This window comes from Amycolatopsis sp. NPDC114484, from assembly GCF_055633755.1.
In genome coordinates this window covers 282784-331687 of the sequence record NZ_JBVKDQ010000010.1, presented here as the reverse complement: position 1 = coordinate 331687, position 48904 = coordinate 282784, and the positions used below count along the sequence as shown (strand labels likewise).

Below are 48904 nucleotides of genomic sequence, written 5' to 3'. Positions count from 1 at the left end.
TTCGGGTTCCTCACCGATCAGCTGATCCGGCGCGGCGTCCACAAGAGCGTTGCGGCACTGGAGAAAGACATCCGCGAGTGGATCAAGGACTGGAATCAGAACCCCAAGCCGTTCGTGTGGACCAAGACCGCCGAAGAGATCATCGATTCACTCGCACGATATTGCCAACGAATTTCAGGCGCAGGACACTAGCGCAGCACAATGTTGATCGCTACCAGGCCTATCTCCAGCATTCCGGTGCTAACGGCCAGAATCTGCAAACCGACTACGGTCGGCTCGACAGCTTCGATGGGCACGACATCGCGACTGGCCCTGATCCCGGCCAGGCTCCGCCCGAGAAACGCCCGGATACTGGTCCGCCACGCAAAGGCGCCGAGCTCGCTCCCGAAGAACCGCCCTCGTCGCCTGCCCCGCCTTCGCCAGCGCACAGTTCTGACGGAGCTCCCAGACCTGACGTAACACACGAGCCTGACCGTACGGGCTGGCCAGGGAGGGTATCTCCGCCAGGAAGCAGTGGTAGCCAGACCGCGACTTCAGGGTGGACACCGCCATCGTCGCATTCGACGGTGAGCAGGAACTGGGCCCCGTCCTCTGCAACACCTGACGCCGGCGGGTCAGGCGATGGCAACACCCCATGGTCATCGATTCCAGTGCAAGGCGGACGCGGAAACGCAAGCAACGTCGGCGGGCGCGTCACCGAAGGGGCAGGCGGGGAAAGCAACCGCACTGGCGAACCCCGCAGCCGTACGGGCGGCCCACCCCCGCCAGGCACCGGAAAAGGAACCGGCGCAGGCGAACAAGGCCGCGCAGCAAGCAACACACCCCGCGGCACAAGCGGTACCCAAGGCTCCCGAGGCACCCCAGGCATAGGCGGCGCAACCCCAACCCGCGGCAAAGACAAAGATTCCAAAGAACACCACCGCAAATACGGCCTGGAAACCGACGCCGCCTTCTCCCTCACCGACGACGACGGCGAACGCACCGTGGATCCGCGCACCGGTTTGCCGCCTACTCCTCCGACCATCGGCGGCTAAGGGGGTCGCCAACGATGCCGATCCTCGAGAGACCGGTCCGGATGCCGCGGTTGGCGTTTCTCGCCGTGTGGGGCCACGAGAAACTCGGCGATCCGCCTGTCGTGGTCGAGCACGCGCCGATGTTCATGACCGACGAGTTCGCCGAGAAACTCCGGGTCCAGTCGTACGCACTGCTGGCGAGGTTCGGGCTCGCGGCGAGCGGCGCGCCCAGCCCGCGCTTGCGCGACACTCTCGAACTTCTCGCCGAGGCCAGGCGCGAGGTGTACTCCTGGAGCGATTTCGGCAACCGGCGCGGGGACAACGGGGCGATTCTCGTCGCGGCGGCCGGGCGGGAGGCGGTTCGGCTCGTGACGGACAGCCGGTCCGTACAGCTGGAACCTGTTTCGCCGCGCGACATCGGCGGCAGCCTGGTCGATCTGCTGCCCTGCTGCGATCCGGCGAAACTCCGGCCGCTCAAGGTGCCCAAGGACTACTACGACAGCGCTTCCGCCGATCCCCTCGCCGAATCGTCGGCCAGTGCGGACGAATTGCGGCACCTGATGCGAGCCCGGCGCGACGCCGTGCACCTGATGCACGTCGCCGTCCGCGGACCGGACGGAAGCCGGACGCACAGCACGCCGCTGTCCGCGATCGACCTCACCGGCCGCGGGCGCGTGCTGAGTTTCGTCAGCCCCGACGGCGCCGGCGGGCTGCAGATCAACGTCTACTCCGGCACCCGCTCCCATCTCGTCGACGCGCTGGCGCTGACGCTCGCCGAACTCGCCTGAGCGGCCACCATCGGACGGCAACATTTCGCGCCATCCCTCTATGCTTTCGCGAAATTCTCTGCCAACATGAGCCATTGGGGAAATTTCGACACCCCGTGTCCGGTACAGGCGCCGCCAGCACGTCAGGAGGACTCCGCATGACCCCGCATCCCGCCCAGCCCGAAGAAGCACTTGCCCTCGAGTTCCTCGGAACCACCAGCGCGGGCGGCAACTGCCCCAACGCTTATCGCACCAATCGCGGCACGTACGTCGTCCAGGGATACCGGGTCACCGACGAGGAGGCACTTCGGCAGCTGCACGAACGCGGCATGCCGGACACCGAAACGGCCGTCGAAATCCCCGCCGGCCTGCTCAAGTTCTTCCCGCAGGAAGCCTGAGCACGACGGGCCCGCGCAGCCAAGGCAAGGCGTCCCGGCGATTCAGACGCACTAGACGCCCAGGATTTCTCGAAACTCGACCCCAGGTGTGGGAAGATGCCATCGGGTTCGAGGAATTCCGCATGCGATAGCGAGGGCGAGTGCCTACCAGTTTCGAGAAACGCCGGGCAGAGCTTGGCGATCGCCTGCGCCGGCTCCGGGTCGACGCGGGCTACGAGACCGGAAAGGACTTCGCCACCGCCATCGGCTGGAACGCGCCCAAGGTCAGCAAAATCGAGAACGGCAGGCAGACCGTCGGCGACGATGACCTCGACGCCTGGATCGCCGCTGTCGGCGGGCCTCCGGAACTGGCCGAACAGCTGCGGGAACAGCTCGTCGGGGTCCGCGACGCGCACGCCAGCTGGAAAGACAAAGTCCGCGACGGACATCGGGCTAGACAAGAGGAATCCATAGCCAGAGAGGCCAGAGCGTTACGAATTCGTGCGGTCGACCTCAGAATTGTCTCCGGATTACTGCAAACACCCGAGTACGCGCGGCATACACTGCTCGCCCACGCCCGGATCCACGGCGGTGCACAGGACATCACCGAGGCGGTCCGGGCGCGGATGCAGCGCCAGCAGATCCTCTACGAACCCGGCCGGACCATCGAACTGCTTACCTCCGAGGCCGCGCTGCGTTATCCGAACGCGCCGCACGAGGTGATGATCGCGCAGGTGCACAAGCTGCTCGCGCTGCTCGGCACCCCCAACGTCCGCTTCGGCATCATCCCCGCGGACGTCGTCCTGCCCTACCCGATCACCGCGGACTTCTGGGTCGTCGACGACGTCGCGATGGTCGAGACCCCGGAGGGCGAGCACATCGCGAGCGACGCCGACCCGTACCACGAGGTCGCGGATCTACTGTGGACAGTCGCGGCCGAGGGCGACGCCGCCCGGGCGGTGCTGCTGCGGGTCCTCGAATCCCTCACCCGCGCAGCCCCGCCCGGATAGTCCTTACGCGGCAGGCGCTTCGCCCGCCGTCAGCGCACCGACGTCGATCGTGTGGCTGTCGGCGCCGGCGTCCACCGCGCCGAAGGTCCAGTCCACCGTCACGTTCGGGTCGATCGGGTCCCCGTGCGGGTTGGAGTCGGCCGGGGCGGTCATGGTCACCGCGTTCGGCGTCTGCTGCTCGTCGTCGGACCCGATCGCGGTCCAGTGCAGCGGCACGTACGCCGACGAACCGTTCGCGATCAGCACCGGCGGCGCGTCGGCCGGCGCCTCGTTGTTGACCAGGACGTCGTGCGCGCCGACCAGGTTGACGTCGGCCCGGCCGGACAAGACGCACCGCTCGCCCTCGTTCGCGGTGAACTGCAGCGCGGCCTGGCGCTGGCCCGCACCGGCCCCGCCGTAGACGAGCTTGGTGCTGAACTGGTTCGCCGTGCACGGCAGCGCCGACGAGTCCGTGCTCGTGGTCGTGGCACCGGCCGTACCGGCGAAGACCGCGGCAGCACCCCCGGCGACAGCGACGGCGATGGCGATCCGGCGGATGTTCTTCATGATTTCGTCCCCTCTCGCGTTTTCCGGCGGCTCCGCACCGGCTTTCACGAGATAAGACGTCCCCGCCCGGCTCCCGATGGCCCGTTGTGTGATCACCCCTATCGGAGCAACCCGAGACGGCCCGCCGCGTCCGAAGAAAGGGTCAGAGCAGATCTTCCTTGCTGATCGGCCGTCCCGGCAAGGTGGTCGCCGGACCGGCGCGCAGGCCGTCGATCATGATGGCGATGTTGCGGGCCGTCGCCATCTCCGGCGATTTCAACCGATGCGCGGGCAACTGGCGGATGAGCCGGGCGAACAGCACCGCGACGTCCCCGGCGCCCACGTCCGTGCGCAACGTCCCCTCGGCCTGCGCCCGGACCACCAGGTCGTCGACCTCGAGCAGCACCGCTTCGCGCAGCTGGGCCACCTCGGGATCGTCCTTGAGAATTTCGTGCGCCCGCTGCGACAGCATCGCCAATTGCATCGAAAGCTGCAGTTCCGCGCCGTGGTAGAGCAGCTGCACCAACGCTTCCCACGCCGTCGGCGCTTCGACCGACAGCCGCCTGGCGTTGTCCAGCACGCCCGCGAAGTTGTCCACCGCCACCGCGCGGATGAGCGCGTCGCGGTCCGGGAAGCGCCGGTAGAGGGTCCCCACGCCGACGCCGGCCGCGCGCGCGATCTCCTCCATCGGGACCTCGGGCCCATGACTGGCGAAGATGACGCGAGCCGCGGCGATGATCTGGTCGCGGTTGCGTTGCGCGTCCGCCCGCAGCGGCGTCTCGGGGTCTGCACTCATAACCCGGCCTTCCCTCTTCCGGTTGGCGCGCATTCTCGCATGCCCGGCCAACTGCGCAAACGTGCCGGCAAGCCAGGTGGGACAGCAATTGTCACCCCGTTGCTAGTGGACGACGATCCTCCACTTCGGTACCTTGGGCACTGAACCGGAATGTAATCCTCCACATTCATTCCGTAATCGGGCAAACCCACCACAGGGGGTTCTGATGACCGAAGTCGCCCAGCCCAGCCGCACCCAGCCGGAGCAGGCCGCGTTCCCGATGAAGCGGACCTGTCCGTTCGCTCCGCCGCCGGGCTACGACCGGTTCCGCGACGCTCGCGCGCATTACGTCGAACTCGAACACACCGGCCAGCGCGCCTGGGTGCTCAACCGGCACGAGGACCTGCGGGCGATGCTGAACGACCCGCGGTTCAGCTCGGACCGGTTCAACCCCGGCTTCCCGATCCTGTTCAAGGACGGGCGGCAACGCCGTCCGAAGCTGCGTCCGTCGCTGATCGCGATGGACCCGCCCGAGCACGGCCCGGCCCGGCGCAGCGTCGTCGGCGAGTTCACCGTCAAGCGGATGAAGGCGTTGCAGCCGCGCATCCAGGAGATCGTGGACCAGCACCTCGACGCGATGCTGGCCGGCGACCAGCCCGCCGACCTGGTGTCCGCGCTCTCGCTTCCGGTGCCGTCGCTGGTGATCTGCGAACAGCTCGGCGTCCCGTACTCCGACCACGAGTTCTTCCAGAAGCACAGCTCACGGCTCCTCAACCGCGAGACGAGCGTCGACGAGCGCAGCGAATCGGTCGAGGCGATGCAGAATTATCTGTCCGACCTGGTTTCCACGAAGGAAACCGCACCGGCGGACGATTTGCTCAGCCGCCAGATCGCGAAGAAGCGCGAGGAGGGCGACTACGACCACGACGACCTCGTGTCGCTGGCGTTCCTGCTGCTCATCGCCGGACACGAGACCACCGCGAACATGATCTCGCTCGGCACCGTCGCGCTGCTGGAGAACCCGGACGCACTCGCCGCGATCAAGGAGGACCCGGGCAAAACCCTCGACGCCGTCGAGGAATTGCTGCGCTACTTCACCATCGCGGAATTCGCCACCTCCCGCGTCGCGCTCGAAGACGTGGACATCGCGGGCGTCACCATCAAGGCCGGAGAAGGCGTGCTCGGCCTGAGCTACGCGGCCAACTTCGACTCCGACGTCTTCCCCGAGCCCGAGCGGTTCGACATCACCCGCGGCGGACGGCACCACGTCGCGTTCGGCTTCGGCGCGCACCAGTGCCTCGGCCAGAACCTCGCGCGGATGGAACTGCAGATCGTCTTCGACACGCTCTTCCGTCGCATCCCGACGCTGCGTCTCGCCGCGCCGGTCGATCAGTTGCCGTTCAAACACGACTCCGGCGTCTTCGGGCTGTACTGCCTCCCGGTGACCTGGTGAGGGGGAAACGATGACTGCCACTGAAGAACTCCACATGCCGGTCGCCCGCACCTGCCCGTTCGCCCAGCCGGAGCAGTACGTCCGGATGCGCGAGGAAAGCGCGCTCCACCGCGTGCGGATCCCCGGCGGCAAACAGGCCTGGGTGGCCGCGCGGCACGAGGAAGCCCGGCAGGTCCTCGGCGACCGCCGGTTCTCCTCCGACCGGTTCCTGCCCAATTTCCCGTTCCTGGCCGAGGGCGGGGCCGCGATCCTCACCAACGCCAAGCAGAAAGCCATGATCGGGATGGACGCGCCCGAGCACGGCGAGGCCCGCCGCGAGGTGCTCGGCGAGTTCACCGTCAAGCGGGTCGAAGCGATGCGGCCGCGGATCCAGGAGATCGTCGACGGCCTCGTCGACGAACTGCTCGCCGGGCCGAAACCGGCTGACCTGGTGGAAAAGCTGTCGCTGCCGGTGCCGTCGCTGGTGATCTGCGAACTGCTCGGCGTCCCGTACGCCGACCACGATTACTTCCAAGAACGCACCATGGCGCTCATCCGCCGCGGCACCAGCGTCGAAGATCGCACGAAGGCCTCCGTGGAGCTGCGCGAATACCTCGGCGGGCTCGTCGCGGCGAAGGAAAAGGACCCGACCGACGACCTCCTCGGCAGGCAGATCGTCAAGCGCCGCGAAGAAGGCAAGTACGACCACGACGCGATGATCGGGCTGGCCTTCCTGCTGCTGGTCGCCGGGCACGAGACCACCGCGAACATGATCTCGCTCGGCACGATCGGGCTGCTGGAGAACCCCGAGCAGCGCGCGACGATCGAGGCCGACCCGGGCAAGACGCTCCTCGCGGTCGAGGAACTGTTGCGCTACTTCACGATTGTCGAAGGCGCGACCGCGCGGGTCGCGACCGAGGACGTGGAGATCGGCGGCGTCACGATCAAAGCCGGCGAGGGCGTGCTCGTGCTGGGCTACGCCGCGAACTGGGACCCGGAGGTGTTCGAGAGCCCGGAAAAGCTCGACCTCGAACGCGGCGCGCGCCACCACGTCGCGTTCGGTTTCGGGCCGCACCAGTGCCTCGGGCAGAACCTCGCGCGGATGGAACTGCAGATCGTGTTCGACACGCTCTTCCGCCGCGTCCCGACGCTCACGTGCACGCTCCCGGCCGACGAGCTGCCGGTGAAGAAGGACGCCACGATCTTCGGCCTGTACCAGTTGCCGGTGACCTGGTAGAGATCAGAGTGCTCCCACCACAAGCCAGGAAGAGGCCATCATGAAGATCATCGCGGACACCGGCAAGTGCGTCGGCGCGGGCCAGTGCGTGCTCACCGAGCCCGCGCTGTTCGACCAGAGCGAGGACGACGGCACGGTCATCGTCCTCAACGACACTCCGGACGGCGAACTGATCGAGAAGGCGCGCGAGGCCGTGAACATCTGCCCGAGCCAAGCGCTTTCGCTGGAGGAGTGACCAGCGGTCAAGAAGACAAGCGGACGGCGGTCACCACGGCGGTCGAGTAATTCGTCGTCAGGTGGCCGCCGCGCGCGTCGATCGCGGTGCCGACCTCGGCCAGTATCTGGGCGCGCTGCTCCGGCGTCGCCACGGTGACGCCGCCTTGGGTGGCGAGCAGGTCCAACCACTCGTCGCGTCCGTAGTCCTGCGTCCAGTCGTAGCGCCAGTACTCCGCGTCGGCGAACGCGCCGGTCTCGGCCAAACCGGCCGCGGCTTTGTCGAGCATCGGCTGGTAGGCGTCGGCGCTGGGGTTTTTCAGGTAGTCGCCGCTGAACGGCGAATCCGGCATCGCCCGGCGCAACGCGTCCGCCAGCGCGTGCGAAATTTCCTCCGGCGGCATGAACACGTGCCAGAACGCGGCGAACCGGCCGCCCGGACGAAGCACTCGCGCGGCCTTGGCGGCTCCCGCGACCGGGTCGACCCAATGCCAGGCCTGTCCGGACACGAGGGCGTCGAACGTCCGCCCCGCCGGGTCCCAATCCTCGAATTTCGCGACCTCGACCGGGAAATCGCGCCGGGCGAACTCCGCCATCCGCGCGTCCGGCTCCACGCCGAGCACCACGGCTTCGCGTGCGTGGAATTGCCGCCCCTCGATGCCGGTTCCGCAGCCGATATTGAGAATTTCCTTCCCCGGGCTCGCGTCGAGGACGGCGGTCACCAGCTCGTCCGGGTAGCGCGGGCGGGCGCGGTCGTAGCGCTCGGGATCGACGCCGAACGACTCCGCCATAGTCCGGTGCCGATGCGGTTCGGGACGGGGTAAAGTGGGCATGCGCCCACCATAGTGGGCAAGCGCCCACTATGGCTAGGAAGGACCTTCGAGTTGCCCACCGGGATCCATCTCCGCGACGTCCGTGCCCAGCTTTTCGACGCCGCGGAACGGGTTTTGCTGCGCGAGGGCCCGAGCGGCCTCACCAGCCGCGCCGTCACCACCGAAGCGGATTGCGCGAAGGGCGTGCTGCACCGGCATTTCGAGGATTTCGACGCGTTCCTCGCCGCGCTGGTGCTCGACCGGATCCATCGCCTCGAAGCCCGCGCGGACGACCTGCACGCCGGAGCCGGCGACCTGGTCGAGACGGTGGCCGAGGTGCTCACCGAAGTCTTCTCGTCGGTCGCGGTGTCGATCGTCGCCCTGATCACCTTCCGCGACGACCTGCGGCACCGACTCCGCGCCGCGCGACCGGGCCCGGGGATTCCGCTGGCCACCGACGCGGCGAACGTGCTCGCGGATTACCTTGCCGCAGAACGAACTCTCGGTCGGCTCGCCCCGGACGCCGACGTGCGGACGCTCGCCCCGACACTCATCGGAGCGGGCCACCTGCTCTTCGCCGATCGCACTGGGGAGCCGCCCAGCGAGGAAGCGGTGCGGCAGATGGCGGCCACGGTCCTCGCCGGAGTCCTCCGCTGACTCACCCGATGCCCATCGCAACCGCTGCCACCGACAGAGCCAACGCACCGAGCGCGCCGACCACTCCGTAACGGGTCAACGTGCGTCGATCATCGCGGTGCCGGACGTACAGCGCGACAGCCCCGGCGAACGCGAGACCGCCGACGATGAACCACGGACCCCAGAGGTAGAGATACCAGTTGATCAGGTCGGACAACGCTGGATCGACGGCGACGGCTCCGGTCTTGACCAGCACACCCTGCACGACGAACAGCCCGCCGTGCCAGGTCAGCAGAATCGCCGCGCCACCGCCGCAGAACACCATCGTCCGGCTGAGCCACCGGTCGCGCGGCCGCGTCAGGCTGATGCCGATCACGGCACCGAAAACCTTCAGCAGACCGGTGATCACCAGGACAGCCACAAACCACGGCACCCGGTCCTGCGCGAGCCGGACCAGCGACGGCGACACCGTCGATTGCGCGCCGAAGGTGCTGCCGGTCGCCCAAATGAAACTGGGGATCGCGAACGCCACACCCCAGACCGCAGCGACATAACCCGGCCACTTGCTCAACTCGGCTTGCTTCAACGACATGCGTTAAGCGTCGTCCGAACCGCGGCGGAAGGGATCGGACGCGAGGGGGAAGCGCCTCCCCCTCGAGAGCTAGTTGTCGGTGCCGGGAGAACCGGCACCGACAACTCCCGCTCAGCCCAGTCGCAGCGTCGTCTTCGGATCGAACGCGTGCGTCTCGCCCTCGCCGCGCAACGCCACCCGGACGTTGTCGCCAATCCGCGGCGGGGTCCGTCCGTCGACCCGGACCACGAACCGGTCGTCGCCGACCTTGCCGTGCAGGTACGCGTCCGCGCCCAGTTCCTCGACGAGCTCCACCACCAGCTCGAAGCCCTCGTCCGCCTCGCCGACCAGGCGCAGCGACTCCGGCCGGATCCCGAAGACGATCTCCGACAGCCCTGCCGCCGCTGTCCGCACCTCGGTGGACAGCGGCACCACCAGATCGCCTAGCCGCACCCCTCCGTCGGACAGCGGCAGCGTCGCCAGGTTCATCGCCGGTGAACCGATAAAACCGGCCACGAACGAATTCTCCGGCTTCTCGTACAGCGACCTCGGCGAAGCGCATTGCTGCAGCACGCCGTCCTTCAGCACAGCGACCCGGTCGCCCATCGTCATGGCCTCGACCTGGTCGTGCGTCACGTAGATGGTCGTCGTGCCGAGCCGTTGCTGCAGTTTCGCGATGTTGGCGCGGGTTTCGACGCGCAATTTCGCGTCCAAATTGGACAGCGGCTCGTCCATCAGGAACACGCTCGGCTCGCGCACGATCGCCCGGCCCATCGCGACCCGCTGCCGCTGCCCGCCGGACAACGCCTTCGGCTTGCGGTCGAGGAACCGGGACAGGTCGAGCATCTTGGCGGCTTCGTCGACCCGCTTCTTGATGTCAGCCGCCGAGAAACCGCGCAATTTCAACGCGAAACCCATGTTGTCGGCGACCGTCATGTGCGGATACAGCGCATAGGACTGGAACACCATCGCGATGTCGCGGTCCTTCGGCGGCAAGTCCGTCACGTCGCGGTCGCCGATCCGGATCGCGCCCTCGTTGACGTCCTCCAGCCCGGCGAGCATCCGCAGCGCGGTCGACTTGCCCGAGCCGGACGGGCCGACCAGCACGAGAAATTCGCCGTCCGGCACTTCGAGGCTCAACTGGTCGACCGCGCGGACGCCCGGGTTGCCGGGATAGACGCGCGACGCCTGGTCGTAGATCACTTCAGCGGACATCTGCGTTCTCCCTTACTTCACAGCGCCCATGGACAGCCCGCGCACCAGGTGGTTCTGCGCGATCCAGCCCACGATCATCACCGGCAGCGAGGCCAGCAGCGCGGCGGCGGACAGCTGAGCCCAGTAGAGGCCCTCGCTGGTGATGAAGCCGACCAGGAAGACCGGCACCGTGCCGGCCCGGGCGGCGGTGAGGTTGACCGCGTAGAAGAACTCCGTCCAGGAGAAGATCACGCAGATCAGCGCGGTCGCCGCGATGCCGGGCGCGACCACCGGCATGATGATCTTGCGCAGCAGCGTCGGGAGGTTCGCCCCGTCGATCCGCGCCGCCTCGATCATCTCGCCGGGGACTTCCAGGAAGAACGACCGCATCATCCAGATCGCCAGCGGCAGGTTCATCGCGGTGTACAGGATGATCAGCGCCCACACGGTGTCCAGCAGGTTGGTGTTCTGCGAGATCACGTACAGCGGGATGATCGCGGCCACGATCGGCAGCATCTTGGTCGACAGGAAGAAGCCCAGCGCGTTCTTCGTGCCCTTCACCGGGGCCAGCGACAGCGCGTACGCGGCCGGGATTCCCAGCAACAGCACGAGCAGCGTCGAAATCACCGTGACGAACGCCGAATTTCCCAGGTACGGCAGGAAACCGCTGTTGAGCACCCCGGAGATCTGGTCGAACGTCGGTGTGAAGAACAGCTTCGGCGGATCGGTGTAGGCGTCGTTCTCCTGTTTGAACGCGGTGAGAATCATCCACAGCAACGGGAAAACGAAGAGGATCGCGATGATCCAGGTCGCGACGGTCAGCGCACCCGGACCGTAGCGGCGTTTGGTCTTGCGCCGAGGAGGCGGCGCGGTGTCGGTCGCGGCGGGCGAGGCGGTGGCGGTTGCGGTGCTCACTTGACTCCTCCGTCCACGGAGAACGCGCGGAACATCAACCGCAGCGCGAACGTCGCGACGATCATCGTCAGGATGACCACGACGACGCCCATCGCGGACGACTGGCCGATGTCGAAGCCCTCGAACGCGCGCTGGTAGATGTAGAACGGCAGGTTCGTGCTGGCCGTGCCCGGACCGCCCTGCGTCATCAGGAAAATCGCGTCGAAGCTGTTCACGATGTAGATCGCGCCGAGCAGCGTGGCCAATTGCAGGAAGCGCGACAGGTGCGGCAGCGTGATCGACACGAAGGTGCGCCAGCGGCTCGCGCCGTCCACCGACGCCGCCTCCAGAACCTCCTTCGACTGGCTTTGCAGCCCGGCGAGGATCAGCAGCGTCATGAACGGCGTCCACTGCCAGATGATCTGCGCCATCACCGCGGCCATCGGGAATTGCGAAAGCCAGTCGGTGTCCGTGCCGAACACGAAGTGCAGCAACCCGAAACTCGGGTCGAACACCGTCGTCTTCCACAGCAGCGCACCGGCCGCCGGGAGGATCAGGAACGGCGTGATCAGCAGCGTGCGGACGAATCCGCGACCGAAGAACTTCCGGTCGAGCAGCACCGCGAGCCCGAGTCCGAGCAGCAGCGAAAGGAACACGCAGACCACGGTCAGGACCACCGTGTTCAGCAGTGCGCCGAGGAACGTCGCGTCGGTGAAGACGTCCACGTAGTTGCGGAAGCCGACGAAATGCCGCGATCCCGGGCGCACCAGGTTCCACGACTGGAACGAGTAGAACACGGTGAGCAGGAAGGGAATCTGTGTCACCGCGATCACGAAGATCAGCGCGGGCAACAGCGGGAGCCGCCGCTTCCCGGTCGAGCCGGTCACTTTCTTCGCAGCGGGACGCGCGGTCGCCGGCGCGGTTCCGGCGGGGACGGAGAGGGTGCTCATCGCTGCACCTCCTGATAGGACTTTCCGACGGATTCCGCGTATTTCTGCGATTGCGCGAGCGCGTCGGCGACGGAGGTCTGACCGGCGATCGCGGCGGACAGCTGCTGGCTCACCCGGGTGCCGAGGTCCTGGAACTCCGGGATCCCGACGAACTGGATGCCCGGGTACGGCACCGGGTTCACCATCGTCTTCTGCTGGTTGGCCGCCGCGATGCCGTCCAAGGTCGGCTGTGCGTAGGCTTTCGCGGCTTCCTTGTACTGCGGGATCTCATAGGTCGACTTGCGCGTGCCCGGCGGGACCCGGTTCCACCCGTAGGTCTGGCCGATCTTCTTCGCGTATTCCTTGTTCGTCATCCACGCCATGAACTTCCAGGCGTCGTCCTTGTTCTTGCCGACCTTCGGAATGCCCAGCGCCCAGGTGTAGAGCCAGCCGCTCGCCTGCGTCTTCTCCACCGGCGCGGCGACGTAACCGTTCTTGCCGCCGACGTGGCTGCTCTTCGGGTCTTCCGTGGTGCCGGTCATCGACGTGGCGTCGTACCACATCGCGGCGTTGCCCTGCGCGTATTTCGTGCCGCATTCGGTGAACCCGGCACTGGAGGCGCCGACCTCGCCGTGGTCGCGCAGCAGGTTCACGTAGAAGTTCGCCGCCTGGGCGAACTCCGGGCTGGTCAGCTTCGCGTTCCAGTCCTTGTCGAACCATTGCCCGCCGAAGGTGTTCGCCATCGTGGTGAACGGCGCGAGACTCTCGCCCCAGCCCGGCTTGCCGCGCAGGCAAATCCCGGCGATGCCAGCCTGCTTGTCGTCGAGTTTCGCGGCGAAATCGGCGATCTGCTGCCACGTCGGGCGCGCCGGCATGTTCAGCCCGGCCTTCTGGAACAGGTCCTTGCGATAGACCACAAAGGACGATTCGCCGTAGAACGGCACCGCGTACATCTGGTTCTCATACGACAACGACTGGCGGATGCTCGGGATGAAGTCGGCCTCGTCGTAGCCCGGCGTCGCCTTCATGTGCGGTTCGAGGTTCTCCAGCCAGCCGTTGGCCGCCCATTGCGGAGCCTCGTAATTGCTGATCATCACCACGTCGAACTCGCCGCCCTGGGTGGCGGTGGACGCGGTGATCTTCGCCCTGGCCTCGTTTTCCGGCAGGGAGACGAACTTCAGCTTGATCCCGGGGTTGGCCTGCTCGAACTCGCCCTTGAGCGAGATGGCGTCCTTCATCTGCGGATTGGACACGATCGCGACGACCAGTGTCCGCCCGCCGGTGCCGAGCGCCCCGGCTCCGGCGCATCCCGTCACTAACAACGCTGTCGCGGCAAGGAGGCACAGGAGTTTACGCACCGCCACCACCTCCGGGCAGCACCTGGATCTTGAGGCCGGACCCGCTGCGCATCTTCGCCAGCGCCTCGGGGTACTGCTCGAGCGGAAGGGTGTCGGTGATCAGCGCTTCGGTGTCGATGTAGCCGTTCGCGACGAGGTCGAGCGCGTTGCCGTAGCTGTTCAGCACAGCCATCGAACCGACGATGGTGATTTCGTCGTTGTAGATGCGGAACGGCGAAAGCGCGACACGTGCTTCAGCCGGCGCGACGCCGAACACGAGCAACCGGCCGCCGCGGTGAAGCGCGTTGAAAGCGGCCTCGATGGCAGGGGCCGCGCCAGTACAGTCCACTGCGGCGTCGAAGCGTTCATCGTCCAATTCGGACACATCGGAAGCCACCGCGGCCGCGCCGAGATCGGTCGCCCGGGGCAGCCGTGCGGCGTTGCGGTCGACCATCGTCACCTGCGCGCCAGCGCGGAGCAGGAGCTGCTGCATGATCAGGCCCATCGTGCCCGCCCCGACCACGAGGAAGCGTTCGCCCGCCTCCACGCCGATCCGGCGCACGCCGTGCACCGCGCAGGAAACGGGTTCGACCAGCGCGCCCTGTTCCCAGGTCATCGAGTCGGGCATCTGGTAGCAAGTATCGGCGGGCACCGCGACGTACTCGGCGAAGGCGCCGTTGACCGTGTCGCCGGTGGCGGCCCAGTTCGCGCAGAGGTTGCCGTGCCCGGAGCGGCACGGGGTGCAGTATCCGCAGTAGATCGACGGGTCGACCGCGACCCGGTCGCCGACCTTCCACTCGGCGGGCACGTCCGCGCCGAGTTCGACGATTTCCCCGGAGAACTCGTGCCCGGGGACGATGGGATACGGGGTCGGCGGGAAATGCCCGTCGGCGATGTGCAGGTCCGTGCCGCAGATCCCGCAGGCACCCACCTTCACGACGACCTGACGCTCCCCGGGCTTCGGATCGGGAACCTCGCCGACCCGGATCTGCCCGGGCCGGTCCACGATCGCGGCGCGCATGCGTCATCACCTTCCAAGATGCTCATTTGAGCGATTTTCACTTATGCCACAGGTAACATGCGTAGGCATTACAGGCCGCAACCTGCGGATCCGTCAACCGGCAAAGCTCATTTTTGCGCTATCCTGCTCATGTGAGCAGGAAAAAGGGGCCACCGCCGCTGACCGAGACGCTGCTGCTGGCGACCATGGCCAGGCGGTTCTACGTGCAGGGCGCCTCGAAGCTGGAGATCGCCGACGAGTTCGGCATGAGCCGGTTCAAGGTCGCGCGGATGCTGGACACGGCACTCGAGTCCGGGCTGGTGCGGATCGAGTTCGACCTGCCCGCGCCGATCGACGTCGAACTGTCCGACGACCTCCGCCGCGCCTACCGGCTGGACCGCGTGCTCGTGCTCGAACGAGCATCCGAGACCGAGCCGCGCGAGATCGTCCGCAAGCAGGTCGGCGCGCTGGCCGCCCGGCTGCTGGAGGAGATCGCGACGCCGGACGACGTCATCGGGCTGTCCTGGGCGCGGTCGGTCAACGCGATGACCGAGGCGATCCGGACCCTGCCGCGCTGCCCGATCGTGCAGCTGTGCGGGGTGCAGGCCGGGATGGACATGCGCGGCCGCTCGGTGGAGACGGTCAGCCGCGTGACGTCGGTGTCCGGCGGCGACTCCTACCCGATTTTCGGCCCGCTCGTCCTGCCCGACCGGCGGACGACGGAGATCCTGCGGCACCAGCCGGGCATCGCGGAAACGTTCGCGCAGTTCGGAAAACTCACCAAGGCCGTGGTCAGCATCGGTTCGTGGGAGGCCGGGGAGTCCACTGTGTACGACGCGCTGGACGAGGCCGAACGCGCCGCCATCGCCGCCAGGGGCGCGACCGCCGAGGTCGCCGCGCGGCTGTTCGACGCGGACGGCAACTCGCTCGGCACCGGGCTGGCGCACCACGTGCTGGCGATCAGCCACGAGGAGCTGATGGCGGTCCCCGAGGTGATCGCGATCGGTTACAGCCGCCCGAAAGCCGAGGCGGTCGACGCAGTGCTGCGGTCCGGTCTGGTGTCGACGCTGGTCACCGACGCCGCGGCGGCCGTACCGCTGCTGGAGCTGGCGCGGGCCAGGCCGTTGCCGGACCCCTCGTGAGCGGCAATCCGGGATCGCCGCTCACGACACCCGCGCCTGCGCCTCCACCACCCGATCCCCGTACTCCGCCGCCCAGCGCCCGAATCCCTCGATCGGCCCGAGAAAGCTCACCCCCAGTCCGGTGAGCTGATACGCCCCCTCCGAGCGCTCGACAAGCCCGTCCCGCTCCAGCTTGCGCACCGCCTCGGTGAGCACCTTCGCGCTGATCCCGCCGATGCGCGTGCGCAGCTCGCCGTGCCGCAGCGGGCCGTTCTTCAACGCCCACAACACGACTGGATGCCAGGTGTTCGCCACGAGGTCGAACGCGAGCCGGGTGCGGCAGTCGGCGATGAACTCCATGGTTACCTTTCGGTTCCTGCTCCGGTCCCTAACGTCGCTTCCGTACAACCACGCGACGACAGGAGACCTTCCCATGCGCATCGCCCTCTTCGGCACCGGCGGAATGGCTTCCGCCCTCGGCGGCCAATGGACCCGGCACGACCTGACCGTGTCCGGCCGCTCCCCCGCTGGTGTGGCCGCCTTGGCAGCTGAACTCGGTGCCGAGGTTCTGGACTGGGCCGACGCCGCCGCCCGTGCGGACGTCATCCTGCTGGCCGTCCCCAGCACCGCCCTCGAAGCCCTGCTCACCCCGCTGGATCTCACCGGCAAGATCCTCATCGACTGCACCAACACCCCCGGCGCGACCGGCGAACCGGTGGCCGCCCGGATCGCCGAATACGCGCCGGGCGCTTCGGTGGTGAAGGCGTTCAACCTCGCCCACGTGGACGTCTGGCGGATGACTCCGCCGCTGTTCGAAGGCCGTCCGCTCGGCGTCCCGCTGTGCGGCGCCCCGGACGCGGTCGCTGTGGCAACGGAGCTGGTCAAAGACCGGGGCTGCACTCCCCTGCCCGCCGGTGGTCTGGACCGAGCCGCTCTGCTGGAAGCCGCCGCCGGGCTGGCGATCGGCCTGTGGTTCGACGGGCTGGATGCGCGTTCCATGCTCATGAGCGCCTGAATCGCCCTATCCTGGCCTGGTGTCGACAGGCGGAAGAGCAATCGTCGTCGGAGGCGGAATCGGCGGCCTGGCCGCGGCGATCGGATTGTCGCGAGCCGGCTGGAAGGTCACGGTCTTCGAGCGCCTGCCCGGCGAACTGGACGACGCCGGTTCCGGCATTTCCCTTGCCGCCAACGGTGTTCGAGCCCTGGACGCCTTGGGAGCCGGCGACGCACTTCGCGCCGCCGGCTGCTTCCAGCGCACGGTAAGCACGCGCAGCCCGCGCGGCACCTGGCTGGCCCGCATGGACGGAGCCGAACTCGAACGCGTCGCCGGAACTCCGATCGTAGGCATCGCGCGATACGAACTGCATCGGTTGTTGCGCGCGCTGTTGCCCTCGCCGGTGGTCCGGGATGAAGTCACCGCCGTCGAGGGCAGCACCGTGCTCACCGCGTCCGGGCGCCACGAGGCTGACGTGATCGTCGCCGCCGATGGTGTCAACAGCCGGTTGCGCAAGCACTTCTTTCCCGCGCACCCAGGTTCTGTCTACAGTGGATCGACCGTCATTCGCGCCATCACCGCCGAGCCGTTTGAACTGTCCTCTTCGGACTTCAACCTCACCTGGGGCCGCGGGGTCGAGTTCGGGTACATCGCGCTGGCGGACGGCCGAGCCGAATGGCACGCCGTGTTGACCGTTCCGCCAGGCACCCGCTATTCCGATCCGATAGCCGAAATGCGCCGCCGCTTCGGCTCGTGGCACGAACCAATCGCCGCACTGCTCGACGTGACCGCGCCGGAAGCCGTTCTGCACCACGAAGTGCACGAGCTGGTAACGCCGCTGTCGTCCTATGTGTCCGGTCGGGTGGCTTTCCTCGGCGATGCCGCGCACGCGATGCGACCGAATCTCGGCCAGGGCGCCTGCCAGGCGCTGGAAGACGCCGTGACGCTGGCGCATGCGCTGTCCTCAACCGACATCGACACCGCGCTCGCCCGGTACGACGCTGAGCGCCGCCCACGCAGCCAAGCGATCGCGCGAGCCGCCCGGCAAACCGCCAGGATGGGCCAGCAGCTGACGAACCCGGCCGGGATCGCGGTGCGGAATCTCCTGTTCCGGGCCATGCCGACGTCGGTGATGGCCCGGTCGATGCTGCGCTACACGCGCTGGCAGCCACCGATCCTGGACCAGCCCAGGCCGTGAGGGGAACCCTGAGGGAATCTGTTTCCCTCAGGGTTCCCCTCACGGACCGCCTACCCGCATCCCGGCCGAGCGGTCCTCAGAGCTGATTGACGTCCACGACCCGGACCACGGCACTGCCCACCTCGTCCGACGCGCGCAGATCCACCTCCGCGCTGATTCCCCAGTCATGGTCGCCGGCCGGATCGTCGAAGATCTGCCGCACCCGCCACAAATCCGGCTCCTGCTCGATCAGCAGCAACGCCGGGCCGCGCGCGTCCGGGCCGATCCCCAGCGAATCGTGCTCGTCGAAGTAGTCCTCGATCGCGTCTTCCCACGCGTCGGAGTCCCAGCCGGAGCCGGAGTCCAGCGAGCCCAAAGTGTCGTAAGCCCGGCGCGAAGCCAGCTCCACCCGGCGGAACAACTCGTTGCGCACCAGCACCCGGAAGGCCCGCTCGTTGCGTGTGACCGCGGGCGGCTCGGCGGGCGGGCGGTGCGACACCGGCCCCTCCTCGTCCGGATGCCGCAGCGCTTCCCATTCGTCCAGCAGGCTCGAGTCGACCTGGCGCACCAATTCGCCGAGCCATTCGATGAGGTCCTGCAACGATTCGGTCTTCGCCTCGTCCGGCACGGTGTGCCGCAGCGCGTCGTAGGTGTCGGCGAGGTAGCGCAGCACCAAACCCTCGGACCGCGCGAGCTGATAAAAGCCCACGTATTCCACGAAGTTCATCGCGCGCTCGTACATATCGCGCACCACCGACTTCGGCGACAGCTCGTAATCCGCCACCCACGGATGTCCGGCGCGATACGACTGATAAGCCGCGTTAAGCAGCTCCTCCAGCGGCTTCGGATACGTGACGGATTCGAGAAGGTCCATCCGCTCGTCGTACTCGATGCCGTCGGCCTTCATCGCCTGCACGGCCTCGCCGCGGGCCTTGAACTGCTGCTGCGACAGCACCGGCCGCGGGTTGTCCACAGTGGATTCCACAATGGACACCACGTCCAGCGCGTACGACGGCGACTCCATGTCCAGCAGTTCGATCGCCGCCAGCGCGAACGGCGAAAGCGGCTGGTTCAACGCGAAATCGAACTGCAGGTCCACCGTCAGGCGGACGATGCGCCCCTCGGCGTCCGGCTCGGGCAGCCGTTCCACGACACCAGCGGCCAGCAGCGAACGGTAGATCTCGATCGCCCGCAGGATCAGCTTCCGCTGCGTCGGGCGGTCCGAATGGTTGTCCTCCAGCAGGTGCCGCATCGCGTCGAAAGCGTTGCCGGGGCGCGAAATCACGTTCAGCAGCATCGAGTGGCTGACCTGGAAACTGGACGTGAGCGGTTCCGGATCGGCCGCGATCAGCCGGTCGAACGTGCTCTCGGTCCAGTTGACGAAGCCCTCCGGCGCTTTCTTCCGGACGATCTTCTTTTTCTTCTTCGGGTCGTCGCCCGCCTTCTCCAGCGCCTTCGCGTTCTCCACCACGTGATCCGGGGCCTGCACGACCACGTAACCGTCGGTGTCGTACCCGGCCCGGCCCGCGCGCCCGGCGATCTGGTGGAACTCGCGCGCCTTCAAATGCCGCTGCCGCACCCCGTCGTACTTCGTCAGCGCCGAGAACACCACCGTCCGGATCGGCACGTTGATGCCGACGCCGAGCGTGTCCGTCCCGCAGATCACCTTCAGCAGCCCGGACTGCGCGAGCGTTTCGACCAGCCGCCGGTACTTCGGCAGCATGCCCGCGTGGTGCACGCCGATGCCGTGCCGCACGAGCCGCGAGAGCGTCTTGCCGAAGCCGGCGGAGAACCGGAAGTCGCCGAGCAGGTCGGCGATCGCTTCCTTCTCCGCCTTGGTCGTGACGTTGATGCTCATCAGCGTCTGCGCCCGCTCGATGGCCGCGGCCTGCGAGAAATGCACGACATACACCGGGGCCTGGCCGCCGTGGAGCAGCTCGGACATCGTCTCGTGCAGCGGCGTGAGCGCGTACCGGAAGGTGAGCGGCACCGGCCGCTCCGCGGACGTGACCACCGCGGTCGGCCGCCCGGTCCGCCGGGTCAGGTCCTTTTCGAAGAACGAGACGTCGCCGAGCGTGGCCGACATGAGCACGAACTGCGCGTTCGGCAGCTCGATCAGCGGGACCTGCCACGCCCAGCCGCGGTCCGGTTCCGAATAGAAGTGGAACTCGTCGGCGACGACCTGGCCGACCGGGGCGTCGGCACCGTCGCGCAACGCGATGTTCGCCAGGATTTCCGCGGTGCAGCAGATGATCGGGGCGTCCGCGTTGACACTGGAATCGCCGGTCATCATGCCGACCTGGTCGGCCCCGAAGATCTCGATGAGCTGGAAGAACTTCTCCGAGACCAGCGCCTTGATCGGCGCGGTGTAAAAACTGCGTTTGCCGTGTGCGAGCGCGGTGAAGTGCGCGCCGACCGCCACGAGGCTTTTGCCGGAGCCGGTCGGCGTCGACAGGATGACGTTGGCCCCGGAGACGACCTCGATCACCGCCTCCTCCTGCGCGGGGTACAGCTCGATCCCCCGTTCGGCCGTCCACGTCGTGAAGGCTTCGAACAGGGCATCTGCGTCGGGATCCGCTGGCAGGAGGTCGGTGAGAGTCATCGCGGCACCTATCGTGCCATCCCGCCGCGGCCCGCGGGTGCAGGGGAGATCGCGGGTGCTTGCCCTAACCCGTAGGCTTCCGGTACCGCGCGCTGCCGGAGGGGAACGGACAGGCGGGCGCGCACACGGGCGGTACTCGCGGAGGATTCGGCAATGGCACAGGACATCATCCCGATCGAGCTCGGGCTGCCGCAGGGCGACGTGGTCACCCTCTGGGCCCCGCGATGGCGGGAGGACGGCGAGGAGTGGGAAGCGTTCCTCGGCGACGAGGACGACCTGTACGCCTTCCCGGACGCCGCGCACCTGGCCGCTTTCGTGCGCACGGCCGAGCAGCACGACCTGCTCGACCACCCGGCGTGGGACGCGGTGCCCGCGCTGAACGTGCCCGAGCTGATCCCCGACGACGACCACTCCTACGACCTCGTCGGCGTGCCCGAACTGGTCGCCGAGGAGCCGGACTCGTGGACGATCGGCGAGCTCGCCGAGATCGTCGGCATCGTGCGTTCGCTCGCCGACGTGTGCGAGCTGGACGAGGTGCACGAGGTGCTCGACGCCTACGAGGGCTTCTCGCTGCTGGAGCAGGGCCGGCTGCCGTTCACCGGGCGCGAGGGCGAAGCGCTCTGGAACGACCTGTCGAAGGCCGTCTCCGAGAAGTGGGACACCGTGCTCGACGCGATCGACAACCTGGTGACCGTGCCGGACGTCGACGCCGCGGTGCTGGAGCAGACCGCCGAAGAGCTGGCCGCCTTCCACGAGGAGTCCGCTGAGGCGGAGGCCGGCGAAGAGGACGGCGGTCCCGAAGACCTCGAAGCGGTCGACGCCGAGGACGAGGACGCCGAGGACGAGCCGGTCGGTTTCTGGGGCGAGGTCGGCATCGACCCGATCAAGATCGTCACCTCCGGCGCGGAGTACTACACGCTGCGCTGCTACCTCGACGACAAGCCGGTGTTCCTCGGCAACGACGGCGAGATCGACGTGTTCAGCTCGCCGAAGGCGCTGCTCAAGGCGATCAAGGCGGGCGACGAACTCGCCGACACCGACATCGCCGCCGTGTCCACGTGGGACGAGGTGCGGGAGAAGGCGGCGGCCGACGAGCTGGAGGTCGAGGTCGACACCGACAACACCTACGTCTTCCCCGGCCTCGACGAGGACATCGCCGAGGGCCCGGAGTCGATCGACCCGACCCAGCTGGAACTGGCGGTCGAGCTGATCACCGACGCGGCCGAATGGGCAGGCGACGACACTGTCGAAACCGCGCTGGCGGCCAACGAAAGCCTCGGCTGGCTGGTGTCGTTCGTGCTGCGGCCGGACCCGAGCCGGCTCGAGCCGAGCGCTCCGTTCGACACCGAGCAGAGCGCCTGGCGCAAGCTGGTCGAGGACTTCGAGAACCGCCTCACGGTGGTCTGAACCTCTCAGAGAGCGTCGAACACGGCTCTCGGCCGGGTAACCGGCGGAGAACACCTTCCAGGCGACGCCGGCGATCGCATCCGGATCCAGGATGCGGCCGCCGGCGTCGCTGTATTTTCCGGCCGCCCGGCGAACAGGAAGCCGCCGCTGCCGCGCTCCAGCATTCCCGGCAGCAGCTTGCCGACCATCTCGACCGCCGGATACACCCAGCTCGTCGCCTTCTCGACGGCGCCAACGGTCGCTTCGGGAGGGTGACGTAGCCGCGGATCTCGCCCCGCTGGTCTCCGCGATGTCGCAGCTGATCACCCGAGACCTGGCGACGACACTTAGTCCTTTTCAGACTCCGCCCGCACCGGCACCAAACCTATTGCCAGCAGCGGAAAAACCGCCGCCACACAATACGCCAGCGCGTATCGGCTATCCCCGATCACCAAGCCCAGCAACGGCGGCGTCAGCGACGCGGCGATGTTCTGTGCGGTGTTCTGCGTCCCCATCGCCCGCCCCGACCACGCGACACCGGCCAGCTCGGCCGACGCGGTGAAGCCAAGACCGTTGTCCGCCACCGTGATCACCGCCGCCAGAACCAGTGCCGCCAGAACCAACCACAGCCCGGTCGCGTCTCCGACCGCGACCAGCAGCATCACGACGACACTGGCCACAGCGAGCTGCCGCATCGGCCGCAACCGGCTCCCGACCCGGTCCGACCAATACCCCGACGCCAGCCGCCCGAGTGCGCCGAGCACCTGAGCCACCGCGACGAACACCCCGGCCTGCGCGGCGGTCCATTGATGCTGCGACACCAGATACACCGGCGCGAAGACGGACACCGCGAACTGCGGAACCACCAACAGCGCGCTCGCGCCGTGCACTCGCCACAGCCACGGTTTGCGGTACGGCGACGGCGGCCGTTCACCCTTCGCCGCGCGCGGCGGCCGCGGCGGGTCCACGACGAACGCCGCGACCAACAGCGCCACGAAGATCGCCAACGCGGCCGGCAGCAGCATCGCCGCCTGGAATCCCCACTGCGCGGCCAGCGGCGGCAGCCCGAGCGCGGCCACGCCGACGCCCAGCGGTTGCGCCGTCTGCCGGATCCCCATCGCCACGCCGCGTTCGGATTTGGCGAACCAGCCCATCACGACCCGGCCGCTCGCCGCGTTCACCGAGGCCGTGCACGCACCGGCGACCAGGAACACTCCAAAGAGAAGGCCGACCGGGTGGTGCCACAGGGCGGCATACACGAGGAGTAGTCCCGAAACACCCAGGCCGAGCGCCATGATGAGGCGCTCGCCGTAACGGTCCGCAGCCGCGCCCCAGGCGATCAGCGTCAGCAACAGGCCGATGCTCGGCGCCGCGACGACCGTGCCCGCTTGGGCCAGCGTCAGATGATCCGCTTCGCGCATGGCTGGCACGAGAAACGGCAGCCCGTAAAGGAAGGAGCAGCTGGCGGTCTGCGCGGCGAGGCCGAGCGCGAGGATCAACCACCGTCGCGAGCTGCCTTTTTGCCGCACCTGCTCCCCGGTCTCGACCTGCGCCATTCCGTCCACCGTCTCACTATTTGAGAAATGTGTCTTACATAGTGAACGATAGTTGGCATAGCTAACGAACGCAACCGCCTTTCGGAGGCGGCCGCGTTCGGAGAGCCGGGATTCAGCCGAGCGCCGCGTACCCGGGTTTGACGACGTTCTCGATCAGCTCGAGCCGCTCGTCGAAATCGAGGAACGCGGATTTCATGGCGTTGATGGTGAACCAGCGGAAGTCGTCGAGGCCGAAGCCGAACGTCTCGGCCAGCGCGGCGAATTCACTGGTCATCGTGCATCCGCTCATCAGCCGGTTGTCGGTGTTGACGGTGACGCGGAAGCGCAGCCGGGCGAGCAGTCCGATGGGATGTTCGGCCAGCGACGGCACAGTTCCGGTCTGGACATTCGACGAGGGGCAGATTTCCAGCGGGATCCGCCGGTCGCGGACGTAGGCGGCCAACCGTCCAAGATGGACATTTCCGTCGGCGTCGGTGGTGATGTCCTCGGCGATCCGAACGCCGTGCCCGAGCCGTTCCGCACCGCAGTACTGGATTGCCTCGCCGATCGACGGAAGTCCGAACGCTTCGCCGGCATGAATAGTGAAGTGCGCATTGTTCCGGCGCAAATAGTCGAATGCGTCCAGATTGCGGGTGGGCGGGAATCCGTCCTCCGGTCCGGCGATGTCGAATCCGGCCACGCCGGCGTCGCGGTAGCGCACCGCGAGTTCGGCGATCTCGAGCGCGCGGGCGTGCTGGCGCATCCCGCACAACAGGGTCCGCACCCGGATCCGGCCGCCGCCCGCGGCTACCCTCCGCGTCCCTTCGGCGAAGCCTTCCTGGACGGCCTCAACCACTGCATCGAGCGACAGTCCGCGCTCCACGAACAGCTCCGGCGCGTACCGCAGCTCGGCGTAGACAACCCCGTCCGCGGCCAGGTCTTCCACCGCTTCGGCGGCAACCCTGACCAGCGCTTCCTCGGTCTGCATGACACCACACGTATGGGCGAACGTTTCGAGATACGACACCAGCGAACCGGAGTCCGCCGCGGCCCGGAACCAGCGCCCCAGTTCCTCGGGATCCGTCGCGGGAAGTTCCCGGTAGCCGAGATCCTCGGCGAGTTCGGCGACCGTCCCCGGGCGCAAGCCGCCGTCGAGGTGATCGTGGAGCAGGACCTTGGGGGCACGGCGCAGGATCTCCGCGCTCAACGGGGTTACGTCCGACATGCTCCAACGGTAGCCTCGCTGTCATTCCCCTACCTGGCCGTAACCGAGAGCACCGGAACAACCCTCTGCTCAGCACTCTGCGCAAGGAATCGGCCATCCGGGTGGCACGGCCGTTATCCGCGTTCCCCGGGGGCCATACGCACAGCAATTTTCTTCATCGATAAGCTCGGGTCAGTCCCTTCCATTTTCCCCGCCGACGAAGGACACCGCAGTGACCACTGACAACCACATTGCCGCTCCGTCGTTCGACCGGATGCGCAACATGCTGGTGCGCGCGGCCGAGGTTCGTGAGAGCGAGCAGCAGCAGATCTTCGACGCGCTCGACGACATCTACGCCCGGCTCGCCCCGGTGGACTCCCTCGGCGCGGTGCGCAAGCGGCTGTCGGAAATGCCGGACCGGACCGAGGTCGGGGTGCTGGCGGAGCGCCTCGACGAGGCGATGACGCGGCTGGAGTCCCAGGACAACGCGATCGCCGCGCTCACGCACGCGGTGGAAAGCATCGTCGACAAGCTGGCGAAGCCGTTCGCTCAGCTCGACGGACGCCTCGACGGCGTGGCGGCGCGGTTCGAGGGCGTCGCGGGCCGGATGGACGGGCTCGAGGACAAGCTGCAGAACATCCACCGCAGGCTCGACGAGCTGGGCGGGCACCTGGACAAGCAGGACACGAAGCTGGAGTCGCTGCCGCAGGCCACCCAGGGCCCGATCCGCGACCGGATCGAGATGGCCGAGGCGTCGCTGCGCGAGCGGATCGAGACCACGGACCAGGAACTGCGCTCGCGCGTGGACGAACTGGACCGCGCGACGAAGGAACGCATCGCCACCGCGACCGACGCGCTGAAGAGCGCGGTCTCCGACACCGGCGAGATGATCGACCCGGCCGCCCGGCTCGACTCGGTGGGCACGAAGCTCGAGACGATCACCCAGCGTCTCGACGACCTGTCCGGCCGCATCGACAAGGTCGAGGACGACGTCACCGGCCGCATCGGCGACCTGGACGGCTCGGTGCGCAGCGGCCTGTCGAAGGTCGAGAACACGCTGTCGAAGCAGCCGGACACCGACTCGGTCGACTCGCTGGTGCGCCGCAGCAACGACGAATCCGTCCGCCGCATCGGCGGCCAGCTGGACGAAGCGATGGCGACGTTCGCGGAACTGATGCTCGGCGGCGGACCGGCCGTGCAGCAGATCGCCCCGCCGCCGCCCGCCCCGCGGCAGCCGCGCCGCGCCAGCTCGCGCAACGGCCGCTCTCCGAAGGCCGCTGACGCGAAGGCCAAGGCCGGTGGCGACTCGGACGAGTCGACTGACTGAAGCTTGAATGACCGAAGCCCCCGTCCAGGATCTGGATGGGGGCTTCGTCGTTTGCGAAGAGGATCAGGGCCGAACGGTGTCCAGCACGATCTCCCGCGAAGCAGGCGCTTCCGCACCCACCGCGAACCCGCCCTCCAGCGCAGCAAGAGCCGCCGGGATTGCCTCCGGAGTGTCCGTGTGCAGTTCCAGCAACGGCTCCCCCGCCACCACGGCGTCCCCCGGCTTCGCGTGGCACAAAATCCCCGCCGCCGCCTGCACCGGATCCTCCTTGCGCGCCCGACCAGCCCCGAGCCGCCACGCGGCGACACCGACCGCGTAGGCGTCCAGCGAAGTCAGCACTCCCGAAGCGGGTGCCTCGACCACGTGCACATGCTCCGGGCGTGGCAAGGCAGCCGAAGGATCCCCGCCCTGCGCGGTGATCATCCGGGCCCACACCTCGTAAGCCTCGCCAGAGGCCAGCACCTCGGCCGGATCGACGGAAATGCCCGCCAGCGCAAGCATTTCCCGCGCCAGCGCCACCGTCAGCTCGACGACGTCAGCCGGGCCACCGCCGCGCAGAACCTCAACCGCCTCGGCGACCTCGACCGCGTTCCCGACCGCCCGTCCGAGCGGCGTGCTCACGTCGGTGATCAACGCCGTGCAAGCGACGCCGTGCGCCGTGCCGATGTCCACGAGCGTCCGCGCCAGCAGCTGCGCCTCGGGCACCGTCTTCATGAACGCCCCGGAGCCAGCCTTCACATCCAGCACCAGCCCCGAAGCACCCTCGGCGATCTTCTTGCTCATGATCGAGCTGGCGATCAACGGCACCGACTCGACGGTCGACGTGACATCCCGCAGCGCGTACAGCTTCTTGTCCGCCGGAGCCAACCCCTCAGTCGCCGCACAGACCACCGCGCCGACTGAGTTCAGCTGAGCCGCGATTTCGTCCAAAGACAAAGCCGCGCGCCAGCCGGGGATCGACTCCAGTTTGTCCAGCGTCCCGCCGGTGTGGCCGAGCCCGCGTCCGGACAGCTGCGGCACCGCGGCACCGCACGCGGCGACCAGCGGAGCCAGCGGCAAGGTGATCTTGTCGCCGACGCCGCCGGTCGAGTGCTTGTCCACGGTCGGGCGCGCGACGTCCAGCGACAGCCGCGAGCCCGAGTCGATCATCGCGCCGGTCCAGCGCGCGATCTCGCCCTCGTCCATGCCACGCAAGAAAATCGCCATGGCCAGCGCGGCCATCTGCTCTTCCGCGACGGCCCCGTGCGTGTACGCGTCGACGACCCAGTCGATCTGTTCGTCGCTCAGCCGTCCGCCGTCACGCTTGGCTCGAATGACGTCTACCGCGACTGGGTCTGATGCCGCCTCCGCGGGAGGAAGTGCGCCGGCGGGCGTCACGGCAGATCCTCCGGCCCGAACGCGTCCGGCAGCACCTCCGACATCGGCAGCACCCCGCGCGGAGTGTCGACCAGACAAGAGGAACCGCCGAGTTCGAACAGAATCTGCCGGCAACGGCCGCACGGCATCAGCAATTCGCCAGCACCACTGCGGCAAGCCACCGCGACCAACCGGCCACCGCCGGACAGTCGCAATTGTCCGGCCATTGTGCACTCAGCGCACAAACCCAAGCCGTAAGAAGCGTTTTCGACATTGCACCCGGTCACCTGCCGACCATCGTCCACAATGGCCGCGACACCGACGTGCAGTCCCGAATAAGGCGCGTAAGCGTGCGAAGCAGCCGAAACCGCAGCTGCGCGCAAAGCTTCCCAGTCCACTTCGGACATCAGTCGCCCTCACCTCGCCGGTACTGCGCACCGTCCGCCTTGGGCGGCCGAAGTCGTTGCGACGCAACGGCTAGCACGATCAGCGTCACGAAGTGCGCGGTGTACGGGATCAAGTCGCTCGGCAGAGTGTCGTTGGTCCAGTAGATCGCGTACAGGATGCCAGCGCCGACCACGCCGAGCGCAGCCGCCAGCCAGCGCTTCCGGATCAGCTGCACGATCACGATGATCGCCAGCAGAATGACCGCGCCGTACAGCAACGCCAGCACCGCGTCGCCGCCACCGGCGAGCTGCAGACCGTCCGAGTACCCGAACAGCGCGGCACCGCCGAGCAGACCACCGGGCCGCCAGTTGCCGAAGATCATCGCGGCCAGACCGATGTAGCCGCGACCGTTGGTCTGGTTCTCCAGGTAGTCCGCGCCGCCCTTGAGCAGCACCAGCGAAGCACCGCCCATGCCCGCGAACCCGCCGGAAATCAGCACGCCGACGTACTTGTAGCGGTAGACGTTCACGCCGAGCGACTCCGCCGCGACCGGGTTCTCGCCGCACGAACGCAGCCGCAGGCCGAACCGCGTGCGCCAGAGAATCCAGTAGCTCACCGGGACCAGCAAGATCGCGAGCATGGTCAGCGGCGCGACACCGGTCACCAGCCCGCGCAGAATGCCCGCGACGTCAGAGAGCCCGACGCGCTGCTGGTTTTCCAGCGAGCCAAGCCAGTCCGACAATCCGGCCGCCGAATAGGTGTCGAACTTCGGCACCGGCGGCGACTGGCGCGGGTTTCCCGACAGCGGCTCGAAAATCAGATTCGCCAGATACTTCGCGACGCCGAGCCCGAGCAGGTTGATCGCGACGCCGGAGACGATGTGGTTGACGTTGAACGTCACCGTCGCCACCGCGTGCAGCAGCCCGCCCAGCGCGCCGAACGCGATCGCGGCCAGCAGGCCGACCCACGCGCCGCCGTAATACGCACCCCAGGCCGCGCCCCAGGTGCCGAGGATCATCATGCCTTCGAGGCCGATGTTGATCACGCCGACGCGCTCGGCCCAGAGACCGCCCAGCGCACACAGCAGGATCGGCAGTGCCAGCCGCAACGCGGTCGACGCGGTGTTGCTGGACGTCAGCGCCGAAACGCCGGTGGCGTACGACGCGGTGGACATGACCGCGATCGCGACCACGGCCCAGATCACGCCGCGCAGCCAGCCGGGAATCCGCGGCCGCTTGCGCTTGACCGGCATCGGCGTCCCGGACTCCGGGCCCGGCCGGGAGAACTCCGTCGTGGTGGTCACACCGCACCGCCTTCCGCGACCGAGGCGCCCTTGCGGCCGTTGCCGGCGAGCGCCCTGCCCACCCTGCGCTGTTCCGCGGCGAGGTCGGCCCGGCGCACGATCTCGTACGCCACGACGACCGAGAGCACGATGACGCCCTGCATGATCGTCGCGATTTCCTTGGACACGTGAATCTGCTCCAGCGACACCGCGGAAGTGTCCAGGAACGCCCACAGCAGCGCGCCGAACGCGATGCCGCCAGGGTGGTTACGCCCGAGCAGCGCGACCGCGATGCCGGTGAAGCCGTACATCTGGGTCGCGGTGATGCCGTAGCTGTAGTCGCGGCCGAGCAGTTCCGGCATGGCGACCAGACCGGCCACCGCACCCGACAGCAGCATCGCGATGAGCGTCATCTTCTTCGCGCTCACGCCACCGGCCGCGGCGGCGGTCGAGGACTCGCCGCTCGCCTTCAGTTCGAAGCCGAACCTGGTGCGGTTCAACATGAACCAGTACGCGCCGCCGATCACGATCGCGATGAACACGAACCCGAACAGCGTGCCCGACCCGAGCGGGATGCCCGGGATCCGGCCGGACGGCGCGATCACCCTGGTCCCGATGTTGTTGCCGGTCTGCACGCCGAACTGGTCGGCGTTGATCAGGAACGCGATGATGCCGGCGACGATCGCGTTCAGCATGATCGTCGAGATGACCTCGCTGACGCCGCGGGTCACCTTGAGCACCGCCGGGATCGTCGCGTACAGCGCACCGGAAACGATGGCCACCAGCAGGATCACGATGGTGTGGATGACCGGCGGCAGCTGCAGCGCCCCGCCGATGATGGCGGCGACCACCGCGGCGAACCGGTACTGGCCCTCGACGCCGATGTTGAACAGGTTCATCTGGAACCCGATCGCCACGGCGAGACCGGAGAGGTAATACACCGTCGCGAGGTTCACCGTGTCGACCGCGGTGGAACCCTTGAACAGCTGGCCGATCATCGTCCCGTACGCCTGCAACGGGTCGGCGCCGGAGATGACGAGCGCGATCGCGGACAGGACCACTGCGAACGCGATCGCGAGCAGAGGCGGCAAAAGCCGCGTGCGCCACGAACTCATGAGTCTTCACCTTCTTCGGCGCCGGTCATGGCAGAGCCGAGTTCCTGCGGAGTGACGGTGGCGGGGTTGGCCTCGCTGACGAGCCGCCCGCGCAGCATCACGCGAATGGTGTCGGACAGCCCGATCAGCTCGTCGAGGTCCGCGGAAATCAGCAGCACGGCGAGGCCGTCGGCACGCGCCTGACGGATCTGTTCCCAGATCAACGCCTGCGCGCCGACGTCGACACCGCGCGTCGGGTGCGAAGCGATCAGCAGCACCGGGTTCCCGGACAGCTCGCGGCCGACGATCAGCTTCTGCTGGTTCCCGCCGGACAGCGCGGCGGCCGGAACGTCGATGCCGGGCGTGCGGACGTCGTACTCGCGCACGATCCGCTCGGTGTCCTCCCGCGCGCCCGCGATGTTGAGCAACTGCCCGCCGGACACCGGTTCGCGCGTCTGGTAACCGAGAATCCGGTTGACCCACAACGGTTGCGTGAGCAGCAGGCTGTACCGCGTGCGGTCCTCGGCGATGTAGCCGATCCCCGCCTCGCGCCGGGCCAGCGTGCCCATCTTGACCAGGTCGCGGGTCTCGCCGTCCGGCGGAGTCAACTCGATGTGGCCGCCGGACGCCTTGCGCATCCCCATGATCGTCTCGACCAGTTCGGTCTGGCCGTTGCCCTCGACGCCCGCGATGCCGAGCACCTCGCCCGCGTGCACGGTGAAGGAGATGTGGTCCAGCACGTTGCGCTCGGAGCCTTCGGCGGACAGCCGCAGCTCGCGCACCCGCAGGACCTCGCGGTCGGTCACCGTCGACTCGCGCGTCTCCGGGCTCGGCAGCTCCGAACCGACCATCATCTCGGCCAGTTCGCGGCTGGTGATCTTCTTCGGATCCGCGGTGCCGACCGTGGTGCCGCGCCGGATCACGGTGACCGTGTCGGCGATCGCGCGCACCTCGTCGAGCTTGTGCGAGATGAAAAGGAACGTGTAGCCGTCGGCCTGCATCTCGCGGACGGTGGCGAACAGCGCGTCCACTTCCTGCGGAACGAGCACGGCGGTCGGCTCGTCGAGGATGATGATTTTCGCGCCGCGGTAAAGGACTTTCACGATCTCGACGCGCTGGCGGTCGGCGACGCCGAGTTCCTCCAGCAGCGCGTCCGGCTTCGCGTGCAGCCCGGTCCGCTTCGACAATTCCGCGAGCCGGACCCGCGCCGCGCGGCCGATGCCGTGCAGCGGCTCCGCGCCGAGGAACACGTTTTCCGCGACGGTCAGGTTGTCGGCGAGCATGAAGTGCTGGTGCACCATGCCGATCCCGGTGCGGATGGCGTCCTGCGGGTTGCGCAGTTTCACCTCGGCGCCGTTGATGGCGATGCTGCCCTCGTCGGGCTGCTGCATCCCGTACAGGATCTTCATCAGCGTCGACTTGCCCGCGCCGTTCTCGCCGCACAGCGCGTGCACCTCGCCCGCCGCGACGGTGAGGTTGACGTCGGAGTTCGCGACGACGCCGGGGAACCGCTTGGTGATCCCGGTCAGCTGGACGGCCGGCACGCCCCGGTCGGGGACGGCTTCGGCCTCGATCTCGGTCATCGGAGGGGACATCCCGTTCTGTCGAAACGCGTGAGGGCCCGGAAGGAAGATCCTTCCGAGCCCTGACGCGTCGTGAGCGTTACTTGGCCGGCTTGTCCGAAACCTTGATGGCGCCGGAAACGATCTGGGCCTTGTACCCGTCGAGCACGTCCTTGATGTCGTCGACCTTGCCACCGGAGGTGGAGTAGCCGACACCGTCGGACTTGAGGTCGAAGCGCTTCGGCACCGTGCTCAGGTCGCCCTTCGCGACGGCCTGCAGGTACTCGAACACCGCGACGTCGACGCGCTTGATCATCGACGTGATGATGATGTCCTTGTCGGCGGCGACCGTCTTCTGGTTGTACTGGTCGGAGTCGACGCCGATGGCCAGCGCGTTGTTCTGCTTCGCCGCGTCGAACACGCCCTTACCGGAGGCGCCGGCGGCGTGGTAGACGACGTCCGCGCCGCGGGAGATCTCCGCGGCGGCCTTCGCGTTGCCCTTCGGCGGGTCCTGGAAACCGGAGAAGTCACCGGCAGGCGTCAGGTACTCGTCCTCGACCTTGATCTTGCTCGAAACGGCCTTCGCGCCCTGCAGGAAGCCCGCCTCGAACTTCTGGATCAGCGGGGTGTTCACGCCGCCGACGAAGCCGACGTGGCACTTCTTGCTCTTGTACGCGGCGGCGACGCCGGCCAGGAACGAGCCCTGCTCCTCGGCGAAGACCAGCGGCGTGACGTTCGGCAGGGTGATCGAGTCGTCGTCGACGATCGCGAACTTGGTGTTCGGGTACTTCGCGGCGACGGCCTTCACCGACTGCGCGTAAGCGAAACCGACCGCGACGATCGGGTTCATGCCCTGCTGCGCCATCTGCTCGAGCCGCTGCTGCTTGGCGGCTTCGCTCTCGCTCGCGCTCGCGGTGCTCTCGTTGACGGTCGGGACGCCGAGGTCGGACTTCGCCCGGTCGGTGCCCGCGGCGGCCGCGTCGTTGAAGGAAGCGTCACCGCGACCGCCGACGTCGAAGGCCAGGCCGACCTTGAGCTTGCTGCCGTCGACCTTGCCCGAGGCGGCGCTGCTGCTCGTGGCTGCGGCCGGAGCGGCGGCGGGCGGCTTCGGGGCGGTGATGCAGTTCGAGCCCGAATTACCGTCCGAACCGGACGCGTTGTTGTTGCTTCCCCCGGTGTCCTTCGCGCACCCGGCCAGTGCAAGCACCCCGGCCATGGTCGCGGCGGCCAGCGCGGTTCCACGCATGCGACGCAACGTGTGTCTCCCTCCCCGCTGATCCAGCGGACGATCCAGGAACGGCCCGGTCACGGTCGCCCGGGCTCAACTGGCAGACCGTACCCAACCGCCGGGTAACCGCCATAGGAACGGCACGCTACGTAACACAAACGTTTACTCGGAGGCTCGATCCGCGACCATTCCGGCGCCGACCGTGATCAACAGGCCTCGCCTATCCCCCCACGCTCACTCACCGTGGCGCCCTTTCGCCCGGGAAAGGTCCGTGAAGGGAACCCTAGGGGAATCAGAGGCCCTCAGGGTTCCCCTCACGGACCGCTTCGACGTGCTCCAGACCACACGTCCGAGTGGTCTGCCGTGGTCACCGGTGTCTGGTCTGTCACAGAGAGGAACCCGGAGGTGAGCCGCGCGTATGGGTCGGGTCTAGCATCCATGCATCCACGCTCGATGGCCCCTGATCTCGGCACCGTCGCCGGAGTTGTCCCCAGTGGACCGACCCCGGCCGCGGGTGCGGACCTCACCGGTCACCCGGGCACGACAGTCATGACGTTGGAGGCCGTTCACCGATGTCCACCACGGCGAGCACTGCCACCGAAAGCGGGGCAGGAGCTAGCGATCGGGCGGGTGCCTCACGCCGGCAGGGAACTTTCTACCGGGGCGACCCCGGCATGTGGTCCTGGGTGCTTCACCGCATCACCGGCGTGCTGACCTTTTTCTTCCTGTTCGTGCACGTGCTCGACACCGCGCTCGTGCGCGTGTCGCCGAACACCTACGACCAGGTCATCGAGACGTACAAGACGCCGATCGTGAACCTGCTCGAGGTCGGCCTTGTCGGCGCGGTGCTGTTCCACGCCCTCAACGGGCTGCGCGTCCTGCTGGTCGACTTCTGGGCCAAGGGCCCGAAGTACCAGAAGACGATGCTCTGGGTCATCGGCGTCGTGTGGGTGGTCGTGATGGTTCCGGGTGCGTTCTTCATGCTGAAGCGCACCGTCGAGACGCTTTTCGGGGGTGCCTGATCCCATGGCCGACGCTCTGATCCTCGAGAAGCCGCGCTCGCCGCGGCGTCCGTCCGCCCGGCGCAGCAACTTCGAGCTCTACAGCTGGCTGTTCATGCGCATCTCCGGGCTCGCGCTGATCATCCTGGTGCTGGGCCACCTGTTCATCATGAACATCCTCGACGGCGGCGTGCACCGCATCAACTGGGGCTTCGTCGCCGGCCGCTGGGCCTCGCCGTTCTGGCAGTTCTGGGACCTGGCGATGCTGTGGCTCGCCGAGATCCACGGCGGCAACGGCCTGCGCACGATCATCGACGACTACGCGCGCAAGGACTCCACCCGGTTCTGGCTGAAGATCCTGCTCTACGTCTCGATGGCGCTCATCCTGGCCGTCGGCACGATGGTGATCTTCACGTTCGACCCCGAGATGCCTGCCTCCTGAGGCGCACCCACCACTAGCCAGCGGAGTCTTTCCCTATGCAGTTCCACAAGTACGACGTGGTGATCGTCGGCGCGGGCGGCGCCGGCATGCGCGCGGCCATCGAGTCCGGTCAGCGCGCCCGCACCGCGGTCCTCACCAAGCTGTACCCGACCCGGTCCCACACCGGCGCGGCACAGGGCGGCATGTGCGCCGCGCTGGCCAACGTCGAAGAGGACAACTGGGAGTGGCACACCTTCGACACCGTCAAGGGCGGTGACTACCTCGTCGACCAGGACGCCGCGGAGATCATGGCCAAGGAGGCCATCGACGCCGTCCTCGACCTGGAGAAGATGGGCCTCCCGTTCAACCGGACGCCCGAGGGCAAGATCGACCAGCGCCGCTTCGGCGGGCACACCCGCGACCACGGCAAGGCCGCGGTGCGCCGCGCCTGCTACGCCGCGGACCGCACCGGGCACATGATTCTCCAGACGCTGTACCAAAACTGCGTCAAGCACGGCACCGAGTTCTTCAACGAGTTCTACGTGCTCGACCTGGTCCTGTCCGAGGGCGAGGACGGCAACCCGATCGCGTCGGGCGTGGTCGCCTACGAGCTGGCCACCGGCGAGCTGCACGTGTTCCAGGCGAAGTCGATCGTGTTCGCCACCGGCGGCGCGGGCAAGATCTTCAAGACCACCTCGAACGCGCACACCCTGACCGGCGACGGCCTCGGCATCATCTTCCGCAAGGGCCTTCCGCTGGAGGACATGGAGTTCTTCCAGTTCCACCCGACCGGCCTGGCCGGCCTCGGCATCCTGATCTCCGAGGCCGTGCGCGGCGAGGGCGGCATCCTCCGCAACGCCGACGGCGAGCGGTTCATGGAGCGCTACGCCCCCACCATCAAGGACCTCGCGCCGCGCGACATCGTCGCCCGGTCGATGGTCCAGGAGGTGCTGCAGGGCCGCGGCTGCGGGCCGAACAAGGACTACGTCGTCCTCGACGTGACCCACCTTCCGGTCGAGGTCCTCGAGACCAAGCTGCCGGACATCACCGAGTTCTCCCGCACCTACCTGGGCGTCGACCCGGTCAAGGAGCCGGTGCCGGTGTTCCCGACGTGCCACTACGTCATGGGCGGCATCCCGACGAACATCCACGGCGAGGCGCTGCGCGACAACGAGCACGTCATCCCTGGCCTGTACGCCGCGGGCGAGGTCGCCTGCGTGTCGGTGCACGGTTCGAACCGCCTCGGCACGAATTCGCTGCTGGACATCAACGTGTTCGGCCGCCGCGCGGGCATCGCCGCCGCGGAGTACGCGCTGGCGCACGACCACGTCGAACTCCCGGAGAGCCCGACCACCCTGGTCGAGGAACAGCTGGAGCTGCTGCTGTCGGAGCACGGCGACGAGCGCGTCGCCGACATCCGCAAGGAAATGCAGCAGACGATGGACTCGCACGCTTCGGTGTACCGCACCGAGGACACGCTGAAGCAGGCGCTGACCGACATCCAGGCGCTCAAGGAGCGCTACCAGCGGATCACCGTGGCGGACAAGGGCAAGCGGTACAACACCGACCTGCTCGAGGCCGTCGAACTCGGCTTCCTGCTGGAGCTGGCCGAGGTGCTGGTCGTCGGCGCGATCGCGCGCAAGGAGTCCCGCGGCGGCCACGCCCGCGAGGACTACCCGAACCGCGACGACACGAACTTCATGCGGCACACCATGGCCTACAAGCAGGGCGAGGGGCTGTCGTCCGACATCCGGCTCGACTACAAGCCGGTCACCTTCACCCGCTACGAACCGATGGAGCGGAAGTACTGATGACGACGGCCACCCCAGAGGCGCCCTCCTCCAAGGCGTCCGACGAGCACACGCCGATCCAGGTCACGCTGAAGATCCTGCGGTTCAACCCGGAGGTCGATCAGGAGCCGCACTGGGAGACCTACGACGTCCCGGCGCAGCCGACCGACCGCGTGCTGAACCTGCTGTTCTATGTGAAGGACTACATCGACGGCACGTTCTCCTTCCGCCGCTCGTGCGCGCACGGCGTGTGCGGTTCGGACGCGATGCAGATCAACGGGATCAACCGGTTGGCCTGCAAGGTGCTGCTGAAGGACCTGCTCGCGAAGAACGGCAAGAAGACCGAGATCACCATCGCCCCGATCAAGGGCCTGACGACGTTGAAGGACCTCTACGTCGACATGGACCCGTTCTTCGAGGCGTACCGGGCGATCAAGCCGTACCTGATCACCTACGGCAACGAGCCGACCCGCGAGCGGATCCAGTCCCAGGCCGACCGCAACCGGTTCGACGACACCACCAAGTGCATCCTGTGCGCCTGCTGCACGTCGTCCTGCCCGGTCTACTGGAACGACGGCTCGTACTTCGGCCCGGCGGCGATCGTCAACGCCCACCGCTTCATCTTCGACTCCCGCGACGAGGGCGCCGAGGAGCGGCTGGACATCCTGAACGACGGTGAGGGCGTGTGGCGCTGCCGCACGACGTTCAACTGCACCGACGCCTGCCCGCGCGGGATCCAGGTGACGAAGGCGATTCAGGAAGTGAAGCGCGCGCTGCTGTTTAAGCGCGTCTGATCTTCGAAGGTCCGTGAGGGGAACCCTGAGGGAATCTGATTCCCTCAGGGTTCCCCTCACGGACGTCAGTGGACTGCGTCGAGGGCGTTGACGAGACCACGCCCGTAATACGAGTTGTTCTGCTTCGGCCCTTCACACGCCGAAACATCGCAAGCCACCGGATCCGCCTCCGCGGTAAGCAAAGCCGCCAAAGCGCGCGGCGGCGCGTTCCGATGCGTAGAAGCCAGCAGAGCCGCAACCCCAGCCGCATGCGGGGAAGCCATTGAGGTGCCGCACTTCGTCCCGTAAGCGCCGTTGAAAATCGTCGACAGCGGGCATCCTGCGCCCTGCCCGGAAGGCGGTGCCTGGCCCGAATCCCCGCCCGGCGCGGTGACGGTGACCGAGCCGTAGTTGGAGTAGTAAGCCTTCGTCCCGGCGTAACCAACCGCGGACACCGTCACCACGCCGTCGATCGCCTTCGGCAGGATGCCGCACGAAGAGTCAATCTTGTGTGGACGGTTCGGGTCGACAGTCTGCGTACGGACGTCGAAGCCGGAGTTGCCCGCCGCAGCGACGTTGAGAGTCCCGCGCTGCGTCGAGTAAGTGACAGCGCGCCGTACGGCCTCGTACGCGGCAGCGTCGCCTGCTTCGTTGCGGCAGTAGAACATCCCGGGGTCGATGTAGTAGCTGTTGTTCGTCACCTGAAAGCCGTGCTGCCCGGCCCAGACGAAGCCGCAGACGGCCGCCTCCGGGAAGATGTAGCCGTCGTCGTTTACGACCTTCACTGACGCCAACCGCACGCCCGGCGCGATGCCGGTGAAGCCGCGCTTAACGTCCTTGCCCGCGATGGTGCCGGCGACGTGTGTGCCGTGGTCGGAGTTCGTCGGTGTCCACGCGGAAGCATCAGGCGCGCCAGTGACACAGCCGGTCGACGACTGCGGGTCCACCGCGTGCGCGAGAGCGGGGTGCTTGGCGTCGATGCCGGAATCCAGCACCCCGACGGTGACCGATCGCGAACCGGGGTTGATCTTGTTCGCTTCCGGCGCGTGGATCGCACGCATGTCCCACTGCTGAGTCGACAAATCGTCACCGGCGGCGACGCTCTCCGTCCGCTCCAGCATTCCGATCGCCGAGCGCGATCCGGCTCGGGCGGCGGCCTTCGCGGCGACGTCCTTGCCCGCCGAGTACGCCCGCTTCACGCCGAGCCGGTCGGCGAAATCCGCGTTGCGCGAGCTGGCGACCGCGACGCCGATCTCCGGGTAGTACGCGATCCGCTCGCCGCATTTGGCGCTCAGCTCCGCGTCGACCGAACGCTGCTTCTCGCTCGGTTGGTACAGCACGACATAGCTGTACTGGGCGCTGGTGGTGTCACACGACGGCGCGGGCGCGGCGGACGCTGGCACGGCCACCGTGCCGGCGGCGACCCCGGCCACCGCGATCGGAACGAGCAATCGACGTAAACGGGACATTTAGCCTCCATGGTCGGACGCCCGAAACTAAGCCAGCCCGGCCGCGTCCCGCCACCGACCAAAGGACTCATCCCCGCATCAGGTGTTCGCTCGCTCCTTCGAGGTCGCCCGAACGCCGCGCCAGCCGAGCACCCCGATGGCGGTGCCGAGCACGAACGACACCACGGTCAGCACCGCGTGCACGATGAAGTACCCAGTGGGTGAACCGTCGGCCGCCCAGGACTGGTTGCTGGCCCACAGATTCTTCGCGAACGTGATCCAAATGATCCAGGACCAGATGCCGAAAGCGAACAAGGCCATCGCTGTACCTCGTGAAATGCGCATGTCTCGAGTATGCCGCCGGACCATCGGCGCTAGATTGCGTGGGTGCACCCTGCTTTCGCCCGGTCGCTGCGAGCATTCGCCGCGCCACTCGCCGCAGCCCTCGTAGCCGTCGCCGCGCCTGTCGCCCTCGCCGCACCGGCGATGGCGGAGCAATGCACCGAGCACGCCGCGCCGCCGGCTCCGGTGGACACCTCGGAGAAGCCGAAGCCGGGCCAGACCGTCCCGCCGCCGCTTCCGATGCCCGCCCAGCCGGTCGGCGGCGACCGTTTGGGCGGCTGCGGCCCGATCCTCCCGGCGGGCGCGCCCGCGCTGCCTCCTGGCGACACCTCGGCGTCATGGGTCCTGCAGGATCTCGACACCGGCGCGGTCGTCGCGGCGAAGGACCCGCACGCACGCGAGCGGCCGGCGTCGCTGATCAAGACGCTGCTGGCGCTGGTGGTGGTCACCGAGCTGAAGCCGGACCAAATCATCGTCCCGACGAAGGAGGACGCCGAGCAGGAGTGCACCTGCGTCGGCATCACCGCGGGCGGGCACTACACGGTGGACCAGCTGCTGCACGGCCTGCTGATGCACTCGGGCAACGACGTCGCGCACGCCTTCGCGACGGCGCTGGGCGGCGTCGACGCGGCAGTCGTCAAGATGAACGCGCTCGCCGCCCGCATCGGCGCGACCGATACCCGCGCGGCGACCCCGTCCGGCCTCGACGGACCGGGCATGTCGACCTCGGCGTACGACCTGAGCCTGGTCTTCCACTACGCGATGAAGCAGCCGGAATTCGCCAAGGCGGTCGCGACGAAGAATTACACGATCCCGGCGATCGACGGGAAGCCGCCGATCCCGGTGTTCAACGACAACAAACTGCTCGGCGTGTATCCCGGTTTCCTCGGCGGGAAAACGGGCTTCACCGACGACGCGCGGCACACCTACGTCGGCGGCGCGGAACGCGACGGCCACCGCCTCGCGATCGTGATGATGCGGGCCGAACAGCGCCCGACGAAGGTGGTCGACCAGGCGGCGAAACTGCTCGACTACGGCTTCGCGCTGGAGAAGAGCGGCGCGCAGCCGGTCGGTCGGATCGCCTACCAGCCGCTGAGCGCCGACGCCGCCCCGATGTCGGACAAGCAGGTCACCCCCGCCGGCGCGACGACCGCGGCGGCGGAGAAGCCGGACCCGTTCGGCACGACCGGCTGGGTGCTGACGGTGATCGTGCTGGTGATCATCGTGGCCGGGTTCGTCATCGGCTATCAGCGAAAGCGCAACGCCCGCGCGTAACGACCAGTTTTAGGTCCGTGAAGGACGCCTTGGGGAAATCAGATTTCCCCAAGGCGTCCTTCGCGAAGAGAGTCAGCCCTTCCGCCTGCCTAGCCACGCCAGCAGCGCGCCAGCACTGAACGCACCGGCCACGGAACCGAGACCCAACCCGGTCTGCACCGTCACCCGCGGCTCCAGCAACACCGGAGCGGGCGGCTGCACCACGCGTCGCTGGTTCTCCCGTGCGGTCGCCGTCCACGCCGTCACCAGCAGCAGGAACCGCGACACCAGGTTCGCGAACACCAGCAAGCCGATCACCGGCCCGAACAACGCGAACGACGGCGACTTCGTGACGCTAGCCAGGTAGACCGTCGCCACCTGCTGCAGGATCACGAACCCGACAGACGCGAAAATCGCGCCCTTGACCGCGCTCCGCAGCGCGACGTGCTCGCGCGGCAGCCGGGCGATCACCCACAGGAAAACCAGCGCGTTGGCGAGCAGGCTGAGCACGATCGTCGCGGCGTGGAGCAGGAACTTCGCCCACCCCTGGCCTTCCAGCCCGACCAGTTCCAGCAGCAGTTCGCCGAGGCCGCTGCCCGCCGCGGTGATCGCGAACGACACGATCAGCGCCAGCCCGAGCCCGACCAGCGACAGCAGGTCCTTGATCGTCTTGCCGACGAACGGTTCCGTCTTCTTCTCCTGGCCCCACTGCGCGGTGAGCGCGTCGCGGAGGTTGGCCATCCAGCCGATGCCGGAGTAGAGCGCCAGCAGCAACCCGAAGATCCCGATGCCGCTGCCGGACTTCAGCGCGGTGTCGGTGATCTGCGTGACCAGGCCGCGCAGGCCTTCGGGGACCGAACTGTCGATCCCGTGCGTGATCTGGTCGATCACCGCGGTGTTGTGCCCGAGCGCCATGCCGACGATCGCGAACGCCACCATGAAGATCGGGAACACCGACAGCACGCTGAAGTAGGTGATCGCCGCCGCGTAATGGTTGCCGTAGTTTTCGTTGAAGGAGTCGTTGGCGCGGATCAGGTGATCCAGCCACGGGTACTTCCGCCGCAGCCGGGGCAGCAGCTTTTCCTTGTCACCGGTCTCTTTCGCCACCGGAAAACGCTAACCACGGCGACCGGGCGCCGCAACGCGAGCGTGCCCGCGCGGTTACCGGTCGCGATCAGCGGGCGGGCAGGAACCCGATCCGCTCGTAGACCGACGCGAGCGTGGCCGACGCGACCTCGCGCGCCCGGTGCGCGCCCGCGGCGAGGATCCGTTCCAGCTCGGCGACATCGTCCAAATAGGACTGGACGCTCTCCTGAAGCGGCGTGACCCAGTCGACGAGCACCTCGGCGAGATCCTTCTTGAGATCGCCGTAACCCTTGCCCTCGTAAGCGGTTTCGAGGTCTTCGACGGTGCGGTCGGTCAGCGCCGAGTAGATGGTCAGCAGGTTGGAGACGCCCGCCTTCTCCTCGCGGTCGAACCGGACCTCGCGGCCGGTGTCGGTGACCGCGGAACGGATCTTCTTCGCCGAGCGCTTCGGGTCTTCCAGCAGTTCGATGAGCCCGTTGGCGGTCGCCGCCGACTTGCTCATCTTCGCCGTCGGTTCCTGCAGGTCGTAGATCTTGGCGGTGTCCTTGACGATGAACGGCTCCGGCATGACGAACGTCTTGCCGAACCGGCTGTTGAACCGCTGCGCGAGGTTGCGGGTCAGCTCGAGATGCTGCCGCTGGTCCTCGCCGACCGGCACCGCGTTGGTCTGGTACAGCAGGATGTCCGCGGCCATCAGCACCGGGTAGGTGAACAGGCCGACGCTCGCGTGGTCGCTGCCCTGTTTGGCGGCCTTGTCCTTGAACTGCGTCATCCGCCCGGCCTCGCCGAAGCCGGTCTGGCATTCGAGCACCCAGCTCAGCTGAGCGTGCTCGGGCACGTGGCTCTGCACGAACAGCGCGCTGCGCGCCGGGTCGACCCCGATGGCGAGCAGCTGTGCGGCTGAGCGCCGCGTCCGCTCCAGCAGCACCTTCGGGTCCTGCTCGACGGTGATCGCGTGCAGGTCGACGACGCAGTAGAAGGTCTCGTGGGTGTCCTGCAGCCGCACCCACTGACGCAGGGCGCCGAGGTAGTTGCCGAGGTGGAAGGAGTCGGCAGTCGGCTGGATCCCGGAAAGCACCCGCAGGCGCCCGTTCTGTTCGTCGGACACGCCGAGATTCTTTCAGGCTGCGAAGGAGGCGGCGCCGCGGGCCTAGCGGTTCGCGGGGCGGATGGGACGTTTCGGCGGCCTCCGCCCGGGTACCTGTCTCTGGGAAGAGGCTGCCGACGAAGCGTTACTCGGGGATCCATGGGGAAGAAGTTGAAGCTCAGACCGCCAGGACTGCCGCGGCCCGCTGGCGATCCAGCACCGCCCAGGCCGCAAGGAAGTCGCTGACGCAAGCCCGGAGCCGCGGGAGATTTCGACTGCCGGAGAACCGGCCTGCCGACTAGGACTGCCGCAGGTTCAGCGCGGCCGGAGCCGGTTCCAGCGGCCGGACCGGCTCCTCGTCGAGAGCCCCGGCGGCAGCCACCGCTTCGATCGCCTTCGTACGCGCCTTGCGCCGCTGCCGGACGACGCCCAGCGCCATCCCGATGACGCCGAAGCCCACCGCGACCAGCCCGACCGGTCCGAGCATCCCGAACCCGGTCGACGTCGTCTCCGCCCGGGCGACACCGTCGTCCGCGAAAGCCGCCGCGCCCGTTCCGGCGGCCGCGATCAGGATCGTCGCCAGCACCGCCAGGACGCGCCCGCCCGCCACCGCCAGGGAACGGGCGGAAGCCGCTGCGAAACGGCCGGAACGCCTGCTGTCGACCGCCAGAGCACCGCGACCGTCCCGCGCCGAGCCGCGAACCGAAGTCCGCTCGGCCGCCTCCGCGCCGGGCACCCCTGATGGGGTGACGGACGCGTGAAGCGCTGGACGGCCAAGAGCCAGCGTGGACCGTGTCACGAACCGGCCTGCGTTGCGCACCGGAGTGCCTCCCGCGAGGTGACTGTTCTGAGTGAGCTTCTCACCCGTAAGGATGAGTTCTCGACGTGCTACTGGTCAGAAAACTACCGAGCGTGTCAAGACCTGTCGGATCTGATCAACTCGGGTGCCGAGGCTAGCGCCCACTCAGGGAGTAACCGTGGCCACCCCTGCCGTCTCGGTGTCGTCGGTGGTCAGCGCTGTGCGTCGTTCGCGGAACCACGCACAGTGTGCTCAACCCCGGCGAAACCGGACGGAATCACCCCTCAGCACAAACCCGAACTACTCTCCGCAGGTTATTCACCAACTAGTCACCAGGAGGAAACCAGGCTCAGCCCGGGAACGGCACGTCGTACTTCGCGGTGACCGGCGCGTGGTCCGACCAGCGCTGGTCGTAGGACTCTGCCCGTTCGACCACTACCGACTTCACCTTCTCCGCGAGGCCGGGGGTCGCCAGCTGGCAGTCGATGCGCCAGCCCGAGTCGTTGTCGAACGCCTTGCCCCGGTAGGACCACCACGTGTACGGACCGGGACCCTCGGGGTCGAGCCGGCGCTGGACGTCGGTGTAGCCCGCCTCGTAGACGCGGCCCAGCCACTCGCGTTCCTCGGGCAGGAAGCCGGAGTTCTTCTGGTTGCCGCGCCAGTTCTTGAGATCGACCGTGTCGTAGGCGATGTTCCAGTCGCCCACCACGACGACCTCGCGCCCCTCCGCGGCCGACTTCGCGCGCAGTTCGACCAGGTACGGCAGGAACGCGGCCATGAAGCGTTCCTTCTCGTCCTGGCGCTCGGTGCCGACGTCGCCGCTCGGCAGGTACAAGCTCGCCACCACCACGCCGGGCAGGTGCATTTCCAGGTACCGCCCGCTGTCCTCGAACTCAGGCTCGCCGAACCCGGTCCGCACCTCGTCCGGCTCGACGCGGCTGTACAGCGAGACCCCGTTGCGTCCCTTCGCGACCGAAGGCGCGTGCGCGGCGAACCACCCCTCCGGCGCGACGACGGACGCGGGCAGTTGCGCGGCCTCGGCCCGCACCTCCTGACACGCGACGACATCCGCCTCAGTGGCGGCCAGCCACTCGACGAAGCCCTTCTTGACGGCGGCCCGGAGGCCATTGACGTTGACAGTGGAGACGATCAGCACCCCGCGCACGCTACCCGCCGGGTCCGACAATTTTCCGGGCACGGCGGGTCCGGCGAGGTCCAGAATGATCGCCATGCCCCGCCTGACCGTCCTCGGAAGCTGTGGCGCCTGGCCGGAATCCGGCCGCGCCTGTGCCGGATTCCTGCTGTCCCACGAGGATTTCCACGTCGCGCTCGACCTCGGCTACGGAGCCGCCTCGCAGCTCTTCCGGCACGTCGCCGCCGATCGGCTCGACGCGATCGTCGTGACGCACGAGCATCCCGACCACATCGCCGACGTCAGCGCGCTCGGCCGGGCCCGCCACTACACGACCGACCGCGAACTCCCGATGCACTGCACTCCCGGCACCGTGCGCCGGCTCGCCGCGATGGAGCCCAGCCCGGCCCCTGACGAGATCTTCGACCTCCACGACCTCGGCCCCGGGACCGACCTCGGCCCGTTCCGGCTCACCACCGCACTCCTGCCGCACCACGTGCCGAATTACGGGGTCCGGCTCACCACACCCAGCTACACCCTCGCCTACACGGGCGACACCGGCCCCGCTCCGCAATTGACCGGCTTGGCCCGCGACGCCGACGTCCTCATCTGCGAAGCCACCCTGCAAGGCGCACCACCGGACGGCCCCCGCTACCTGATGACCGCCGCGGAAGCAGGCCGGCTCGCCGCGTCGGCGAATGTCGCGACCCTGCTGCTGACGCATTTCTGGCCGGGTTCCGACCGAGCGGTTTCGGTGGCCGAAGCCCGCGCCGAGTTCTCCGGGGAAGTGCTCGCCGCGGAAGAAGGACTCATGCTGAATCACGCATAATCGCGCGCACCGTAAAACCGCGATCAATCACCGCACGCTTTCGCGTGGTCACCAGAGCAGCGCGAAGAGCAAACCGAACCGGAGCAGGTACCGTAAAGGCATCCGGCAATCGCGAATGTTTCACGCCGCACGGAGGCATCGGCTCAACCGATCGGCGGCGATCCCGGTTGGACAACCGAAGCAGTCCCACCACATGAGACGAAAAGCGACCGGAGCCGAGGCACCACACCGGACGCACCTGGGACCAAACTCGGCAACCGCTCGGTCCCAGGCGAACCACGCGACGCATCGAACCCAGCAACCACACGAACCCAAGCACCGCAAGCGGTCCGCGCAGACCAGCGTCCGCACCGGGAACGATCAGCGCCTCAACCAGCCGCCAGTACGAAACGGACTCAGCACTTGGCCCCGGGAACCGGCGTCACGAAGCTGTCCGCGACCCACTTGCCGTCGGCGATCTTCCGGAACCCGTTCTGCACCACGGGTTGTGCGTCGAACTCCGCGCCGCGCAAGTACTTCCCGATGACTTTCCCGTTACCCGCGGCGGCTTCCCGCGCGTTGAGCACGTCGGCGGTCACCGAGACCTTGCAGCCGGTCGGGGATCCCTGCGCGTCCGCCTGGCCTTTCTGGCCGAACGCGTAGATGACCACGACCGCTGCGATGACTCCGATAATAATCAGTGTCTTCTTGGGCAAACCCAGAATCACGGCCGCTCCTCAGTCGCGAAAAACCCCTCGTCCAGAGTAGGGAGTCCGACCGGGCCCGGACAGGTTCGCGCCGCCATTCCACCCGGAGGTGCCAATCCTGTCACCGACACAACACGAAGAGTGACAAAAAGAGAAGGGCACCTCGGAAGACTCCTCCGAGGTGCCCTTCTCCCTAACGGCTAAAGAAAGATCAGCCCTGCGCGATCTTCTTGGCCAGGTTCTCGTCCAGCGTCGCGAGGAAGTCCTCGGTCGTCTGCCATTCCTGGTCCTTGCCGACCAGCAGCGCGAGGTCCTTGGTCATCTTGCCGCCCTCGACGGTGTCGACGACGACCTGCTCCAGCTTGTTCGCGAAGCCGATCAGCTCCGAGTTGCCGTCCAGCTTGCCGCGGTGCTCGAGGCCCCGGGTCCACGCGTAGATCGAGGCGATCGGGTTCGTGGAGGTCGGCTTGCCCTGCTGGTGCTGGCGGTAGTGCCGGGTGACCGTGCCGTGCGCGGCCTCGGCCTCGACCGTCCTGCCGTCCGGCGTGCGCAGCACCGAGGTCATCAGGCCGAGCGAACCGAAGCCCTGCGCGACGGTGTCGGACTGGACGTCGCCGTCGTAGTTCTTGCACGCCCAGACGTAGCCGCCCTCCCACTTGAGCGACGCGGCGACCATGTCGTCGATCAGCCGGTGCTCGTAGGTGATGCCCTTGGCGTCGAAGTCGGACTTGAACTCGGTCTCGAAGATCTCCTGGAACACGTCCTTGAACATGCCGTCGTAGGCCTTGAGGATCGTGTTCTTGGTGGAGAGGTAGACCGGGTACTCGCGGTCGAGGCCGTACTGCAGCGACGCGCGCGCGAAGTCCTCGATCGACTTGCGGTAGTTGTACATCCCCATCGCGACGCCGCCGCCCTCGGGGAAGTTCGCGACCTGGAACTCCATCGGCTCGGAGCCGTCTTCGGGGGTGTAGGTCATCGTCAGGGTGCCCGGGCCGGGGACCTTGAAGTTGGTGGCCTTGTACTGGTCGCCGTGGGCGTGCCGGCCGATGATGATCGGCTTGGTCCAGCCGGGTACCAGCCGCGGCACGTTCCGCATGACGATCGGCTCGCGGAAGATCACGCCGCCGAGGATGTTGCGGATGGTCCCGTTCGGGGACACCCACATCTTCTTCAGGCCGAACTCCTCCACGCGCGCCTCGTCGGGCGTGATCGTGGCGCACTTGACGCCGACGCCGTGCTGCTTGATGGCGTTGGCGGCGTCGACCGTGATCTGGTCGTCGGTGCGGTCCCGCTCCTCGATGCCCAGGTCGTAATAGTCCAGGTTGACGTCCAGGTACGGGTGGATCAGCTTGTCCTTGATGAACTGCCAAATGATGCGGGTCATCTCGTCGCCGTCGAGTTCGACAACGGTGCCCTGGACCTTGATCTTGGCCATGAGCAGCGGTGCTCCTTCCGCGGATCTTCGCGTTCGCTTCTTCGCTCTCCGATAGCGGTACAAGCGTACTGCTTAACAGAGCTGGATGGTTCCAGAAGTGGTCGGAATCAAGTCTCTACCACCCTTGACGCGACTCTCCGACCGGGCACGATCCAGACGCCCGCGAGGGGGAACCGGACGGGCCCGGCGACCATCCCATCGCGTAACCACAGCCTGGGAGGCCACACCATGTCGTACCCCGCGTCCTACCCCGCCCAACCGGCGATGGTCAGCCAGCCCGCCGGCCGCGCCGCCGCGCGCGTGCTGAGCGGGCTGTGCGGCCTCGTGCTCACGCCCATCGCGATCGGGGTGCTGGCTTTCGGCGGTTACCGCCAGCAGACGCGGGTGTCCGCGACCTTCGCCGAACACGGTGACAGCCTCGGCACCACGCTGATGGTGCTCGGCGCGCTGCTGCTCGTCGGGGTGGCCGTGCTCGGCGCGTGGTCGTCGACCGGACCGGTCGTCGGCGGGGTGGTCTGGGGCGCGCTGCCCGGGGTGGTCACGCTCGTGTCGCCGCGGACGGGAATCGACCTGCTGCGCCTGCTGCCGGGCAACGAACTGGCGGCCGGATTCGGCGGCTGGCTGGTCTCCGGCGCCTTGCTCGGCACCGGATTCCTGCTGGTCGGCGCGGGCCTGGCGGCGACGCTCGTGCGTCGGCGCAGGTAGCGGCAGGACGGCGCGGGCCCGGTGAGACTATTTGCAGATGGGATTGTTCACCGTAGCCGAGGCCCGCACCGAACTCGCCCGGTTGCTTCCCGTTCTCGCCGAACTGATCCGGGTCCGCGCCGACGCCGCCGAGCTCGCCGCGTCCCTGCGTCCGGGCGGGCGGGACACCAGCCTCGGCGGTCTGCCGGAGTGGAAGGCCGCGCAGGCCCGGCTGGACGACCTGATGACCGCGATCCAGGCGACCGGGGCCGAGCTGAAGGGGTTCGCCCCGCTGCTGGTGGACTTCCCGGCCTCGCTCGACGGCGACGACGTGCTGTTGTGCTGGCTCGAAGGCGACCGCGAACTGACCTGGTACCACCGGGCCGACCTCGGTTTCGCCGGCCGTCGCCGATTGCCCGGATAATCACTGGTCAAGCCCACTACGGTGGCTAGGTGAGCACACTTTTCGACGCCGACGCGGCGGGATACGACGAGGACACCTTCCACCCGTACGTGGCCGAGCAGCTGATCGGCGGCCTGGCCCCCAAGCCCGACCTGCTGGTCGACATCGCCGCCGGAACCGGCGCGGCAGCCTTCGCGGCGTTGCGGCTGCTGGAACCGGCCGCGGTGTTCGCGATCGATCTCTCCCCCGCGATGATCGAGATCGCCCGAGCCAAGGCCGCCGACCGCGACCCGGACGGCCGGATCTCGTGGCACGTCGGATCCGCGATACCGCTGCCACTCGGCGACGGCGAGGCCGACGCGGTCGTCTGCGCGTCCGCACTGCACTTCCTCGGCCCGCGCGCACTGGCCGACTGGCGGCGAGTGCTGCGTCCGGGCGGCCAGCTGGCGTTCAGCATCGTGTCGTCGGAACGCTTCAAGCCGACCGGCAAGTTCGCCGACGTGTTCCCGCGAGACCTGCGCGTCCCGGGCACCCTCGACGAAGCCGCCGCGCTGGCCACCGAGGCGGGATTCAGCTCGGCAACGGCACAGCACGTGACGCTCGATCAGGGTGACCGGGTACGGCAGGTTTTCGCGGTCTTCGCGGAGGCCTAGCGGTGGTAGTGCGCCTCGCCGTTGGTGGCAGCGGCGGAGGTGCAGTGCAGGACGAAAGTGACGTCGAGGTCGGTCACCGCTCCGTCGGCCGCGCGAGTCAGGCG

48 protein-coding genes and 1 pseudogene are annotated in these 48904 nt (G+C 67.8%); 22 read left to right on the top strand and 27 right to left on the bottom strand.

Features of this window, described 5'->3' with window-relative positions:
- From ACZ7SW_RS25455 to ACZ7SW_RS25440, 4 genes and pseudogenes are all read left to right on the top strand, one after another.
- Positions 1-192, top strand: a pseudogene (locus ACZ7SW_RS25455) (IS630 family transposase); the annotation flags it as partial.
- An 856-nt stretch (positions 193-1048) separates the two neighbouring features.
- Positions 1049-1801 (top strand): ESX secretion-associated protein EspG, encoded by a 753-nt coding sequence (locus tag ACZ7SW_RS25450; RefSeq protein ID WP_470232849.1) that lies wholly within the window; start codon positions 1049-1051, stop codon positions 1799-1801.
- A 137-nt stretch (positions 1802-1938) separates the two neighbouring features.
- Positions 1939-2178, top strand: a complete 240-nt coding sequence (locus tag ACZ7SW_RS25445; protein WP_470232848.1) for a hypothetical protein — start codon at positions 1939-1941, stop codon at positions 2176-2178.
- A 140-nt stretch (positions 2179-2318) separates the two neighbouring features.
- Positions 2319-3167, top strand: a complete 849-nt coding sequence (locus tag ACZ7SW_RS25440) for a helix-turn-helix domain-containing protein (protein WP_470232847.1) — start codon at positions 2319-2321, stop codon at positions 3165-3167.
- 3 nt (positions 3168-3170) lie between these two features.
- Here ACZ7SW_RS25440 and ACZ7SW_RS25435 read toward each other — a convergent pair whose 3' ends face one another.
- Both ACZ7SW_RS25435 and ACZ7SW_RS25430 read right to left on the bottom strand, forming a co-directional pair.
- Positions 3171-3713 (bottom strand): DUF4232 domain-containing protein, encoded by a 543-nt coding sequence (locus tag ACZ7SW_RS25435; protein WP_470232846.1) that lies wholly within the window; start codon positions 3711-3713, stop codon positions 3171-3173.
- A 142-nt stretch (positions 3714-3855) separates the two neighbouring features.
- Complete coding sequence (locus ACZ7SW_RS25430; RefSeq protein WP_470232845.1) at positions 3856-4488, bottom strand: TetR/AcrR family transcriptional regulator; 633 nt, start codon at positions 4486-4488, stop codon at positions 3856-3858.
- Between the two features lie 205 nt (positions 4489-4693).
- On the opposite strand from ACZ7SW_RS25430, the gene ACZ7SW_RS25425 reads away from it, so the two are divergent.
- Genes ACZ7SW_RS25425 through ACZ7SW_RS25415 form a run of 3 tightly spaced genes read left to right on the top strand, consistent with a single transcriptional unit; the run spans position 4694 to position 7371 of the window.
- Complete coding sequence (locus ACZ7SW_RS25425; RefSeq protein WP_470232844.1) at positions 4694-5920, top strand: cytochrome P450; 1227 nt, start codon at positions 4694-4696, stop codon at positions 5918-5920.
- A gap of 10 nt (positions 5921-5930) precedes the next feature.
- Entirely contained in the window at positions 5931-7136 is a 1206-nt protein-coding gene (locus ACZ7SW_RS25420) for a cytochrome P450 (protein ID WP_470232843.1), read from the top strand.
- A 40-nt stretch (positions 7137-7176) separates the two neighbouring features.
- Positions 7177-7371, top strand: coding sequence for a ferredoxin (locus ACZ7SW_RS25415; RefSeq protein ID WP_116201635.1), 195 nt, complete (start codon positions 7177-7179; stop codon positions 7369-7371).
- Positions 7372-7378: 7 nt separating this feature from the next.
- Here the strand turns inward: ACZ7SW_RS25415 and ACZ7SW_RS25410 are convergent, their stop codons facing one another.
- Positions 7379-8182, bottom strand: a complete 804-nt coding sequence (locus tag ACZ7SW_RS25410) for a class I SAM-dependent methyltransferase (RefSeq protein WP_470232842.1) — start codon at positions 8180-8182, stop codon at positions 7379-7381.
- A 51-nt stretch (positions 8183-8233) separates the two neighbouring features.
- Here ACZ7SW_RS25410 and ACZ7SW_RS25405 point away from each other — a divergent pair, with 51 nt between their 5' ends.
- Positions 8234-8818, top strand: a complete 585-nt coding sequence (locus tag ACZ7SW_RS25405; protein WP_470232841.1) for a TetR/AcrR family transcriptional regulator — start codon at positions 8234-8236, stop codon at positions 8816-8818.
- A gap of 1 nt (position 8819) precedes the next feature.
- On the opposite strand, the gene ACZ7SW_RS25400 is transcribed toward ACZ7SW_RS25405, so the two are convergent.
- From ACZ7SW_RS25400 to ACZ7SW_RS25375, 6 genes are all read right to left on the bottom strand, one after another.
- A complete protein-coding gene (locus ACZ7SW_RS25400; RefSeq protein WP_470232840.1) occupies positions 8820-9389 on the bottom strand; it encodes a DUF3995 domain-containing protein in 570 nt (189 codons plus the stop codon).
- Between the two features lie 111 nt (positions 9390-9500).
- Positions 9501-10583 carry an ABC transporter ATP-binding protein gene (locus tag ACZ7SW_RS25395; protein WP_470232839.1) on the bottom strand — a complete coding sequence of 361 codons (1083 nt, stop codon included), beginning with the start codon at positions 10581-10583 and terminating at the stop codon, positions 9501-9503.
- A 12-nt stretch (positions 10584-10595) separates the two neighbouring features.
- On the bottom strand, positions 10596-11384 hold the full coding sequence (locus ACZ7SW_RS25390) for a carbohydrate ABC transporter permease (protein WP_116201681.1): 789 nt from the start codon (positions 11382-11384) through the stop codon (positions 10596-10598).
- A gap of 89 nt (positions 11385-11473) precedes the next feature.
- Entirely contained in the window at positions 11474-12406 is a 933-nt protein-coding gene (locus ACZ7SW_RS25385; protein WP_470232838.1) for a carbohydrate ABC transporter permease, read from the bottom strand.
- Positions 12403-13749 (bottom strand): ABC transporter substrate-binding protein, encoded by a 1347-nt coding sequence (locus tag ACZ7SW_RS25380; RefSeq protein WP_470232869.1) that lies wholly within the window; start codon positions 13747-13749, stop codon positions 12403-12405. The genes ACZ7SW_RS25385 and ACZ7SW_RS25380 overlap by 4 nt, the downstream gene beginning before the upstream one ends.
- A complete protein-coding gene (locus ACZ7SW_RS25375; protein WP_470232837.1) occupies positions 13736-14743 on the bottom strand; it encodes a zinc-dependent alcohol dehydrogenase family protein in 1008 nt (335 codons plus the stop codon). The genes ACZ7SW_RS25380 and ACZ7SW_RS25375 overlap by 14 nt, the downstream gene beginning before the upstream one ends.
- Positions 14744-14874: 131 nt before the next feature.
- Here ACZ7SW_RS25375 and ACZ7SW_RS25370 point away from each other — a divergent pair, with 131 nt between their 5' ends.
- A complete protein-coding gene (locus tag ACZ7SW_RS25370) occupies positions 14875-15864 on the top strand; it encodes a sugar-binding transcriptional regulator (RefSeq protein ID WP_470232836.1) in 990 nt (329 codons plus the stop codon).
- A gap of 21 nt (positions 15865-15885) precedes the next feature.
- Here ACZ7SW_RS25370 and ACZ7SW_RS25365 read toward each other — a convergent pair whose 3' ends face one another.
- Positions 15886-16203, bottom strand: coding sequence for a winged helix-turn-helix transcriptional regulator (locus tag ACZ7SW_RS25365; protein ID WP_470232835.1), 318 nt, complete (start codon positions 16201-16203; stop codon positions 15886-15888).
- 73 nt (positions 16204-16276) lie between these two features.
- On the opposite strand from ACZ7SW_RS25365, the gene ACZ7SW_RS25360 reads away from it, so the two are divergent.
- Complete coding sequence (locus ACZ7SW_RS25360; RefSeq protein ID WP_470232834.1) at positions 16277-16858, top strand: NADPH-dependent F420 reductase; 582 nt, start codon at positions 16277-16279, stop codon at positions 16856-16858.
- 19 nt (positions 16859-16877) lie between these two features.
- Positions 16878-18035, top strand: a complete 1158-nt coding sequence (locus ACZ7SW_RS25355) for an FAD-dependent monooxygenase (RefSeq protein ID WP_470232833.1) — start codon at positions 16878-16880, stop codon at positions 18033-18035.
- Between the two features lie 76 nt (positions 18036-18111).
- Here ACZ7SW_RS25355 and ACZ7SW_RS25350 read toward each other — a convergent pair whose 3' ends face one another.
- Positions 18112-20616: a DEAD/DEAH box helicase gene (locus ACZ7SW_RS25350; protein WP_470232832.1), complete on the bottom strand. Its 2505-nt coding sequence runs from the start codon at positions 20614-20616 to the stop codon at positions 18112-18114.
- 153 nt (positions 20617-20769) lie between these two features.
- Between ACZ7SW_RS25350 and ACZ7SW_RS25345 the strand changes: the two genes are divergently transcribed.
- Complete coding sequence (locus tag ACZ7SW_RS25345) at positions 20770-22023, top strand: primosomal protein (RefSeq protein WP_470232831.1); 1254 nt, start codon at positions 20770-20772, stop codon at positions 22021-22023.
- A gap of 326 nt (positions 22024-22349) precedes the next feature.
- Here ACZ7SW_RS25345 and ACZ7SW_RS25340 read toward each other — a convergent pair whose 3' ends face one another.
- Both ACZ7SW_RS25340 and ACZ7SW_RS25335 read right to left on the bottom strand, forming a co-directional pair.
- Positions 22350-23567, bottom strand: a complete 1218-nt coding sequence (locus ACZ7SW_RS25340) for an MFS transporter (RefSeq protein WP_470232830.1) — start codon at positions 23565-23567, stop codon at positions 22350-22352.
- Positions 23568-23670: 103 nt separating this feature from the next.
- On the bottom strand, positions 23671-24762 hold the full coding sequence (locus tag ACZ7SW_RS25335) for an adenosine deaminase (protein WP_470232829.1): 1092 nt from the start codon (positions 24760-24762) through the stop codon (positions 23671-23673).
- Between the two features lie 211 nt (positions 24763-24973).
- Here ACZ7SW_RS25335 and ACZ7SW_RS25330 point away from each other — a divergent pair, with 211 nt between their 5' ends.
- Positions 24974-26068, top strand: a complete 1095-nt coding sequence (locus ACZ7SW_RS25330) for a PA containing protein (RefSeq protein WP_470232828.1) — start codon at positions 24974-24976, stop codon at positions 26066-26068.
- A gap of 63 nt (positions 26069-26131) precedes the next feature.
- Here the strand turns inward: ACZ7SW_RS25330 and ACZ7SW_RS25325 are convergent, their stop codons facing one another.
- The 6 genes from ACZ7SW_RS25325 to ACZ7SW_RS25300 all read right to left on the bottom strand — a co-directional run bounded on the left by ACZ7SW_RS25325 (position 26132) and on the right by ACZ7SW_RS25300 (position 32995).
- On the bottom strand, positions 26132-27445 hold the full coding sequence (locus tag ACZ7SW_RS25325; RefSeq protein ID WP_470232827.1) for a thymidine phosphorylase: 1314 nt from the start codon (positions 27443-27445) through the stop codon (positions 26132-26134).
- Complete coding sequence (locus ACZ7SW_RS25320; RefSeq protein ID WP_009072565.1) at positions 27442-27831, bottom strand: cytidine deaminase; 390 nt, start codon at positions 27829-27831, stop codon at positions 27442-27444. The genes ACZ7SW_RS25325 and ACZ7SW_RS25320 overlap by 4 nt, the downstream gene beginning before the upstream one ends.
- Positions 27831-29063 (bottom strand): ABC transporter permease, encoded by a 1233-nt coding sequence (locus ACZ7SW_RS25315; protein ID WP_470232868.1) that lies wholly within the window; start codon positions 29061-29063, stop codon positions 27831-27833. The genes ACZ7SW_RS25320 and ACZ7SW_RS25315 overlap by 1 nt, the downstream gene beginning before the upstream one ends.
- Before the next feature lie 47 nt (positions 29064-29110).
- On the bottom strand, positions 29111-30208 hold the full coding sequence (locus ACZ7SW_RS25310) for an ABC transporter permease (RefSeq protein ID WP_470232826.1): 1098 nt from the start codon (positions 30206-30208) through the stop codon (positions 29111-29113).
- The gene (locus tag ACZ7SW_RS25305; RefSeq protein ID WP_470232825.1) at positions 30205-31770 is read right to left on the bottom strand and encodes an ABC transporter ATP-binding protein; all 1566 of its coding nucleotides are present in this window, start codon (positions 31768-31770) and stop codon (positions 30205-30207) included. Before ACZ7SW_RS25305 ends, ACZ7SW_RS25310 begins: the two co-directional genes overlap by 4 nt.
- A gap of 79 nt (positions 31771-31849) precedes the next feature.
- Positions 31850-32995: a BMP family lipoprotein gene (locus ACZ7SW_RS25300; protein ID WP_470232824.1), complete on the bottom strand. Its 1146-nt coding sequence runs from the start codon at positions 32993-32995 to the stop codon at positions 31850-31852.
- 554 nt (positions 32996-33549) lie between these two features.
- Here ACZ7SW_RS25300 and sdhC point away from each other — a divergent pair.
- From sdhC to ACZ7SW_RS25280, 4 genes are read left to right on the top strand one after another with little or no spacing between them, the layout of a single operon-like run.
- Positions 33550-33999, top strand: a complete 450-nt coding sequence (sdhC, locus tag ACZ7SW_RS25295; RefSeq protein ID WP_078870582.1) for a succinate dehydrogenase, cytochrome b556 subunit — start codon at positions 33550-33552, stop codon at positions 33997-33999.
- A 4-nt stretch (positions 34000-34003) separates the two neighbouring features.
- The gene (locus ACZ7SW_RS25290; protein WP_067589564.1) at positions 34004-34420 is read left to right on the top strand and encodes a succinate dehydrogenase hydrophobic membrane anchor subunit; all 417 of its coding nucleotides are present in this window, start codon (positions 34004-34006) and stop codon (positions 34418-34420) included.
- A 35-nt stretch (positions 34421-34455) separates the two neighbouring features.
- Complete coding sequence (sdhA, locus tag ACZ7SW_RS25285) at positions 34456-36210, top strand: succinate dehydrogenase flavoprotein subunit (RefSeq protein WP_470232823.1); 1755 nt, start codon at positions 34456-34458, stop codon at positions 36208-36210.
- On the top strand, positions 36210-36983 hold the full coding sequence (locus ACZ7SW_RS25280) for a succinate dehydrogenase iron-sulfur subunit (RefSeq protein ID WP_470232822.1): 774 nt from the start codon (positions 36210-36212) through the stop codon (positions 36981-36983). Before sdhA ends, ACZ7SW_RS25280 begins: the two co-directional genes overlap by 1 nt.
- A gap of 65 nt (positions 36984-37048) precedes the next feature.
- On the opposite strand, the gene ACZ7SW_RS25275 is transcribed toward ACZ7SW_RS25280, so the two are convergent.
- Positions 37049-38431, bottom strand: coding sequence for a S8 family peptidase (locus ACZ7SW_RS25275; RefSeq protein ID WP_470232821.1), 1383 nt, complete (start codon positions 38429-38431; stop codon positions 37049-37051).
- Positions 38432-38509: 78 nt separating this feature from the next.
- Complete coding sequence (locus tag ACZ7SW_RS25270; RefSeq protein ID WP_470232820.1) at positions 38510-38755, bottom strand: SCO4848 family membrane protein; 246 nt, start codon at positions 38753-38755, stop codon at positions 38510-38512.
- Between the two features lie 42 nt (positions 38756-38797).
- Here ACZ7SW_RS25270 and ACZ7SW_RS25265 point away from each other — a divergent pair, with 42 nt between their 5' ends.
- Positions 38798-40027 carry a D-alanyl-D-alanine carboxypeptidase family protein gene (locus ACZ7SW_RS25265; protein ID WP_470232819.1) on the top strand — a complete coding sequence of 410 codons (1230 nt, stop codon included), beginning with the start codon at positions 38798-38800 and terminating at the stop codon, positions 40025-40027.
- A gap of 72 nt (positions 40028-40099) precedes the next feature.
- On the opposite strand, the gene ACZ7SW_RS25260 is transcribed toward ACZ7SW_RS25265, so the two are convergent.
- From ACZ7SW_RS25260 to ACZ7SW_RS25245, 4 genes are all read right to left on the bottom strand, one after another.
- Positions 40100-41113: a YhjD/YihY/BrkB family envelope integrity protein gene (locus ACZ7SW_RS25260; protein WP_470232818.1), complete on the bottom strand. Its 1014-nt coding sequence runs from the start codon at positions 41111-41113 to the stop codon at positions 40100-40102.
- 67 nt (positions 41114-41180) lie between these two features.
- Complete coding sequence (trpS, locus tag ACZ7SW_RS25255) at positions 41181-42200, bottom strand: tryptophan--tRNA ligase (RefSeq protein ID WP_470232817.1); 1020 nt, start codon at positions 42198-42200, stop codon at positions 41181-41183.
- Between the two features lie 277 nt (positions 42201-42477).
- Positions 42478-42915: a hypothetical protein gene (locus ACZ7SW_RS25250; RefSeq protein WP_470232816.1), complete on the bottom strand. Its 438-nt coding sequence runs from the start codon at positions 42913-42915 to the stop codon at positions 42478-42480.
- A gap of 412 nt (positions 42916-43327) precedes the next feature.
- Positions 43328-44143 carry an exodeoxyribonuclease III gene (locus ACZ7SW_RS25245; protein WP_470232867.1) on the bottom strand — a complete coding sequence of 272 codons (816 nt, stop codon included), beginning with the start codon at positions 44141-44143 and terminating at the stop codon, positions 43328-43330.
- Between the two features lie 64 nt (positions 44144-44207).
- On the opposite strand from ACZ7SW_RS25245, the gene ACZ7SW_RS25240 reads away from it, so the two are divergent.
- Positions 44208-44939, top strand: a complete 732-nt coding sequence (locus ACZ7SW_RS25240; protein WP_470232815.1) for an MBL fold metallo-hydrolase — start codon at positions 44208-44210, stop codon at positions 44937-44939.
- 395 nt (positions 44940-45334) lie between these two features.
- Here ACZ7SW_RS25240 and ACZ7SW_RS25235 read toward each other — a convergent pair whose 3' ends face one another.
- Positions 45335-45646 (bottom strand): SH3 domain-containing protein, encoded by a 312-nt coding sequence (locus tag ACZ7SW_RS25235; RefSeq protein WP_470232814.1) that lies wholly within the window; start codon positions 45644-45646, stop codon positions 45335-45337.
- Positions 45647-45836: 190 nt separating this feature from the next.
- The gene (locus tag ACZ7SW_RS25230; RefSeq protein ID WP_470232813.1) at positions 45837-47060 is read right to left on the bottom strand and encodes an NADP-dependent isocitrate dehydrogenase; all 1224 of its coding nucleotides are present in this window, start codon (positions 47058-47060) and stop codon (positions 45837-45839) included.
- 228 nt (positions 47061-47288) lie between these two features.
- Between ACZ7SW_RS25230 and ACZ7SW_RS25225 the strand changes: the two genes are divergently transcribed.
- From ACZ7SW_RS25225 to ACZ7SW_RS25215, 3 genes are read left to right on the top strand one after another with little or no spacing between them, the layout of a single operon-like run.
- On the top strand, positions 47289-47765 hold the full coding sequence (locus ACZ7SW_RS25225; protein WP_470232812.1) for a hypothetical protein: 477 nt from the start codon (positions 47289-47291) through the stop codon (positions 47763-47765).
- A 37-nt stretch (positions 47766-47802) separates the two neighbouring features.
- On the top strand, positions 47803-48168 hold the full coding sequence (locus ACZ7SW_RS25220; protein ID WP_116201667.1) for a DUF2203 domain-containing protein: 366 nt from the start codon (positions 47803-47805) through the stop codon (positions 48166-48168).
- A 29-nt stretch (positions 48169-48197) separates the two neighbouring features.
- Complete coding sequence (locus tag ACZ7SW_RS25215) at positions 48198-48800, top strand: class I SAM-dependent methyltransferase (RefSeq protein WP_470232811.1); 603 nt, start codon at positions 48198-48200, stop codon at positions 48798-48800.
- Positions 48801-48904 lie beyond the last annotated feature (104 nt).

Excerpts from the sequence above, each read along its gene's own strand:
- ACZ7SW_RS25450 (WP_470232849.1), top strand. The coding sequence starts at position 1,049 with ATGCCGATCCTCGAGAGACCGGTCCGGATGCCGCGGTTGGCGTTTCTC.
- ACZ7SW_RS25445 (WP_470232848.1), top strand. The coding sequence starts at position 1,939 with ATGACCCCGCATCCCGCCCAGCCCGAAGAAGCACTTGCCCTCGAGTTC.
- ACZ7SW_RS25435 (WP_470232846.1), bottom strand. The coding sequence starts at position 3,713 with ATGAAGAACATCCGCCGGATCGCCATCGCCGTCGCTGTCGCCGGGGGT.
- ACZ7SW_RS25430 (WP_470232845.1), bottom strand. The coding sequence starts at position 4,488 with ATGAGTGCAGACCCCGAGACGCCGCTGCGGGCGGACGCGCAACGCAAC.
- ACZ7SW_RS25425 (WP_470232844.1), top strand. The coding sequence starts at position 4,694 with ATGACCGAAGTCGCCCAGCCCAGCCGCACCCAGCCGGAGCAGGCCGCG.
- ACZ7SW_RS25420 (WP_470232843.1), top strand. The coding sequence starts at position 5,931 with ATGACTGCCACTGAAGAACTCCACATGCCGGTCGCCCGCACCTGCCCG.
- ACZ7SW_RS25415 (WP_116201635.1), top strand. The coding sequence starts at position 7,177 with ATGAAGATCATCGCGGACACCGGCAAGTGCGTCGGCGCGGGCCAGTGC.
- ACZ7SW_RS25410 (WP_470232842.1), bottom strand. The coding sequence starts at position 8,182 with ATGCCCACTTTACCCCGTCCCGAACCGCATCGGCACCGGACTATGGCG.
- ACZ7SW_RS25400 (WP_470232840.1), bottom strand. The coding sequence starts at position 9,389 with ATGTCGTTGAAGCAAGCCGAGTTGAGCAAGTGGCCGGGTTATGTCGCT.
- ACZ7SW_RS25395 (WP_470232839.1), bottom strand. The coding sequence starts at position 10,583 with ATGTCCGCTGAAGTGATCTACGACCAGGCGTCGCGCGTCTATCCCGGC.
- ACZ7SW_RS25385 (WP_470232838.1), bottom strand. The coding sequence starts at position 12,406 with ATGAGCACCCTCTCCGTCCCCGCCGGAACCGCGCCGGCGACCGCGCGT.
- ACZ7SW_RS25375 (WP_470232837.1), bottom strand. The coding sequence starts at position 14,743 with ATGCGCGCCGCGATCGTGGACCGGCCCGGGCAGATCCGGGTCGGCGAG.
- ACZ7SW_RS25365 (WP_470232835.1), bottom strand. The coding sequence starts at position 16,203 with ATGGAGTTCATCGCCGACTGCCGCACCCGGCTCGCGTTCGACCTCGTG.
- ACZ7SW_RS25360 (WP_470232834.1), top strand. The coding sequence starts at position 16,277 with ATGCGCATCGCCCTCTTCGGCACCGGCGGAATGGCTTCCGCCCTCGGC.
- ACZ7SW_RS25350 (WP_470232832.1), bottom strand. The coding sequence starts at position 20,616 with ATGACTCTCACCGACCTCCTGCCAGCGGATCCCGACGCAGATGCCCTG.
- ACZ7SW_RS25345 (WP_470232831.1), top strand. The coding sequence starts at position 20,770 with ATGGCACAGGACATCATCCCGATCGAGCTCGGGCTGCCGCAGGGCGAC.
- ACZ7SW_RS25335 (WP_470232829.1), bottom strand. The coding sequence starts at position 24,762 with ATGTCGGACGTAACCCCGTTGAGCGCGGAGATCCTGCGCCGTGCCCCC.
- ACZ7SW_RS25320 (WP_009072565.1), bottom strand. The coding sequence starts at position 27,831 with ATGTCCGAAGTGGACTGGGAAGCTTTGCGCGCAGCTGCGGTTTCGGCT.
- ACZ7SW_RS25315 (WP_470232868.1), bottom strand. The coding sequence starts at position 29,063 with ATGCCGGTCAAGCGCAAGCGGCCGCGGATTCCCGGCTGGCTGCGCGGC.
- ACZ7SW_RS25310 (WP_470232826.1), bottom strand. The coding sequence starts at position 30,208 with ATGAGTTCGTGGCGCACGCGGCTTTTGCCGCCTCTGCTCGCGATCGCG.
- ACZ7SW_RS25305 (WP_470232825.1), bottom strand. The coding sequence starts at position 31,770 with ATGACCGAGATCGAGGCCGAAGCCGTCCCCGACCGGGGCGTGCCGGCC.
- ACZ7SW_RS25300 (WP_470232824.1), bottom strand. The coding sequence starts at position 32,995 with ATGCGTGGAACCGCGCTGGCCGCCGCGACCATGGCCGGGGTGCTTGCA.
- sdhC (WP_078870582.1), top strand. The coding sequence starts at position 33,550 with ATGTCCACCACGGCGAGCACTGCCACCGAAAGCGGGGCAGGAGCTAGC.
- ACZ7SW_RS25290 (WP_067589564.1), top strand. The coding sequence starts at position 34,004 with ATGGCCGACGCTCTGATCCTCGAGAAGCCGCGCTCGCCGCGGCGTCCG.
- sdhA (WP_470232823.1), top strand. The coding sequence starts at position 34,456 with ATGCAGTTCCACAAGTACGACGTGGTGATCGTCGGCGCGGGCGGCGCC.
- ACZ7SW_RS25280 (WP_470232822.1), top strand. The coding sequence starts at position 36,210 with ATGACGACGGCCACCCCAGAGGCGCCCTCCTCCAAGGCGTCCGACGAG.
- ACZ7SW_RS25275 (WP_470232821.1), bottom strand. The coding sequence starts at position 38,431 with ATGTCCCGTTTACGTCGATTGCTCGTTCCGATCGCGGTGGCCGGGGTC.
- ACZ7SW_RS25270 (WP_470232820.1), bottom strand. The coding sequence starts at position 38,755 with ATGCGCATTTCACGAGGTACAGCGATGGCCTTGTTCGCTTTCGGCATC.
- ACZ7SW_RS25240 (WP_470232815.1), top strand. The coding sequence starts at position 44,208 with ATGCCCCGCCTGACCGTCCTCGGAAGCTGTGGCGCCTGGCCGGAATCC.
- ACZ7SW_RS25230 (WP_470232813.1), bottom strand. The coding sequence starts at position 47,060 with ATGGCCAAGATCAAGGTCCAGGGCACCGTTGTCGAACTCGACGGCGAC.
- ACZ7SW_RS25225 (WP_470232812.1), top strand. The coding sequence starts at position 47,289 with ATGTCGTACCCCGCGTCCTACCCCGCCCAACCGGCGATGGTCAGCCAG.
- ACZ7SW_RS25220 (WP_116201667.1), top strand. The coding sequence starts at position 47,803 with ATGGGATTGTTCACCGTAGCCGAGGCCCGCACCGAACTCGCCCGGTTG.